Origin of the sequence: Pseudescherichia sp. (genome assembly GCF_031987975.1) — a bacterium.
Classification (GTDB): domain Bacteria; phylum Pseudomonadota; class Gammaproteobacteria; order Enterobacterales; family Enterobacteriaceae; genus Pseudescherichia.
Window position 1 is genome coordinate 115,344 of record NZ_DALZYX010000001.1, and the last position, 54,665, is coordinate 170,008.

Below are 54,665 nucleotides of genomic sequence, written 5' to 3' on the forward strand. Positions count from 1 at the left end.
TGCCATTACCAGCCAGAGCGATGCCGCCGCCTCCACCCTGCCCACCACGGCGGGTCAATATGAGATGGCCCGCGTCCTCGCCGACGAGCTGAAAACGCTGGGATTAGAAGAGATTGTCATCGATGAGCACGCCACCGTGACGGCGGTTAAAAAGGGCAACGTGGCGGGCGCGCCGCGCGTCGGTTTTATCACCCATATTGATACCGTGGACGTTGGACTGTCGCCGGATATTCATCCGCAGATCCTGCAATTTACCGGCACAGATCTCTGTCTGAATGCCCAGCAGGATATCTGGCTGCGCACCGCCGAACATCCAGAGATTCTGGCCTACCCTGGTGAAGAGATTATTTTCAGCGACGGCACCAGCGTGCTGGGTGCAGATAACAAGGCGGCGGTGACGGTAGTGATGACCCTGCTGGAGAACCTGACCGCAGAGCACCAGCATGGCGATATCGTGGTGGCCTTTGTGCCGGACGAGGAGGTAGGCTTGCGCGGGGCGAAGGCGCTTGATCTCACGCGCTTTGACGTCGAGTTTGCCTGGACCATCGACTGCTGCGAGCTGGGAGAGATTGTCTATGAGAACTTTAACGCAGCCCAGGCGAAGATCCGCTTTACCGGCGTGACGGCACACCCCATGTCAGCCAAAGGGGTGCTGGTGAACCCGCTGCTGATGGCGATGGACTACATTAGCCATTTCGATCGTCAGCAGACGCCGGAGCATACCGCAGGCCGCGAGGGCTACACCTGGTTTAACGGCATGGAGGCGGTACAGGGCCACGCCGTGCTCAGCGCCAGCATTCGCGATTTTGATAAAGCGGGCTTTGAACAGCGCAAGCAGCAAATTGGCGAGGTAGCGCACATCATCGCCGCTCAGCACCCCACCGCAAAGGTGGAGTACGAGATTGACGACGTCTACAGCAACATTAGCAACGCCGTGGGCGAAGATCGCCGCGCTATCGATTTGATGTTTGAGGCGATGGAGTCCCTGGGCATCACGCCGAAGCCAACGCCGATGCGCGGCGGTACAGACGGCGCAGCGCTGTCAGCAAAGGGCCTGCTGACGCCGAACTTCTTTACCGGCGCGCATAACTTCCATTCGCGCTTTGAGTTCCTGCCGCTGAAATCCTTCGAGGCATCCTACAACGTTGCGCTTCAGCTCTGCCTGCTGGCGGCCCGCTAAGCGGGTTTACGGGCCAGCAGCGTGGCAAAGCGCAGCTTGATGCGGTTGCCATTGGCGTCGGTGCGGTGTAGCTCACCGACGTCTTCATTGTATTTCACCCTCTCCCAGCCCCTGTAGTACTCCGCCAGCTCCCCGACCTTAAAGGCAAATGGAAAGCCAACGGTGCAGGGAAAATCTTCGGTATCCATCGCAGCGACGATCAGGTTATAGCCTCCCGGCACGGTGGTGCGCTGCATGTTGGCAATCAGTCCGGGAATGGTCTGCGCCTCAAGGAACATCATCACCACAGTAGAGAGAATAAAGTCATACTCGCCGTCAAAGGTCAGCGCATTGAGATCGGCGGTAGCAATCTCAAGGTTTTCCAGCCCCTCAGCCGCCTTAATACGCTCAATATTGGCGATGCTCATCGGATTTTTATCCCATGCCGTGACACTGTAACCGTTCGCGGCAAGATAGAGGCTGTTACGACCGTTGCCACAGCCAAGATCAAGGGTTTTACCGGGTGGGATCAGCGCTGCTGCGGCCAGCACTTCAGAATGGGTGCGGGTTAAGCCATATTTTTCAGTGAAATAATTCTCATCAATCTGAGCCATGATAGATCCTTACTAAGACGAAAAAATTAAAATGATATTTTTGATACATTTTATGGAAGTTGTCCGGCAATAGCCAGAGCGGCAAAGTTTGCTACGTTTAACAGAGTCCATCAGCGGGAAATCAACAATGAACAAGTATCGCCTGAGCGATGCCAGCCGCTCTTTCAGCTATCAGGATAACGGTGAGAAGCGGCATGTTACCCTGCGCCAGATCGTCGCCCTTGAAGATTTTCATGACGTCAAAGCCGGCGCGCCTGGCGGCTGGGTAGAGGATGACCAGGTACTTAGCCAGCAGGGTAGCTGCTGGATTTACGATGAGAACAGCATGGTATTTGGCGGCAGTCGGGTACGCGACAGCGCGCGAATCAGCCAGCCCTGCACTATCTACGACGGGGTAGAGATAAGCGACAATGCCTGGGTGGACGGATCGGACATCTGCCGGGGTGCTCGCCTGAGCGGCAACGTGCTGGTGCAGCGGTCGCGGGTCAGCGGTGAATGCGTGCTGAGTGATGATGCCCGCATCCTCAACGGCAGCGAGATCGTTGCCGCTCGCGGGCTAACCGTCGATAACGATGCCACGCTGCGCATCTACGAGCGGGCTACGGTCAACCACTCCCGCATTGTGCACCAGGCGCAGATTTACGGCGATGCCATTGTCAATTACGCCTTTATTGAGCACCGGGCCGAAGTGTTTGATTTTGCTCTACTGGAGGGCAACGAAGAGAATGACGTCTGGGTCTGCGACTGCGCCAAAGTTTACGATCGCGCTCGTATTGTGGCTGGCCGCGGCGAGGATGCCATCCCTACCCTGCGCTACAGCGCTCAGGTGGCGGAGAATGCAGTCGTGGAAGGCAACTGCGTGCTGAAGCACCACGTACGGGTCGGTGGCGAGGCGCGGCTCAGCGGCGGGCCGTTAGTGCTGGACGACTTTGTGCTTGTTCAGGGCCGGGCGCAGCTCAGCGGCAGTCTGCTGATCGAGGCGCATATTGAGATCGGCGGCGACGCGGCGGTGATCGCTTTGGAAGAGGAGTATATCCATCTGCGTGGTCCGAGGGTAATTAGCGGCGCGGAGCGTATCACCCGCACGCCGCTGCTGGGATCGCACTAGACGTCAATAATCCGCGCGTAGAGGTTCTGGTCGTGATAGCGACCGTTAAGGAACTCCGCCTCTTTCATACAGCCCTCGAGCACGAAACCGCTGCGCTGGGCTACCCGGTTGCTGGCGGCGTTGTCCACCCGGCACTTGATCACAAAGCGCCGGATTTCGCCGCTGCGGGCGTAGTGCTGAATAAACGCCTCCAGCGATTGAGTGAGAATGCCCTGCCCCTGATGCCCTTCATCGAGCCAGTAACCGATATAAGCGGTTTTGTTCAGCGGCTCAATGGCGTTAAACGACAGCACGCCGACGATGGTCTCCTGCTGCACGATCAGGAACATTTTGGCGTAGCCACGCTGATGCAGCATGATGTTGCTCTGGGCGTTCTTGAGCGAGTCCTCTTCGCTGGCGACATACTGCGGCCAGTTCAGCGACTGCTGGAGCCACGCCCGGTTTTTCACCACCAGCTGGTGCAGCTCGCTGACGAAGCGCTCATCGATAGCGCACAGCGTCAGCGCGTCGTTAACGGGAATGATCTCATCCGTGCCAATTTCCATCTTCTCTCCTTAACCTAGCGCATCACGCGATCGTCAACGTAGGTCCGCTTGTCCGGCGCGGGTGGGAAGTATTGATAGAGCCAGGTTTCACTGACCGCCACGCCCTGACAGCGCAGGAACATGCGCATCTCCACCGGATCGGTGGAGTCGTTGGTGGGATACCAGTCGAACTGAATACGGTAGCCGTCGAACGGCTCCACGTAGAGGATCTCAACCTGCTTCGCCTCGCCGTTTGAAAGAGTGATCACTGGCTCAATGCCTCGTGGTGCGGCCTCTTTGATGTTGCCCCCGGCAAAGTCAATGGCGAAACGGCGGGCCCACACCTGCGGATAGTGCTCGCCCGGCGCCCATCCTTCCGGGAAGCCGCCCATACCAGTACGGGTTGCCAGCACGCGGGCCAGCGGAGAGCGTACCGGCGGCTGCGCGCTCCAGTAGAGGCGATACTGGAAAGCAAGTTTATCCCCGGCCTTGACCGGTTTTTCCGGCTGCCAGAAGCAGACGATGTTATCCAGCGTCTCGCCGGTGGTGGGGATCTCCATCAGGTTGACGCTTCCCTTACCCCAGCTATTACGCGGCTCGACCCACAGGCTCGGACGCTTGTTGTACCAGCCCATCACGTCCTGATAGTGGGAGAAGTCGCGATCCAATTGCAGCAGGCCAAAGCCCTTCGGGTTGTTATCTTCAAAGGCGTTAAACTGTAGCTTCTGCGGGTTATTGAGCGGGCGGCAGATCCACTCCCCGTTGCCACGCCACATCGCCAGCCGATCGGAGTCATGGATCTGAGGATGGATAGTGTCGCACATGCGCCGCTCGTTGTTGCCGCAGCTGAACATGCTGGTCATCGGTGAAATCCCCAGCTGCTTGATATCCTTGCGGGCGTAGAGGTGGTTATCCACTTCCATGATCACCTGGTCCTGCTCACAGTGGATCACAAACTTATACGCGCCGGTCAGGCTCGGGCTGTCCAGCAGGGCATAGACGGTAAAGGTGGTGTCTGACGGTTTAGCCGTTTCGAACCAGAACGAAGTGAAGTCCGGGAACTCTTCCGGAGTGTCGGTAAAAGTATCGACCGCGACGCCGCGTGCGGAGAGACCATACTGGTAAGTGCTATCCACGGCGCGGAAGTAGCTCGCCCCGAGGAAAGAGACGATATCCCGGCGGGCCAGCTCCGGCTTTTTAAAGACGCGGAAGCCGGCAAAGCCGAGATCGCTCTGCCCCTCCAGCTGTTTGGTATCGACACCGGCGTCGTGGTAGTTAAACAGCTCCGGGCGGAAGTGGATCTCACGGGCCTGATGGGTGGCCGGATCCAGTGAGAACATACGCACCCGGCGGCGGAAGCCCATCCCGACGTGGAAGAACTGCACGTCAAGCTGGCGGCCCTCGACGTTGTTCCACAGCGACTGCTTTGCATCGTACTGAATGCTGTTGTAGGCCTGCGGCGTCAGGGTAGCCAGCGTCTCCGGCAGCGCGCGGGGCGCACCGCCCCAGGGGGTCTGGGCCAGATCGTGCGCCGAGGCCTGCAGGCTGGCGAAATCAAAACGATGGCTTTGGCCATCGGCAATGCCGGGTTCCGCTGCAAAGGCAGCGCGGGAAAAGAGCGAGGCGAGGCCTGATGTCCCGCTCGCAGCGGCCAGTATCATAGAAGATTTTAAAAAACGTCTGCGGTTCATGCCTGAGAAAACGTCCTTTTGGTCGTGTGTAAGCGCTCCGCCCGCAAGCGAAACAGCGGCAATAAAAGCACGCCCACTCTAGACAATATCGCCCAGGAATCCAATGAGAGTTTTACACCAATCCGCAGCGTCGCAGGCTGCGCACCTCCGCCGCCTGGTAGAGGGCAAACTCGTCCAGTACCGAACAGCCCAGCGCCTGCTCAAACGCCTCGCGACTGGCGTTGCCATGCTGGCGCTGCTGGGTTTCATTGCCAAGGTTAGACTGGAAAATTCCCGCTGCGCTGACCGGCAGAAAATCTTCATAGGTGATGGGCTGTGCCACCACCCAGCCACGTTCGATCAGCGGCTGCGGATCGTCTCCTGGCCCAAAGGCGTGACGATGTCCCTCGCCGGTGGGCGTCAGGCGGTAGCGGAAGTAGGCTAGCCCCTGGCGGCGCAGCAGCAGCTCGCTGTCGGGAAAGGCGGTAAACTTCTCCTGGAGATGACGCTGATGGGTCAAATTATCTTTCCCGGTGCCCGCCTCGGCCAGCAGCCGATCGTAAAGCGCTCGCCCTTTTGGCGTCAGGGCCACGCCCCGCTGCTCGATCTCACCAAAGCGCGCGCTGTGGGTTCCCCTGTGCTCCCCGGCAAACAGTACCGGCTCCTCCAGCGCCTTGAAGCTGGTCTGGCGCAGCAGGAGCGGAACGTCCCTGCGCGGTGGACCTTCAATAAGGATTTTTGGCTCGATACCGTACTCCGGCATCAGGGCCTGCACCTGGTCAATATCCAGGGTGCGCGGCGTCAGGTGGTTGATGTGGCAGCCAGGAAAGCAGACCACATCGGCGATCAGGCGGTGTTCAGCATGCAGCGCGTGGTAGGTTTCGTAGTCGACGGTGGCATGCTGATGCCAGCGAAAAGTCTCCAGCGCCTGCTGAACAAACTCGCTCGCCTGGGCCGCCGTGAATCCGCCCTGCTTCTCAAAGCAATCCAGCAGTTCCAGACAGCGCGGGGTAAAAATCGATCGTTTGGCCAGGATCGCTTTGGCGCGCTGGCGCAGCGACTCGCTCTCAATCAGCTCGGGACGCAGGAGCGAGGTGAAAACGCGAAACGGATTGCGGCACAGCGCCTCGTCATCAACCGGACGAAAGGCAGTGGAGTGCACCGGCACTCCCGCCTCGGAGAGATCGTAATAGCCCACCGGCTGCATGCCCATGACCGCGAAGATCCGCCGCAGGGTGGATAGCTCCAGCGGTGTACCCACGCGTATCGCCCCGTGACGCTCAACGTTGAGACGCGCCAGCTCGTCTGCGTTGGCAAGCTGCTCATGCAGCTTAGGGTTGTTCTCAAGCACCGCCAGATTCACATCGGCAACCAGCTCCAGCAGGGTGCCATACTGAGGAACTTCCTGCTGGTACATGGCCGACATGGCCTGTGAAAATTCTTCCCGGATCTCATCAGCCGTGATGGTATACGCCATAATCTCATTTCTCCCCTTCATCTACCTGGAGTGTAGAGAAGGTCCTCACCCGGCGCGGGAAATAATTACAAAATGTGATCGGGGCAAAGAGTGTAACCATCAGTTACATAACAAATAATTATACATACATGAGGCTGAAAGCCGCAGATGGCCGGAGAAAACGGTTAAATGTTAATAATATTTTGCTAGCAAGTTATCAAATTTAGATAACTTTTCTTGTCAGCGGTTGCGCTCTGTTTTTAACATTGGTTATGGAAAAAAATGGCCTCTTCAGTCAGCGCATTCGCTTGCGCCACTTACATACCTTTGTCGCCGTCGCTCAACAGGGAACGCTGGGGCGTGCGGCAGAAACGCTCAACCTTAGCCAGCCCGCGCTGTCGAAAACCCTCAACGAGCTGGAGCAGCTGACCGGCACGCGACTGTTCGATCGCGGGCGCATGGGCGCGCACCTGACCGTAGTGGGCGAGCAGTTCCTGACCCATGCGGTGCGGGTGCTGGATGCGCTGAATACCGCCGGTCAGGCGCTGTACCATAAAGAAGGCGTCAATAATGACGTCGTGCGCGTCGGCGCGCTGCCCACCGCAGCGCTGGGCATTATGCCTCCGGCGATTGGCGAATTTCATCGCCATCTGCCGCATATTACTCTTCAGGTGGCGACCATGAATAACCCGATGCTGCTGGCCGGTCTGAAAACCGGCGAGCTGGATATCGGCATCGGTCGCATGTCGGACCCGGAGATGATGAGCGGCCTGAACTACGAGCTGCTATTTCTGGAATCCCTGAAGCTGGTGGTTCATCCCAGTCACCCTCTACTTAAAGATACGGTAACGCTCAGTCGGGTGATGGAGTGGCCAGTGGTGGTCGCTCCGCAGGGTACTGCCCCGCGTCAGCATACCGAGGCGCTGCTCTCCAGCCAGGGGTGCACGCTGCCCTCCGGCTGTATCGAAACGCTGTCGGCTTCCCTCTCCCGCCAGCTCACCGTCGAGTATAACTACGTCTGGTTTGTTCCCTCCGGGGCGGTAAAGGACGATCTCAAACAGGGCGCATTGACGGCACTGCCGATCCCGGCCCTTGGGGCGGGCGAGCCGATTGGCATCATTACTCGTATCGACGCCCCGCTGTCAGCGGGAGCGCAAACGCTGCTTAGCGCTATCCGAAAATCGATGCCGGTTTAACGCAGCGTGCGCTTAAGCGCTCTTCCGGCGGCAGTTGTTGCGCAATTGGTAAACATGACGTTAATTGTGTGATAAAAACGCGTTATTGATTATGGGTCCAGCAACCCGCCGTCTGGAAGCGTTCATGAAATTTAAATCTGCCATCAAGCCTTACCACGCCGCTGCCGGCGGGCTTGGCTCTCTGGAAGCGACAACTCGCTTCGTCATCGACAGCAAAAATGCCCTGAAAAATATGCGTAACCTGTTGCGCATGAACAAGGCCCGGGGCTTTGACTGCCCCGGCTGCGCCTGGGGCGACGATAATAAAAGCACCTTTAGCTTCTGCGAAAACGGGGCTAAGGCCGTGACCTGGGAGGCGACCCGCCGCCAGGTAGACGCCAGCTTCTTTGCCAAACACACCGTTAGCGCCCTTAATCAGCAGTCCGACTACTTCCTCGAGTACCAGGGACGCCTGACGGAGCCGCTAAGCTATAATCCTACCACCGATCGCTATGAGCCAATAAGCTGGGATGCCGTCTGGGCGCTGATTGCGCAACACATCCAGGCGATGGATAACCCGGACCAGATGGAGCTATACACCTCCGGACGTGCCAGCAACGAAGCGGCCTATCTCTATCAGCTGTTTGGCCGCATGGTGGGAACCAATAACTTCCCCGACTGCTCCAATATGTGCCATGAAGCGAGCGGTGCCGGGCTTAAGCGCAGCATTGGCGTGGGCAAAGGCACCATCCACCTGAAAGATTTTGACCTGGCCGACGCGATCTTTGTCTTTGGCCAGAACCCGGGCACCAACCACCCGCGCATGCTCCACAGCCTGCGCCACGCCGCCGATCGCGGAGCCAGCATCGTTACCTTTAACACCCTGCGCGAGCGCGGGCTGGAACGTTTTGCCGATCCGCAGAAGCCGCTGGAGGTGATCACCCCGATGGCAGGCACCATCAGCTCCTCCTACTATCAGCCTAATCTTGGGGGCGATATGGCGGCGGTGCGCGGCATGGCGAAAGCGCTACTGGAGACGCAGCGCCAGCGGCAGGCTGACGGCCAGCCCGGTATTTTCGATGAGGCGTTCATCGCTGAGCACACCCAGGGCCTTGAGGCGTGGTTTGCGCAAATCGATGCGACTCCATGGGCAACGTTGGTTGAGCAGTCTGGCCTGACGGAGCAGCAGCTGCGCGAGGCGGCAGGCATCTGGCAGAACGCTGAGCGGGTAATATGCACTTGGGCGATGGGCATAACTCAGCACAAGCACTCTCTCGATACCGTACGAGAGATCGCCAATCTGCAGCTACTCGGCGGCCATCTCGGTAAACCCGGAGCTGGCCTGTGTCCGGTGCGCGGCCACAGCAACGTACAGGGCAACCGCACGGTGGGTATCGATGAGAAACCGCCTGCCGCCCTGCTGGATAGCCTCGCCCGTCACTTTAACTTCGAGCCGCCGCGCAGGCCGGGCCACCATACCGTCGATGCCATCAACGCCATGCTGCGCGACGAGGTTAAGGTTTTGATCGCCCTCGGTGGCAACCTGGCCGCCGCTGCGCCGGATACGCCGCGCACCTGCGAAGCGCTGCGCCGTTGTGGGCTAACGGTGTATATCAGCACCAAGCTCAACCGCAGCCATCTGATGCCGGGAAAAGCCTCGCTGATCCTGCCGACGCTGGGGCGTACGGAAGAGGATGTACAGGCCAGCGGTCGGCAGTTTATTACCGTAGAAGACTCTTTCAGCATGGTCCACGCCTCCGAAGGGATCGGCAAACCGCTGGCCGACACCCAGCGTTCAGAGACGTCGATTATTGCCAATATCGCCCACGCGACTCTCGGTGATGCCGCCGTTAACTGGCTGGCGCTGGCGAGCGACTACAGCCTGATCCGCGACCATATTGCCGCCACCCTCCCGGGCTTCGCTGACTTCAACGCCCGCTGCGATCTGCCGGGTGGTTTCTGGCTGGGTAATGCTGCTGCCGCGATGACGTTTAATACGCCCTCCGGCAAGGCTGAGTTTAGCGCCGCGCCGCTGCCGCTGTCCGTGCGCGAGGACGCGCCGTTTATTCTGCAAACGCTGCGCTCCCACGATCAGTACAACACCACCATTTATGGCCTGGATGACCGCTATCGTGGCGTTTACGGCCAACGTGAGGTGCTGTTCATGCATGCCGACGACATTGCGGCGCTGGGTCTGCGGGATGGCGATCGCGTGGACATCACCACCGAAGCCGATGACGGTATTGTCCGTCAGGTGAAAGATTTCAAACTGGTGGCCTACGCCATCCCACGCGGTAACCTTGCCGCCTACTACCCGGAGACGAACCCGCTGGTTCCCCTCTCCCGCACTGGCGAAGGGACAGGTACTCCAACCTCAAAATCGATTCCGGTCCGCGTGACCAAAGCGCAAGCTCAGCCAACGCTGCGCATCGCTTAATCCCTAATTGCCTCTCTTACCGCCCGTCTTTGTGACGGGCTTTTTGTTTGCCGCCCACAAAATGTGCGAAATTATTTTTTTTAACAATTGCGTAAAACAATTTAACAGATCTATCATGTCGCACAATTCACCATATGGTTCATATAATTTCGTTATGGTGGAGATTAGAACCCATTTTACAAGGCAAACCCTGTTTAAATTACCGTTTTGGTTCACCCTCGTGCGCCTGAGCGGTTTTTAGGAGAGTGACATGGCAACTGGCAACACGCCACGCGGGATCGGTCGGATCCTGAAGTGGCTTCTGGCCGGGCTGATGATAATTATCGGTCTGGCTATTGGTATTCCCGGCATCAAACTTGTCTCGCTGGGAGGTAGCGCCTACTTCCTGGTGATGGGCGTAGTGATGCTGATCTCTGCGCTGTTAATTATCAAAAACCGCACCAGCGGTATCGTGCTCTACGCGCTGGCGTTTATCGCCTCAGCGATCTGGGCCGTTAGTGACGCCGGCTGGGACTTCTGGCCGCTCTTCTCGCGGCTCTTTACCTTTGGCGTGCTGGCCTTCCTCGCCGCCCTGCTCTGGCCGTTCATGACCACCTCAGGCAGCAAAAAGCCAGCCTTTGGCGTTGCGGCCGTAATTGCCCTTGCGCTGCTGGTCAGTGCGGGCTGGATGTTCAAGCCGCAGACGCTGGTCACTGCCAACGAAGAAGTGCCGGTGCAGCCGGTGGCTAAAGGTAGCCAGCAGACCGACTGGAAGCACTGGGGTAATACCACCCACGGTGACCGCTTTGCCGCTCTGGATCAGATCAACAAGCAGAACGTAAACCAGCTGGAAGTGGCCTGGGTTGCGCGCACCGGCGATATTCCGCAGAGCAACGGCTCCGGCGCGGAAGATCAGAACACGCCGCTGCAGATCGGTGACACCCTGTTCGTCTGTACGCCGTACAGCAAGGTGCTGGCGCTGGACGTTGACTCCGGGAAAGAGAAGTGGCGCTATGACAGCAAAGCCACTGCGCCAAACTGGCAGCGCTGCCGTGGCCTCGGCTATTACGAAGATGCTCAGGCTGCGGCCGTTCCTGCTGCGCAGCCTGCTGCCTGCCCGCGTCGTCTGTTCCTGCCAACCACCGATGCCCGCCTGATTGCGATCAATGCCGATAACGGCCAGCCGTGCGCGGACTTTGGCGACAACGGCTCAGTCGACCTCAGCGTCGGTATGGGTGAAGTGAAGCCTGGCTACTATCAGCAGACCTCCACGCCGCTGGTGGCGGGTAACGTGGTCGTCGTTGGCGGTCGCGTGGCGGATAACTACTCCACGGGCGAACCGCCGGGCGTAGTGCGTGCCTATGACGTGCACACCGGCAAGCTGGCGTGGGCCTGGGATCCAGGTAACCCGGCGATCACCGGCCTGCCGCCGGAAGGTCAGACCTACACCCGTGGGACGCCTAACGTCTGGTCAGCGATGTCTTATGACGCCAAACTGAACCTGGTCTATTTGCCGACCGGCAATGCGACGCCAGACTTCTTCGCCGGAGAGCGTACCGCGCTGGACGACAAGTACAGCTCGTCCATTGTTGCTGTCGACGCCACCACCGGCCAGGTACGCTGGCACTATCAGACTACCCACCACGATCTGTGGGACTTTGACCTGCCCGCACAGCCGCTGCTCTACGATCTGCCCGACGGCAAAGGCGGCACGACGCCGGTGCTGGTGCAGACCAGCAAGCAGGGTATGATCTTCATGCTCAACCGTGAAACCGGTGAGCCGGTGGCGAAGGTTGAAGAGCGTCCGGTTCCGGCTGGCAACGTGGAGGGCGAGCGCTACTCTCCGACCCAGCCTTACTCCGTAGGGATGCCGATGATCGGCAACCAGACTCTGACTGAATCGGATATGTGGGGTGCAACCCCTATCGATCTGCTGATCTGCCGTATCGAATTTAAAGCGATGCGTCATGAAGGCGTCTTTACCCCGCCGGGCCTCGACCGCTCCCTGCAGTTCCCGGGATCGCTTGGCGGCATGAACTGGGGCAGCGTCTCGGTCGATCCGAACAATGGCCTGATGTTTGTGAACGACATGCGTCTGGGACTGGCAAACTACATGGTGCCACGCGCGAAGGTTGCGAAAAACGCCAGCGGCATTGAGATGGGGATTGTGCCGATGGAGGGGACACCGTACGGCGCGATGCGCGAGCGCTTCCTCTCTCCGCTGGGCATTCCATGTCAGAAGCCGCCGTTTGGTACCATGTCCGCAGTCGATCTGAAGTCCGGTAAGCTGGTGTGGCAGGTTCCGGTAGGTACGGTGCAGGATACCGGCCCGCTGGGGATCCGCATGCATATGCCGATTCCCATCGGTATGCCGACCCTGGGCGCATCCCTCTCCACTCAGTCCGGTCTGCTGTTCTTTGCCGGTACTCAGGATTTCTATCTGCGCGCGTTTGATACGGCGACGGGGAGCGAAATCTGGAAGGCGCGTCTGCCGGTAGGCAGCCAGTCCGGCCCGATGACCTACGTGTCACCGAAAACCGGTAAGCAGTACATTGTGATCAACGCCGGGGGCGCACGTCAGTCTCCGGACCGCGGGGATTACATCATTGCCTACGCGCTGCCTGACAGCAAATAAGCGATAAAAAAAGGGGGCCTCGCGGCCCCCAAAGGTTGGTGAAATTAGAACGTTTCCCAGTTATCGCCGCTGGCCAGCGCCGGACGCGATGGCGTAAAGGGTTTTGTTGCGGCGGGTTTCTCTTCCCGCGCCTGGCTGCCGTGCTTGAGCCGGAAGGTGCCTACCGCCTCGGTCAGACGTGCTGCCTGCTCTTCCAGCGACGCCGCCGCCGCTGACGCTTCCTCTACCAGCGAGGCGTTCTGCTGGGTAACGTTATCCATCTCGGTAATGGCCTGGCTAACCTGTTCAATACCGCGACTCTGCTCGTCGGACGCTGCGGCAATCTCCTGCATGATATCTGTGACGCGTTTTACCGCAGCAACGATATCACCCATGGTATCGCCTGCTGCAACCACTTCTCCGGAACCGCGCTCAATCAGCGTGACCGATTCGCTGATTAGCCCCTCAATCTCTTTTGCTGCCTGGGCGCTGCGGCTGGCAAGAGTACGCACCTCGCTGGCAACTACCGCAAAGCCACGACCCTGCTCGCCTGCCCGCGCCGCTTCTACCGCCGCGTTCAGCGCCAGAATATTGGTCTGGAAGGCGATGCTGTTAATCACGGCGGTAATTTCAGAGATCTTCTTCGAGCTGGCGGAGATGTTGCCCATGGTCTGCACGACGCCGGAGACAATCTGCCCGCCTTTGGTCGCTTTGCCGGAAGCATCCCCGGCCAGCTTGCTGGCATGGTGGGCGTTGTCGGCGTTCTGCTTCACGGTAGCGGTCAGCTGCTCCATACTGGCAGCGGTCTCTTCGATGGCTGCCGCCTGCTGTTCGGTGCGCGACGAGAGATCGGTATTGCCCGCCGAGATTTCACTGGTACCGCGATAGATCTCCTCTGCGCCCTGGCGCACCGTACCCACGGTTTTCACCAGTGAGTGCTGCATTTTTTGCAGGTCGCGGCTGAGGATACCAATTTCGCTGCGCCCGGTAGGCTCGTCGGCATGGGTCAGATCGCCAGAGGCAATCAGCTCAATACGATGCGCGGCACGCTGGAGTGGACTAATCACGATGCGACGCAGCACAACGAAGGTAATGAGGGTCAGGATCAGCGCCAGCACAAACGCGCCTGCCATAAACATCAGGCCAAGCTGCGCACGCTGGTGTGCCAGTTCGCTGAGTTTGTTGGCCCGCTCGGTACGGATCTGAATCGCTTTCAGCAGCACCTCGTTATAGGCGGTATCCAGCCCTCTGGCCTGCTCATTTTCATGGTTGATGATCGCCTCAAACATGCCGTTTTTGGCGTACTTCAGCATCGGCTGCAACCCGGCGATGTAGGCATCAAACCGCGCCTTAAGCTCGCCATCCAGCGCCTCATCGGCTGGCGTTTTCACGCTGCGGTTCATGTAGGCGTTGAAGCCCTCCTGCGACTGACCAATACGCTTCTCCGCCTCAGCGATGTTGAGCTTCATGTCATCCATCTCCGCGATGCGGCTGGCCGCCCCGGCATGGATCATATTAATACGCGAGGTGCGCAGGTGGTTAGAGCTGTTAGACAGCCCCATGCGGATCTGAATTTCGGCGGTGACGTCCTGCTGATCGCTGTCGGCCTGCATCAGGAAGTAGCCTGCCAGCCCAGAGCTGAGGGCGAAAAGCAGAAGGATTCCGCCGAGGATAGCGGAGAAAAGGGGTACTAAGCGGATATGATGTAAAAAGCCAACTGTCTGCGGTTTGTGCATCGCTGCTGTTTTATCCATGGCTATCGACTCTCTTATTGTAAGATGCGTAATTACACGCCTGTCAGATAGTCATCGGCAGACATAAGATTTATCTTATGTCTAAAAGCGCCAACTCGGTCACAGATCCGCACATTAAAAAGGCTGCCGACGGCTAAACCGCCGGCAGTGGGATCAGTTATCGCCGAAGTGGATAACGGTACGGATAGATTTACCCTCGTGCATCAGGTCAAAGGCTTCGTTGATCTGATCCAGCGGCAGACGGTGGGTGATGAACGGGTCGAGGTCAATTTTGCCAACCATCGCGTCTTCAACCATGCCCGGCAGCTGGGTACGGCCTTTCACACCGCCAAAAGCGGAGCCGCGCCAGACGCGCCCGGTAACCAGCTGGAACGGACGAGTCCGGATCTCCTGGCCTGCGCCAGCCACGCCGATGATCACGCTCTCGCCCCATCCTTTATGACAGCACTCCAGCGCCGCGCGCATGACGTTAACGTTGCCGATACACTCGAAGCTGAACTCAACCCCGCCGTCGGTCAGCTCAACGATCACGTCCTGAACCGGCTTGTCGTAGTCGTTCGGGTTGATAAAGTCGGTTGCGCCCATCTCGCCCGCCAGCTTGAACTTCTCCGGGTTGGTATCAACGGCGATGATGCGTCCCGCCTTCGCCTGGACTGCACCCTGGATCACCGCCAGACCGATGCCGCCGAGGCCGAACACTGCAACGTTGTCGCCCTCTTTTACCTTCGCCGTGTTGTGCACCGCGCCGATGCCAGTCGTAACGCCGCAGCCCAGCAGGCAGACTTTATCCAGCGGTGCCTGCGGGTTGACCTTCGCCAGAGAGATCTCTGCGCAGACGGTGTATTCGCTGAAGGTGCTGGTGCCCATGTAGTGATAGATCGGCTCGCCGTTGTAGGAGAAACGGGTGGTGCCGTCCGGCATCAGGCCTTTACCCTGGGTAGCGCGCACGGCCTGGCAGAGGTTGGTCTTGCCGGATTTGCAGAACTTACACTCGCCGCACTCGGCAGTGTAGAGGGGAATGACGTGGTCGCCAGGCTGCAGGCTAGTGACGCCCTCGCCCACTTCCACCACCACGCCGCCGCCTTCATGGCCGAGCACCGCCGGGAAGACGCCTTCCGGATCGTCCCCGGAGAGGGTGAACGCATCGGTGTGGCAGACGCCGGTGTGGGTGATCTTCACCAGCACCTCGCCTTTCTTCGGTGGCGCTACGTCGATTTCAACAATTTTCAGAGGTTGACCCGGGCCAAAGGCAACAGCCGCACGTGATTTCATAGACTCTCTTCCCTTATGTGAACAGTAATGTTTATTTTAGATAAGAGCGCAGAAGATGGCCGACTTCCGCCATTCTTACCGCACGCTGGTCGGGCGTCGTCTCACCGCTGACCAGTTCATCTTTGAGGTGAATTTCGACCATCTCGCCCATCAGGCCGTTAGCAGCCCCGCGCACGGCGGCGATCTGCTGAAGAATGGCAATGCAGGGTTCGCCAGATTCCAACGCCCGCTCGAGGGCGTCAACCTGACCACGAATGCGGCGAACACGGGTAAGGATGCGTTTTTTGTCTTCGGGTGAGTGTGGCATACGCCCTCCTATACTGTAGGGGGGTATAGTAACAATTTTAATATCTTATTGTAAAATTTATAATTTATTTAGGATCAATAATTTGCGAAATCACACTCAAGGACATATGGGGACATATACAGCCTTCTTAATGCCCCTAAATCTGCCCCCAATCACCATTTTGCCCCTAAAACGCCCCCGATATGCCCCCAAGTTTGTCCGTCAAAAGTAGTCTGGTTAGCAAGCAAAGTCGGCACATCTGACCAACGCCTCGTGTACCTTGGAGAGAGCATTTTACGCTCATCTGCCAGAGCTGGTGGCTGAGTGGATCGCGTAAGGCAAGCCACGTCTATGCTAACGAGGCATGCATTAATGCCATCTTTATGCCAATAAATGATGTTGTAAAAATGAACAACTAATGATTATAGGAGCAGATATAACTTAGTCCACTTATGAATTTTTCAATAACCTGATGCTAATTCGGGAATGCGTTAACGTGGCCGCATAAGCGATACTCTTTACTCTAAGATTGATATGAACCAAGTTGCTACCTATCATCTTGTGTCCCTGCTAGTGGAAGAAAGATTTATGGAAAATGATATCTGCTCAAGAGACAGCACTCTTGAAACTATGCACTGGTTAGAGATAAACTGATAAAACCCTTTAAAACCTTATTTATATTATAACTACGAGTCAAAATAAAACATGAAAATTGCGTTTTGGAATATAGGACTGACTCATAAGAAAGATATCCCAGATTATAAGGCATCTGTTAATGAAGCAATTTTTAATTTGATGACAGAAAACAATCATGATATTGTTTTTGTATGTGAAGTAGATGAAGAATTCATCTCAAACAGAGAAAGCATTGATCTTTTCGAAAGAAGTAACATAACAATACTTCCTGCCATGGAAAAATTTAATAGGAATTTAAAGTTCGATATATGCGCACTTTTTAAAAATAGCAGCTTTAGTCTCAATTTAAATAAGTATATAAAATATAACGATCTTGAAGACGAAAACCAAAACACAGGGAATAATACAAAAGTTGGCGTTGAGTTTATAATGAAAAACTGCGAAACGGATGAGGAAGAGTTATCTTTAATTATTTCTCACTGGCCATCAAAAATATCTCTGGGATATGAGTTTAAGCACAAGGATGCTGCAGAGGAATTACGTCGAGAATGCAACTCGATAATTAAATCTGGCAAGCAGTTAATATTGATGGGTGATTATAATAAGACCCCAGAAGAAATTACAAAAGAGACAAATCTAAAATCTTACAATAACAAATACTATGCACTAAGGAGTAATTCTAGGCTTTATAATCTGGCTTTTTCCTTTTTTGGCCAACACTCATTAATTGCTACATCCACGATGCAAAGGAATCATAACAATAGAGGCTTTGGCACTTTTTTATCTTCATCTAAAAGACATGCAGAAAATGGATGCTCCGTTTTAGATCATGCACATGTGTCTTCATCCTTCATTGAGGATGGGCCATGGGTTCTGAATGAGAGTGAAACCAAGGTTTTCTTTAATGATAAGATACTAGAATTAGTGTATGGTGATGATAATCATCTGGATCACTTACCGATTAGCATAGAGGTAAATAAAAATGAATGACAATCCATTTAGAAAAATTGTTGCAGACTCTGTTAGTAAAGTTAATAAGGTAGAACGTTCTATTGGAATGCTGAATCACTATTTGACACAAGCATCCGACGCACTTAATGAGTCTATTGAGGGTCGATTCCGTATATATCTGGATACAAAATATGTCACAGGGACGCTTAATGTCGCTGATGTTTTTTCAATCACGACCTTCAGTGGCGACACTAAAACAAAACCTATATATTTGTCAAATTCCTTTCATACAAAGTTGATTGCAACCATTACTTTTGATGAAAGTGGGGACGATATGTCGCTAGTAATAAATAAACTCAAAAGCACATATTCCACTTCTGAAAAAGGTTTTATATCCTGTATAGGTAGCATATTGTCCACAACCAGCATTGCTGACTGGGCTGTAAAACTGAGAACAAAGAGAGCACCATAAAACAAAAAATTTAATCAGACTGATTATTACTGCTATAGATATAAAATATCATTGCTGATAATCCATGTTTACTTAGGTGAAGTCCTAAATGTAAAGGCCACATGTTGCCCTACTCACGTAGGGCCATGTTAAGTTATCTAGCCGCTATGACGACCCCTTTTATATATGACTAAATAGCCCGCACTATTGACAGATTTGACCGCCGGTTGGGATAGCGAGACGAGAACATTTCTCCTTCATCTACCAGGCCCACATCCCCTGACCGGCAAAATAGCTTACAGTACAGGGCAATCGTCGTCACGTCCCACAGCATTGATCAGCGCCATTACCGGCCCGATGACAGTTACGCCGTCCAGCGCCTCGCCTTCTATCGCTTCGCCATCTTCCGTTATCAGCGTATCACCCATCCAGCGGGCGAACTGGTTGTAGCCGTCAACATTCACCAGCAAAACAATGCCGGGATCTGGCCGCTTCGACTTATCGATCACGGCCCAGCCGCTCGATGTCTCAATCAGAAGAGTATTGCCGTTTACGTTGAATAACTGGTTCAGGCACAGCGGACGCTGTACATAATCTTGTGCTGGCGACGGGAACCCCATTACATGATCCTCCCCATGCCGATCATGAAATAGCTCCGGTCATCACCCTCGTGAGAGGTGTAGTCCCGAAAGTACGTCTGGTACCGCTCAATCCAGGCATTGGCCTGGCTAAGAGACCAGTGATGATGGAGCTTCTCCAGTTCCCGCACAAAATCGACGCTGGTTACTATCTGCCTGCCGCTAGGTTCCCGCCTGACCGCAGCCCTGAACGCGGTCCCGATATCTGAATATTTAGCCACTCTATGCCCCTCCCTGTTAAATACTGTATATAAAAACAGTAGTTTTAAAGAGGGGCCAGATCAAGATGGTGCGGCCTATTGATTATCGGGATTAATACTTTGTTCCATGCTTTCAGCGTCTTTAATCGCCTGCTCAGCCTGTTGTTTAATCACCGCCTCCTCTGCAGATTTCATTTGCTGGTTGTAGATCGAATCAGCTGGCATTTCCAGTCGCAGGTCAATCCAGCGACCCTCCGGGATATCCATCGGTTCACCGGCCACTATCATTGCCGTATCGATATCGAAGCGGCGTTTGAATACGCAGACTGTAATTGCACCATCTTCGCCCACTTCTGTTTCGACAAAACACAGGCGATTGCCATTAGTGTCCTGTGGGATCTCGATGGTCCAGCCGTCGTTGTGCAGCCCGGTCGCGCCGCGAACCTCATAAACGCCAGTCGATACCCTGACAGCCTCCACCCCTGCAGCCTCATCGTTAACGGCAGCAACGCCTGCCAGTGTGAAGCCGTCCAGGAAAGTGGACTGCATCAGCGACGGGTTGTCTGTGAGTCGCGCGATCGGCGACGCCTGTTTGATAAATCCATTGGCATCTACTGTCGTGTTTCGCTGGTTCCAGATTTTATAGGTGGTGAGGTATGAGGCACCATCTGAAGCTCTAACTGGAATGCGGAAAGCCTGTAATGCGCTGTTAACGGCTATCTGCCAGGAAGCAGATGGAGCGGAGGAGTCACCCCATCCACGCACGGACAGAAGTCCGACATAATCGCCTGTAGCACCGTATTTAGACGCTGACTGAATGCCGCCTGACACCCCTCGCGGAAAGTTTTGTACGTCGTCATAACCAGCAATGCTGCGAAAGTCGGCATTGGTCTGCAACGCCACACCTACACCCGCTGTATCACCGTATGATGCAGTGTGGACGTTTCTTGTTGCCGAGTCTCCGAGTTCGAGGTTTTTGCGGGCGCCAGCAGCATTCGGCGAGCCGGTACCGCCCAGGGACATCGGCACCAGCCCGTTCGAGTCTTTCTGAACCAGTGACTTTTGCGTGGGTACCGTGACCGACACACCATTGATGGTGATAGTCACATTGCCTGTGCCGGTCATCACGTCAGCGAATCCGCTCATGTATGCCAGGTACATATTGAGCGTTTCGGCAACATTAAGAGCAAGCCCGTCAACGCTGAGCGAATCACTGAGCAGGATTGCATAGCGGGTGCCCGCCGGGATTGCCGGATTAACGGCAGGCGTCACGGCCAGCTGCGTGGCGCTGTTGACCGCCGTGATCTGGAATACCTGCACCGGGCTGGTCAACACGATTACAGTACAACCGTTGCGGATAAGTGTGCCCGCTGCGGTGAAATTGGTGCCGGTACCAGTAAGTGTGCTGCCGCTGCCGGCGATCGTGCCAGTGGTGTAAATCATGTTGTCTCCGGACAATAAAAAACCCGCTCGCGGCGGGTTCTGTGTGGAATGTAGGTTTTATCTGCAGGGCTAAACCAGCCCGAGCGCATAGGGGTAATACTGGTCGTAGATACTGCAGTCTATTAGGCCCACCCTGCCACTGATGGCCCACGGCTTAAACGCAGCGGCCTCACTGGAAGAAATAATCCGGCTGGAATAGACCACCGCCGAAGACGCCTTCCAGACGCCATTAGAAATACCCGCGCTGGAACAGTTCATGTTCAGGTAGCCGCCGTATTGGGGGTTCGATGGATCTTGTGGAATATAAATCCCGGAGGTGATGCCGGGAGTGACTGCCATTGGGGATCCCGACGTTGCATCCCCCGCCAAAAGTCGCATGTTCAGCGGCAGGCAGTTGCTGTGCCACACCATCGCGCCGTCCCGGTAAACGAAAAATCCCCAGTCGGGAATGTTCACCAGGTAGTTAGAGAATATGTACAGGCGGCACCCCGTTTGCGTCATGCCGCCCGTCTGCACGAAAGAGAATCCGTAATTACCCCCCGCATTGTACTGCTGGTAAAAGGACGTCGGCATCCGTGCATCGCCGTCACGCGCCCGGATAAACGTCACGATTTTCTGACCCAACGGAATTGATGAGGCGATGTTCTGGCTACCCGGCGGAACATCAATCATGCTTACCAGGCAAAACGGGGTGAAGTCAGGCGCCAGTTTAATTGTCCGGTTACCGTTGCCGTCGTAGGAGTAGAGCGAGAATCCGTAATAATCCGACTCCCGCCCCGTATTGGGCGAGGCGAACACTACCAGCCGGATCGGCGTCGCCACGTTCCATGAGACGACATTCCCGGAAACAGTTACCTGATAGGGGTTATTAGTCGGCATCACCTGTATAACCGACTCGATAAGAAGTGATGCCTGGTAGGTACATCCGGCTGGGTAGGATTTGCTACCCGAACCGGAGATGTCCAGCACATCCATCACGTAGTTAACCGCCATCGAGTTGATAGCATCAAACGAGGTTCCCTGGATAAATGTCTGCATTACAACCTCTGCCCCATAACTGCCGCCGGGCGTCCGTACTGGTCATACGAAACGAGCCGGTTATTGGTCATAACCATCATGCCCTGACCTGCAACCCCGCCGTTTATCTCTATGGTCCCGTTTTTATCTATCCTCCATCCCAGCGTGCCGACAACATAGTTCGATGACTGGATGTATGCGCCAATTTTCGCATTGGTGATCGTACCGTCCTGAATGAAGGAATCGCGGATGAAGGTCTGGCCGTTCTGAATTACGAACGGCAGTGTTACCGCGCTGCCTGCATAGCTCATTACTGCAAACCGGTCAGCGAGGAATATCACCTGAGATTGCATTCCTGACGGCGTATTCTGCACGCCCAGACCCATACCAGCGGCGTACTGCACACCGTTTGAATCTACCCCTACCTTGATGCTGTACATCGCGCTCAGGCTGCCGTTGATATTTGCAACCGCCTGCGCATTGGTTGTCACCGCCGAACTGACGCCACTGATCGTGGCTGTCAGGGAGGTAATCTGCGACGCTGTGGACTGCCGGTAATCAGCGAACGTCTGGTTGATGCTGTTGATCGAGGCGACAGCACCGTCCACCCGGGAGGACATCTGCAGCATGGACTGTGCAGTAGCTTCCCGGTCGCTGGCCGCTACAGTATCGATCCGGTCAATCTGAGCGCTGTTGGCGGCATTCACCGCTGTCAGTGTCCGGCGGGCGCTTACCTGCGCCAGTGTGTTCTGAATCAGGGCGACCGCCGTATTTTGTACGCTGCCGCTGGCCTCCGATGTCTGGCCCTCCAGCTCATCGAGCCGGGAGGCCGTAGCGCTGTCCAGCGTTGTTACCACCTGATCAAGCTCGGTGATCGCCGCGGTGTTCTGCGCGCTTTCCTCTGCTGCTGCGTCAGCTTTGCCCGCTGCCGCATCGGCTTTATCAGACGCGGTTTTCGTGGCCGCCGTCAGCTGGTTAACCGCCGTGGCCCGCGCTTCTTCCTCGGTAGCGATCGCCTCGCGCACCTCAGTGATGTCCGCTGCGTTTGCCGACGTCGATGCCTCAAGGCGGGTGACATCGGTAACCCGCGCCTCGGTCTCTGTGGCAATCACCTGGCGCAGCTGCTCAAACTGCGCCGAGTTTTCGCCCTGCTGGGCCGACTGCCGGAACGTCACCTCGGCGATAGCCAGCGCATTCTGGATAACGCCCTCGGCGGTTTCCCGGGTTGCGCCGACGGCGGCGGCCAGCTGGTCGGCATTTTCGGCAATGGTGGCGGCCATGTCCGCAACGGTCTGGCTGGTCTCGACGGCGTTCTCGATCAGGTCTTTAAAGAGCTCCGTGTCTTTAATCTGCTCCAGGATGGCGTCGGTGATATCACTGAAATCGTCGGTTGGTTTACCGGACGCCTCAACAAAATCAGACACGCCAAAGGCGTTACGGGTGCGGACGTAGACATAGTAGGTATGGTCGAACTTCAGCTGCTGGATGGTCCACTGATACCCACGTCCGAGAAATTGAGTGTTGTTTTCGATATCGACGGTTGGTGGTACTGGCGTTTCCCCGGCGTACCAGAACTCGAAGGAAGTATCCGTGGTGGCAGTGACCGACATAACCGGAACCAGCGTCGCCTGCAGCGGACCCGGGATCCACTGAACCGAATTAGGCGGACGTGGCGCACCGATAATCAGGCTGACCTGCGTCTCGGCACCTTTCATCCCGTTCTCGTTGCGTCCACGCACACCCAGCGAGTAGCTCCCAGCATTCAGACCGTAGAACTCATAGCGAAACTGGTCGGTTTCGTACTGCGCAACGACTGCGCCAGCCTCGTTATAAACGCAGAGCTCAAACACCAGCTTTTTAGTGGTGGTGGCCGTTTCCCACGTGGCAGTAACCTGCACGGTCTCGCTGTTGGTATTCAGGATGCGCAGGTTTTCAATGTTCGGGACCCGGTACCCGTTCAGGGTGTCATTCGGGATATCAAACACTGCGCCATCATCAACAATAGCCTGCTTGTTCGGGTCATGCTGACCCGCAGTGATACTGTAAACGGAGTTATTTTCCGTCTCGGCGATGCTCAGAATGCGGAATAACCGGACCGACACCTCGCTGGTGGAGATCGCAAAAACGGTGCCGTCACGTACCCAGGCGGGCGCATTGCGCAGGGTAATGTTGCGGCCCGCAGCGCTGGCGATCTCATGCCTGCCCATCTTCCCGGTGCGATCCATAATCGACATGCTGTCGCCCGGCGATACCAGTTCAGAAACGTCAGCATCAACAGAGATTACTTTCCCTGAATGTGCCATGATGCGCCCACCCAGGCGCGTCCCGGCATAGTTGTTGTCCATGATCTCAACAATATCGCCGGGTGTGAACCCAATGGCATCGCGCGCCATCTGGAATGTTAAGCGGCTGCTCTCCCGCTTTGCCGTTTCCAGCAGCCATTTCCCGGCGCGCCATGCCTGCCCGCGGGATGTACAGCCAAACGCCTCCAGCGTGGTCTCGTTATATATGCCCCGGGCGATCTCGTCATCGTCAGAAACGTACTCCTTCACCTGTTCCCAGCCGTTATCCGGATCAGTCCAGGAAACCACCACGGCATTGTATTTTTCGGCGCGCTTAACAGAGCTACGGGAAAACTTGCCGTCAACCACTCTGGCGTTTGTGATGGTGGCGATCGGGTCCTGCGGCGCGTCCAGCATGACCGTCAGGCGCATACCATCCCACAGCGCAATACCGCGGAACATGCCCGCGATTTTATCCAGCAGCTCGCGCGCGCTGATTTGTTCGGTTACATAGGCGTTAAGCATCAGGCGGGGTTCGAGCCCACCGTAGCCGTCGTTTACCAGCTGGTCGCAATACTGCGACAGAACGTAGAGCATGCCGTCATCAACATCGATATAACCGGCACGCCGGGCCAGGCCAAACCGCTCGTTTTTCACCAGCTCGCGAAAAAGCCAGGCGGGGTTGTTGGTCCATGCCTTTTTGAAGCCGCCCAGCCACAGCCCGGAATAGGTGCGGGCTACCGGATCGTAATTATCCGGCACATCGACAATCAGCCCGCGCAGATGATAGGTGCGGTTCGGTGTGTCAGTGTACTGGTCACGGTCGATAACGGCCCCGACCATAGCCGAGAACGGGTACGACAGGTTGTCGTCAGTGATTTCGGTGTAGCTGTTCCAGATGGTGCCGTTCGCCAGCAGGTCGCTGACGCTGTCCGGGGTAATGCGGCGGACACGGATATCGAACGGTTTGATATCCGGGGCATCGATAGTGTGCGCCTCCAGATATTCACCGGAGATCTTGCCGGTAATATTTACCGTCTTCTGAATTTCCCACGCGCCGTTAGCCGTGCGGGTTTCAATCACCAGGGTAACAGTGCTGTTTTGCTGATTGCCCTTGGTGTCCTGCTGCACCAGCCCGGTGACGCCAATATTCAGGCGCACGCGGGTTACATCTGAGTCGCTGACGGTACGTACCAGCGGCGTATCAAAGGTTACATCCGCATTAATGATGGTTGATGCCTGGACTGCAGCGAAGCCATTAATCGGACTCTGAAACTCTGAGCCCGGCCGCCAGGCAACGCTGATGCCGGGAATGCTGATATTACCGCGGGCATCGGTAACCGGCGTCTTGTTTAGCATAAATGAGGACAGGTGCTCCTGATCCACCGGCCCGTAAATTGGCCCCTCGGTGATGAGATCCAGCACCTGGTAAAACTGTTTGGATTTGAGGTTATCGTCGAGGAGTTTGGGGGTTTTTGCTTTGCCGCCGCCAGAAGACATATGTTCACCTTAACTGATAGAAATATCCCAGTCCTGGTTATTCGACGTGTCGATGCCGAGGGATACCACGTTGGGAGCCACCACCATTTCACCCAGCAGAATCGGGACCGGATGACCCTGGCCGACACGGCTCTCGGTGCTGGTGAATGAGTTGTTGGTAATGGTGTTGTTTTCCGCTGCCTCGGCTGAGGTTTTGGTTTTCATGTTGCGGGACATGTACAGCGAGTAAGCAACCGAAGCGACTGACATCGTGATGGCCACGATGGCAACAATGGTGCCGGTTTCCAGCCCCGCCCCCTGCACAACCGGGACAAACGTTATGGTGGCTCCGCTATCCAGCTGGCGGTCCATGTGTAAGCGCGCGTTATCATCGTCCAGCTCATCACCATCAACGCGGATCTGCACAGGCGTCGCCAGAAAGGCTTTCTTGAAGGTGCGATCCTGCGCCAGCAGAAGGCGCAGACCCTGCGCAGGCGTATCGACGGCTAATTCGATTTCGCTGAAATGTCGGCGTAAATGCCCGCTAAATTTAAATCGGAGCATCGTTCGAGCCTCCATATAGAATGGGTTTGCCTCATAAATGCCAGGCGGTAATCCTCGCGCCTGCTGAGGTGCCCGGCGCAGTCGTGATGAAGCACCTTGCCGCTTTCAAGCAGGATCATCGCGTGGCAGGGGTCAGCGCCCGGGAATGGCTGGCGGATGATCACATCGCCGGGCTGTGCATCGCTGGCAGGGATCGGGTGAAAGCCATTGGCTGCCATATTTTTGATGTAGAGGTTTTCACCACGCAGCCACCAGCCATCTGTCCGCTCAAAGTCCGGCAGATCCACACCAGCCAGGTGATAGGCGTCGCGAAACAGCGTGTAGCAGTCTGTGACGCCATGCTGAAACCGGCGACCCAGCAGATGTGGTACCGGGCGGAACTTACGCAGCGCACCGTTGCATGCCAGCCACCAGGGCAGACCTGTTACAACCTGCGCCTGGCGGTCAGCGCCGGACAGCACCGGGGAGTTCATCGGGTGTGAGTGAAATATGGCGGTCACCTCGCCCTCTTTCTCCGCCGCCAGCCAGTCGTCATCGCTGATCCGGAAATGGCTCTGCGGACTGGGGTGAATGTTGCGACAGTGGAAAAGCCGGGTGCCATCGATGATCAGGCCGCACACCTCATCCTGCGACGTGGCCGCATAGTCGAGTAATTCCTGCATCAGGACACCTTCTGGGAGCCGGGGAAGCTACTGATTGGCATCGGCTCAGGACGCGGGTAACGGAAGCGGCAGCCGGAACGGCGGTGTGAGCATTTATCTTTTGCTGGATCGGTGGTGGGGTTATCACGCTCATCTGCAACCGGCGGACCGTCATAGTTACACCCGGTACCGCGATACTGCCACTGGCATACGTCGGCCAGAATGGTGCGCGCCGGGATGATGGCGTTATCGCAGTCCACGGGCGTCGCCAGCTCATACGTCACCTGCTCGAACGTCTCTTCTGTCATCCCCTCCACAACGTAGCGCGAGACCGCCTCCATTGTCGGGTTTGCGTCCGGGTTGCCGTTCGGGAAGTTCACCGCATCCAGGTATTTAACCGGCACCTGCCGGCGGGTGACCACCACGCCGTAGAGATCATTAAAATCGTGGTTAATGCCGTAAATAAGTCCGGAAATATTCGCGACCGCCATTGTGGGCCGGGCGTAGGTGCCCTCGTTTTTAAACTCAAAGCCCTCCACGGCGATCGGGTATGCCGGGTAAGCGAGGCCACGCCAGATGACATCGCCGAAATAACCGTTCGTGCCGGAATGAAAGCGGAGAACGTCGCCGCCGAATGGCTGCAGGTCAACCTCAAAGAGATCGATAAACGCGCCGACTCCGGCATCAACGCTGTCGATAATTAGCTCTGGTGGAATGTCGCGCACGAAAATCTCCCATAAAAAAAGCCACCCGGAGGTAGCTACTGATCGTTTATCAGGATTTTCAATAGAGTGAAGTAAGGTTAGGCTGAACTTTCGACTATAAAAGGAAGTTCAGATGTCCGGACTTGTAAACCCGAAAGACTCACCTGAAGAATCAGCATATGCGCTACTAATTGAATTAGTCAGGGCTCAGAGAGTGCCTGTTTATTCAGGCGGGGATATTTCTAACCTGTTGTCGATGTATAGCCAGGCGGTACAACACTTTAAGAAAGAAAATGAAGGCAAGAGCTAGCTTTCATCAAACAATTTAAGAAAGCTTTTACGAACGGATTCGGCAACGGCTATAGCCTTCTCCGTTCGTTTATCCTCGTTCCATGTCAGTATGCCCTCGAGTTCGCGAGAAAGAGTTTTAGAAGCCTCCTCAATCACACACTCAGGTAAATCAAAAAATTTCATAGCTTTTTCCTTATCGTGGTACCTGTTCAAATGTGGCCGTCAGTTCGTACAGCGGCCCGTTCTTGACCATGCCCCAGGATCGACAGACAAACAGCGCCTGCACCCCCGTATCGGATGGCGTCCAGTAGAAGGACTCGACCGCCATACGCGCCCGGAGGAAGGTTTCTGCCTCCTTAGCTGCATTAGCCCTGCACGGGCCGCTTACGCCCCGGAAAACCAGGCTGTATTTCGCCATCAGCGGATTTATGCCCTTAACCTGCCGCTGCTCGTACCCATCGCCCAGCTTAACTACGGCTACGTTCGGTGTGCGATCAACGCTGTAGCTCCGCTGCGGCGTCCAGGAAAATACTTCTGCCATCATTTCCTCCGGAGGACGCCATTTGGACGTTGCTGGTCGATCAGCATTTTCAACATATCGTTGTTCCAGACCTTACGCATTCTCGCTAATTCCTCATCGCTTATTCCGCCAGTAGTATTGATGGTGAGGTTCATTACCGGGTTGAATGATGTAGCACCACCAGCCTTATCGGCCGGAATAACCTTTCCTGACTGGTTCGGAATGAACATCTGCTGACCACCTGCCGTCTGGAATATCTCAGACTGCCCGTTTTCATTGATCCGGTAGGCATTACCAGCGGAGACGTTGCCGCCGTAGCGACGCGCACCAGCTACCGCCATGCCTTTAGCAGCCAGTAGCGATCCCGCGTATGCTGTCTGTCCTACAGCGTTAGCACTTCCCATTGTTGCAATAGAGGCGCTAATTGCCGCCGGAGCCCATGCGGAAGCCGCCGCAGTTGCCTGGGCCATAGTTGAAGCCAGGGATGCAGCGGCGGCTGCCTGGCCCATCAACTGGCTTTTAACCCATTCCATCCCCATCTGTACAAGACTGCTGACGACACCATTCAGGATGGTGGTGCCGATATTGGCGAAGGCCTCCTGAAGGCTTTGCGTTCCGCTAAGCAGGCCGGTAATGGCGCTACTCGCACCGCTCTGGAGGCCATCAAGTGAAGAAGCCAGCAGCTCATTAGCCTGGTTCTGGTTGCGGAAGATCTCCCACTGCGCTGCAATACGCTGCTGCTCATATTCCGTATCTGCAGCGTTCTTTAGCTCAACAGCCTGCTGGTGCGCCAGCACTCCCTGCTGCTCAAACTGCTGAATAAGCGCCAGCTGCTGTGCGTGCTGATTGGCAAGCTGCTGGACGGGGTCAACCTCTCCGGCAGCTGACTGCTGCGGTGTTACTGCCTGTCCAGCCCGGATTTTTGCAAGGTTCACCTGGTGTTGTTGCTCTAGACGCTCTGCGGTCCGGTTATATTGTTCCTGCCCCATCGTTTTTGCGTTAAAAGCTGTCTTTAGGTCTGTAACATCCTGTGCATAAGAAGCATTTTCCCGAGACTCTGGTAGCAGCTTTTCGGCCGCTGCCTGCGCCTTCAGAGCATTCGCTGTGTCCCATTTTTTTGCAGCGTATTGACCAGCAAGCTTTATCTGTTCTTCCGACGCGGCCTTACCAAGCGACTGCTGCGCATTAAGGATTGCCTGCTCCCTGCTTAAATTTGCTGTAGAGTCCGCTGCTAACTCTGACTCTTGTTTCAAGCTCGCAAGCTTTTGTGAAATAGCCTCCTGCTGTGAAGCTAACTTTTTCGCTGCGGAAGTAGCATCTTCAGTTGCCTGCTTAGAATTTCTCTGCGCCTGCTGTGCATCAAACTCAGCACCAGCACGCTCTCTGGCCATACGCACATAGCTTTCAGTGTCATCTGGTGTAGAGCCATTTTTCTCAGCAAGACTCCTAATATCTTGCTCAGCTTTCAATTGCGCTCTTTTTCGATCATTGAGTTCGCTCTGGAGAGATATCTGCTCCTGCTGCTTATCGAGGTATTGCTGGATATCCTCAGGGCGATCTACCTTCAGGCTTGTTGAGTTGAATTTCTCCTTTGCGTTTGAGGCAAAGTTAATCATCTGCCCAAGACGCCCCATCATCCCTGCCGCTACACCAGCTTCATCGCCATCCCTGCGTAGCAGATCAATACCCTGTCGCATCGTTCCGTTAAGTGTCGCACGACCTATATTGATGGCGCTTTGAGTCTGGCTATAGCGCCGCTGGGCTTGCTCCAAGTTAAAAGTGGCAATTGCTAAACGATCTTGCGCGCCGCCAAGCGCATCTGCAGCCTGCCTTCCTCGAGTCGTCCCGGTACCGTACTTTTCGATTTCGCGTTGTTGGAACTGTACTGATGCTGTGGCCTTATCAAATTCTTTTCTGGCATCAGCAACGGAATCGCTCAGCTCGGGCAGGTTTTCACTGAGTTTGCCAATTGTGGCTGCGAGTTCTGCGTTAGACATTGCCTGGAATTTAGCGCCAAGCTCATTCACGCTATCAGCCAGTTTATTCGCCTCGTCTTTTGCCTCTTTTGCTCGCTGAGCAAAGTAAATAATTGCGCTTGCAGCCAACATGGCCAAGCCAGCAGGGCCGCCAATCAACCCCAGTGCCCTGGCTCCAAGCGTTCTTATTGTTATGGCTGCGCGATCTGCGGCCGCGGTTGCTGCTGTTTGAGCCGTTGTGTTTGCTGCCAGCGCTCGGTTGTAATTATCCGTGGCAGTTGCTGCCTCTATCCGCGCAGCAGAAAGCCGTACTTCTGCTGCAGCCAGACTTGTGCTATTAGCTGCAGCGGCTTTCATCATCTGGGCTAATCTGACCTCATCGAGAGCTCTGTCTTTTGCTACTGTGGCAGCTCGAAGATCAGAAGTGGCTTTAAGAGCTGCTGCTTGTGCGGCCTGGTTTTCCGCAACGGCTTGCTCCCTACTCGCCAAGGCTGCTTTTATTTTGGCAGTGGTAGCCATTGTCAAAGCGCCAACATAGCGGCTTCCCATTAAAGCAGCTACAGCAGTAAGCACGGCGCTAAGACCGCCAATGTTGTCGCTCATGGCAATAATGGCGGTATTGAATATTGCTACTGTGGTTTTAACTGAGGAGCTCTCACCAAAGAACTTTGTAATGTTATTGCCTGCAACCTGCATTGCCTGGCTAATCGTCGTAGTGGTTTTGGCAAACTCCAACCCTATAGATGCCCCTTGGGATAAAAGCCCGTTAACAACAACATCAGTAGTGAGTTTTCCCTCAGCGGCCAGCTGACGCATCTGACCGATCGTGACCCCCATGGAGTCAGCAAGAGCTATTATCAGGCGATTACCGTTTTCATTCAGAGAGTTGAACTCTTCACCACGTAAAGCACCAGAGGCCAGCCCTTGTGATAACTGAATGATGGCATTCTCCGCTTCCTCTGCCGAAGCACCGGAAACTACAAAACCTTGGTTGATAATCGTTGTGAGTTTTACAAGGTCCTCTGCGCTGGTGCCGTACTGGCGGGTTGCTCGCTCCAGTCTGGCATAGAGAGACGCGGTAGCCTCCAGGCTGGAACGCGTTTGCTGAGTAATGTTGAATACCCGCTCTGTAACGTCCACCAACTCTTCATTTGGCCGCAGTGCGTTTGCTAATTTGTTGTTCAGTTCGGTCCATGCATCGGCATATTGCGACACCTGGTTAACAGAAAGGATCGCCATTACAGCCGCGGCAATTTTACTCAATTCGCCCAGAGAAGAAGAAAGTGATTGTGCCGCATCATCAGCTGCACCAAATCCATCTTCCATGTTGTCGGTAGCCTTGGTAACGTCCTTATCAGCGGTCAGTAACTGGGCGGTGTCAGCCTTAATAATGTATTCGATAGTTCCAAGGTTTTCTGACATCTTCTTTTCTCCAGGCAATAAAAAAACCCCGCCGTAGCGGGGTTCAATCTTTTATACATCAGCTAAATGAGGCCAGCTTTTTTTCGTGCCTCTTCCAGATACTCTTCATCTGTTTTTTCGGGGCCCGCTGGCTGAGGGTGCATTCTTGCCCACTCTTTTAGCTTATCGCTTAGCGCATATATAATTTTGTCAAAGTTCTTTTGATGTCTGTGAGCACCTGTAACATTCGCACCAAGTTTTAAAGCAGAGTCAATCCCAACAATGCAAGCTTCGGCTCCATCTGCATTCACAACAATTGAAACGTTTTCCCCCCAAGAAAAAAGGGACATACCAGCGCTTACGGAAACACGCTTAAGTGCGTCATCTTTTTGCTTAATAGTCATACCTACTGCCGGTATTGCTTCCAGCAATTGTTCATAAACAACGGTATCTGAATAATGGAACCTTTGTTGGGTTGATTGGCTCGCAAAACTCATTTCAATATCCCCACTAGTAAAAGATCAGGTTTACCCTAACAGGCACAGCGATAAACGAAAGCCAATTTTAAAATTTCAGCAGCCAATGGTTTCACCAGCGGCAGTAACCGTGCACATATTACCGTCACTGTCAGAGGTGTGGCAGCCTGAATTATCGCACCAACTTTTGACTGAGTACTCGTTGCCCTCACTGTCGCTGGAAAAAGCCTCACTCACTCCGTCAGCATGCTCTCTCGTTCCGGATGTAACTGAGTAGTTGTTACCCTCAGTATCGTATGATGAGACGGTAGTGTCGCCGTTTGAGTCAACGTCTGTGCTGGTACAAACCTGATAGCCGCTATCACCAGTGCATTCATCAGCACTGGCTGAAGTTACAAAGAAGATAAGCAGAAGGGATAACAAGATTTTCATGCTATTTGCCTTAACGAATGTGGATGAGGCTAATCCTATCAGGTGAGCACGACAGCGCAACGTGATGCCTGATTTTTTGATTTCAGATGAAAGATACAAAAAAGCCACCCTGAGGTGGCTTAATTATCAGTTAGCGTTTTCGCAACCCGGCTGGCTACGGTCAATTACCGAGGTGCCTTCGATACGGTAGCCAATCTGGCCAACAATAAACGCGTGATTTAGCTGCGTGACAACAACGTCAGACAAAGCTACTGCGCAGCGGTTTTTTTCGATTGCGCGATCCATTGCAGTCTTAACGTTTGGAATGCCCAGCGGGAAGATAAATACTGGTGCTGTATCTTCACCAGTGACCCGCGCGCCTTTCACAAATTTAGCAGAGTTCAGGTTATAGTTTTTGGTGCTGCCAACAGTCATGTCAGCAACACGGATTGTACAGCCAGATAATAAAAGCGCTCCAAGCGCAACAGCAACTACCTTTTTCATTAGATGTTTCCATTGATTGCAATCAGAAACATCTTAACATCACTTCCCTGCCATTGGCGGGCTACCAAAGTTAGTAGAAATTTTCAGGTAAGTTTGAATTTTAAACGGACGTGAACTACATGCGATTCCTTTGCGTGTCGATTTCAACCATCTTGTCAGCCCAGTCCATGACCTCATCATAGGCCTCTTCCGTCGGGATCTTGTCTTTCTCTTTCGCCGGAAACTTGGCATTCATTGCGGCGCGGAAACTGGTCATTGTCATGTTCCAGGCGTCCGACTCGCTCATGCCGAGGTGAGCAACAGCAGTGTAGACGAATGACCGGGCATCAAATTTATTAGAATATTCATTATTCCGGCCCTTTAGTTGCTCCGGCGGCTGGTCGCCCATGACGCCGTGGCGGATCAGATGCCTCGCCAGCTCTATCACGTCGTGAACTGCCAGCCGGCCGGGTCGATAGGACAGCTTGCCTTTTGCGGTAATGATGTACACACCTATTAGCTGGCTGATGTTCTCTGTACAGCAGGCGGTAACCACCCGGGCCGCCGCCGCCGCCATCTCAGCAAAGCAGCGGGCCAGCACGTCACGCATGATGCTCGGCTCGCTAATACGGTGCGTCGGGTAGTGCCCGGCGTGCACGGTGACGAACAGCCTGACGATATCCTCTGGCGCGCCGATCCGCGACATCGCCAGAAAAGAGGGGTTGAGGAATATCTCGCGGCCACCAGCGCGGATCACCGCCTGGCCGATATCAGTGATGACCTGCATAAAACCTCAAAGGGGCCGAAGCCCCGTAATTATGCTGTGACTACGACGTTTGCGAAACCAGACGATACGCTGCTGGCCGCTGGGGATGACACAACGCAGGCATAGGTGCCGTCGTCTGCCGCGGTCACACTGGCTTTGTTGTACGTTGCTGACGTCGCCCCGCCGATATCCTGACCGTCCCGCTGCCACTGATAGCTCAAAGGAGAACTGCCGCTGGTGGTGGCCGCCACGTTCAGCGTCAGCGTGTCGCCCTCCTCCAGCGTCAGGCTCTGCGGCTGGGTCGTGATAGTGATGGTATCACCCACGTCGCGCACATCGACCAGGCCCGCGCTGGAGGCTTCCAGCGACCAGGTTGCGACATCATCGTGTGGCGATTCGTCCTGCCAGCTCGTGACAAGGAATGGCCCCTCGGTGATATCCAGCGGGGAAATGATTTTCAGCCAGACATACGGCTGGTTGCTGGTTTCCGCTGATGGGTTGTAGACATGGCGTTTCATGGCCCGCTGGCCGTAGATCGCCTCCTTGCGGCTTACACCGTCACCGGAGAAAGACACGTTTTTATAGGTGGTGACGTTCTCCTGGGTAAACGCCGCGCTCTGGTCACCCGTTGCGTCGGCAGTCTCCCACTCCACGCCCGTGGTTTTGCCGCGCATCATACCGAGGCGCTTGTACTGGTTCGCTGCTGGCTGAACCTCAGGGCAGCCGATCGCGTAATAAACGGCGACAGCGAGCCCTGTGAAAGCACCTGATTCACATCCGGCCATAAGTTTTTACTCCGTTACTGAGAAATGATGGTTCTGAAGTTGATTTCGAAGGCCACACGGCCCTCTTCGGTTCTGAAGGCGGGAATGCCGCCGACTGGCTGCATCAGAATGATGCATTCGGTCTGATGCTCCAGGCTCATGGCCCGGCGGATGGCATCAGCATTATTTTCCACGGCATCGACACCGGGATCGTTCTGGCCGGCCAGCAGGATGATGCGGAAATAGTCGCGGGAGACCGCCTCCTCGTCACTTCCTCCGCCGTTCTGCTGAATGATGAGGTAGCGCTCGTTCTGTGAATCCGGCCGTTCAGAAAAAAAGCGCTTCTGCACGCGATAACCCGTATCGAAACCATGATGCCGGAGCCAGGCGCGCAGGGCGTCATACACCTCGTTGCGGGTCATAGCTTGTACCCTCGCCGTATGGTGGCCCGGATATCGTTTATTCCGTCACGCTCGAAGCCTTTACGCAGGAAGTCGGGCTCGCCGTTCGGATCCCAGTAGTTGCCGTTGCCGTTCGCGCGCGGCTGCCCTTTAAGCGTGCCTGGTGCTGCGTTGACCCGGGCGGCATAGCTGGCAGTAAAGCCGACACGCCCGGTCATGCCGCCGGGGATGGGGCGCAACTCACGAAACTGGCTGTTCACCAGCGTGGAGGTATCCATCGGCGTTATCTGTGCTGAATAACCCATCCCGACTATCATCACCTCGGTGATCACCCGCTCTGTCACCGGCCCGGCAACCTGACCAAGCAGTTTCTTGGCATTCATTTGTACGCGCTTAATGCCTTTTACGGGCATAGTCACCTCATGTCATGATTTGGTAGTCAGGGTCTTCGCCGAAAAAGCTCATATCATCGCTGCGCACGGCAACAATTTTGTCAGCAGATGCCTTAAGCGGATCTGACTGACTCCTGGTATCACCATGCGCGATATAATCATCGCGCTGCGGCAGGCGCATCAGCACACCGTTCAGCTTCGACTCGGTATAGATAGTCTGCTGACAGACGAACTCTTTCCCGCTGTCGTCCGTTACGGTTTTAGCCTCGGATTCCCATGTGCTCGCTATAAGGTAGGGCTCACCATACTGATAGCTGTTGCTCCAGTCGTCATAACCGTTAAGTGGATAAACAGTGCAGAGGTTGGTGTAGACCCATTCTGATGTGGCGCTCAAGGCTCCTCCCAGCGGAGTACTTCCGGCTTTGTGGCGGCGACCTCGCGGCAGAAGATGAACCACTCGCCGTTGCTTTTGACGTAGCCGGTCACCCTCCTGCCGCTGTCAGTCAGCACCCAGACTTTCGTAGACGGCTCCGGCAGACGCTGCTTAACGGATATCAGGGCCATCAGCGGCCCCCGTTGCTCATACAGCCGCCCTTGCCGATCCAGATACCGCCGAATGCAGGGGTAGCAGTCGGGTCGGGCGGGATGAGCGTCGTCGCGCAGCCGTGTTTATCCAGCCCGCGCAGCAGGTTCAGCGCGCCTTTCCAGCGATCGGAAAAAGACTGGTAGCGGAACGACCGGGAAGCGCCGTTTGGCGCGGTCTGGCTGGACAGATATTTATCACCCTGCCCCAGCCCCATTAGCGCCAGCAGGTACAGCTGGATAAGCATCGCTGTAGCGGTCGGATAATGCAGGCTCAGGCACGTTTCGATGCCGTTTACCTGCTCCACCAGCGCCGCCAGCACGAAATCAGGCAGGGTAATCCCCTGACCGCTTAGGTACTGCTGCGCCTGTTCGGGATTTACCATGGCTGACTCCTGAAATAAAAAGCCCCGCCGGAACGGGGCATAAAAAACCGCCTTAGCGGCGGCTGTTATTCAGCGGGGAAGAGTTTTTCGAACTCGCCTTCCGGCAGCAGTTCCGAAAGCTTTTCAGCACCCAGGGTGCCTTTAAACTCGATACCCAGCTCTTTCAGGCGATCGGCGATAATCTCCTTACGGGATTTGCCATCGTTCCCTGCACCGGGCGTTGCCGGGGTAAGCGCACCACCAGCTTCGCCACGCATCAGGCGGACGTTGGACTTAAAAGCCGGGTTAAGACTTTCAAACTCCACGATATCCCCGACCACAACGCCGAACCACGGGCGGATCACTTCGTACTTAGCCATTGCGTATCCTTAGGCAGCTGCGCCGTAGACAACGCCGGACAGGCCTTCTGCGTCTGCGGTGATCTGCAGGCCTTCAGCAGACATGATCTGGAAGTTGTAGTTAACGTTCGGCAGCGGGCGCGGCAGCGGCACAATGCCCTGAGCCATGCCCACCAGTGGAGAGATCACTTCTTTGCGGCGCTGGTACGCCAGGAACTCGTTATCTTTGAACGCAAAGGTCGGGCGGATCTCTTTGACAGGTGCAAACGGCATTACAGCATTCAGGACGTTGCCGCTGACCACACCATTCACCACATACGGCTGCATGAGGTTTGCCCAGATCTCCGGGCTCACCCACATGATATCGTACTGTGCGACGCGGTTAGCGCGTGCTGTTGAGCCGAAAGCCCCCTTACCGAAGAACGCGATCATTTGCGTTTGATTAGCGCTGGTCAGGTCGATATTCGCGCCACCTGCACCGGAACCAAGATTAATACGCCTGGTGTTACGGTGATTACGCATGCCCTGGGCTTTATAGCCCTGCACCTGAATATTGCGGTCGCCGTCCAGATAGTACGAAACGCGGCGTTTATTGACCTTTTTCAGCTTCGCAGCCTGTGAGTCCAGCACCAGATCGATACCAACAGAGCTCATGCCTACAACGTTACGCCAGTTCACACCGTAACCGGCAGTGAACACCGGGATCGGATCGCCGTCGTTGTCATAATCAGTCTGGTCGAACGAGAACGGGGCCTGACCGTCAATCGTTACTTTCACATCATCAGCAATATCACCAACGACATTATAGAGTTTGACGGTCTTACCGACCGACAGCACGGTTTGCACGCCAAGCAGATCGTTGACGATTTCGATGCCGACCTCCTGATCGCGCAGCTGGATGACCTGGCGGTCAATCTCAGCCCAGAACTCGCGGGAGAAGCCGCCTACAGCGTTACACGCCAGCATGTCCGGCGTCATGTGAGCACGGTTGGTGGCGATCATCGCATTGTGCTGGGCGTTCCACATATTGCGGTTAGCCCATAGCTCATTCCAGTGGCCAACAAGGCGGCTGTTAGCCGCCAAGGTTTCTCGTGAAAAGTACATGTGCGTTTATCCTTGAATTACGCGCCAGCGGCTGCGGCGGCAGTGCCGACACGCATACGAACGCGGATGAAATCGGTAGTGCCTGCCGCAATGGTGGCTTCGTCCTGGCTGTAGCCGATCACCGCGTCGGTGTCGTCGGTAGCCAATGTGAACTGGCCAGCAGCACCAAGCTTGATCGGGCTGTCTTTTTTGTACGCGCCAGGCACGCACAGCAGCGCCAGTTCGCGCCCCTCTTCCACATAGTTCCCCACAGCGGAATCACCTTCCGGGACGGCGTCACGAATGTCCAGGCCCTGATGGTAGGCGCAGTCAATAATGTAGAGGCGTCCGGTCAGCGCGGTAGCCTGCGCAAACACGTCTTCGCCATTGATGATCGCCGCGGTGCCCGGCAGCAGGGCAGCAGCAGTGGTACGGGTTTCAGTCTTGTAGAGCGACTGCCCGTCGATATTTACGCGACGATAGCGGGATGCCATGCGCGGTCTCCTTTAAAGTTGGTTACGGGCCGGTTAAGCCTGGAAGTGAGCGGACGGATCAGGAGCGCCGGTTTCGCCAGGCGTCTGCGCGGAATTACCACCCAGCGGTGCGGCAGTACCCAGCTTGCTGTACATCTCTTTCAGTGCCGGGCCTGACAGGGCGTTAGCCACGAGTTCGCCGTGTACCGCCTGCACAGCGTCACGCATCGTCTTTTCTTCAGCGCGCGAATTAGCAGTAAGGGTTTCGGCAAGCTGCTGGTGGTTGGTCTGAAGGGCTGTGATTTGTAACTCAAGAGGCTCAATCGCCTTTTTAGTATTGGTAGCTACAGCCTCACCGATCATGGTGCCGATTTGTTCCATTTCTTCTTTGGTTAAAGGCATGTCGCCCTCCGTTTGGTGGTTGGTTGCAGGCTGATCCTGCGGAGTGAAAAAAGATTTGAATTTGTTGGTTACGACAGCGACCCAGGACTCCTGGCGGGCTACCGGCGTTCCGGTGTCGTCGAAGGTGATTTTCCCGCCCTCTGACGTATAGCCGAACACCTGGGCGTTGCCCCCGTTACGGATGATGACCACCTGGCTGTCGGTGAAGTCGGCCACCCAGGCGTATTCATTCTCGCCGGGCGCGAACCGGGCCTTAGCCGCACGGTCTAGACGCTGCTCGCGCTCCCGGTAGGATTCGCCCATCAGCGCGCCGGAGTTAACCTTCAGGGGAGTCGCATTGTCAGCATTGACCATCAGGCCGACGCCCTGCTCTGGTGTGGCCGCGCCAACCTCATGCAGCAGGATGGCGTCATGATCCATACCGTGAATCTTTGCCACCCACTCTGCACCCAGCGCCTTCTGCTCTTCATTGGCTTCGAGCTGGTCGAGGAATACCGCAACGCTGGTGTGAATCGGCGGCACATCTTCGCCACGTTCGATAGCTGCCACGCGCTCGAGTAGTTCGCGCCCGCCTTCTGACTCGCTGGCTTTGTTAACATCCACCCATTTTTCCAGGTAGATGCGGTTACCGGATTTCTTGACGTTGCGGTTCCACGCACCGACAAAACCAACGTTTAACCCTTCCGGGGAGAAGGCGGACACGAACTTGCCATTAACCTGCGGATGGCCCAGCGGGGCCAGCGTGCCTTCCAGACCGGCGTAGTGCGCGTCAATTTCGCTGGCGGAATACAGGCCGCCGTTCATAACGACATTGGCCGGTAGCGTATAGCTGGGCAGAACGAGATGATCACGCTCGTTGTGCACTTCCCGGCGAATAGTCTGGCTGTTCACCCGCGTGGTGACGTTGATTTGCATTGTCATAGTAGTTTCTCGTTTAAGCGGCCCGGTGGTGGCCGCAGTCGCAATGGTTGGCGACAAGACCGGCTTTCTGAGCCTTCTCCAGCCGCTTCTTCGCCATGTCGATGACGTTCGGGTTCAGCGGCCTGCCGTCGGCATCCACCAGCACCGCTACCTGTGTGCACTTGCAGTTAATGGCGTTACCGTCAACGCTGTACCAGTCCCGCAACTCTTCGGTTGTGTAAAGGTGGGCATGGCGTAGCGCGTGTTTGCGGCGTGTCGTCGGGCTAAGTGCGGAAAGGTGCATCTGTCGCGTCATGATGCCGTACTGGGTTTCGGCCTCGTCCGACTCATCCCAGCGGGCGCGACGCAGCGCCGTGGTTATTTCGGTCCGGGCGATACGCTTTGCGCGCCCGATTTCCATCCCGGTCTGCTCAGTAAGTCGCTTGGCAATATCACGGGGGATTTGCCCGCGGCCCATGCCGTCGGTAAGGATCCGCGCCATGTCCGACTTCGTCCGCGCGCTGAGGTTTTTCATCTCCTCAAATACACGGGTGCGCACCAGCAGCAACCGGCGCTGATAGGGTTCGCTCAGCAGCAGTTGCTGGAGATTCTCCCGCCCGGCGGCGTACACCGCTGACTGCTGCGACAGACTGGCGAACTCCTGCGCCGTGCCGCGCTGGTACGCCTGATTAACGTAATCGCGCCAGAACCAGAAATTCGTTTCGTTACCGCCATAGAGGATCTCATCCACCAGCGCGGAGGCGTTCTCCAGCAGCATGGACAGAAGCGAGGTATCAAGGTCGAAGGTGTAGCGAAGGTTTACTGCTGGTGATGCGGGTATGCGGTCGAGGATGCCATGGTAGGCTTTTGCGATACGCTTGATCCGCCTTGAGAACTCATTCATAGCGCCGCGCTCGAGGCGGTCTGCCCCCGTCGGGTCGCTAAGATTTCCGGGCAGAATCGGAGGTTTTATCCTCTTCGTCTTCTTCTTCATCATCATCCTCTCCCAGCGGTTCAGGTGATCCCTCATACCCGGCGGCCACGCGGATTTCCTCGCCCGTAAACGGCTGCTCACCACTGGCTACAGAAGCGCTGTTGATCTCGGCCATGAGTTTGGCGGATGCCATCTTCTCAGCGCCGGAACTGGCGTTCAGGTCATCCCAGATAACCGTTTTCTGTGGTACCGCGTCGAGAATGCCCAGCAGCACCAGCTTGTCGCACAGGTCCTCAATATCAAACGACAGATCACCGCGCCGGGACTGGCAGCGCCCATTGAAGTAGCGCTGGTCCTCAGTGCTGGCCCGCTCGCCCGTCTGCATGCCTACAAGGATTTTGGTCGGGATATCCAGCGCAGCTCCCGCTGTCTGCAGGTTTACGTTGTAAGTTGGCCCGGGGTCGGCGACAGAGGACACTAGCGGCGTCACCGTTGCGCCCTGGGTGGTCAGCAGCGCATCGTTGCCGCGGTTAACCTCAACAGCAGCTTCATTGAACTTCTCCTGCAGCTCATTGACATCAACATTGTACATCGAGGCCAGGTTGCTGAAGTCGATCTCTTTATCGAAGTTGATATTCAGCTGGCGCGCTGCGTTCTTCAGGAAGGATTCACCGCTGCCGCCCTCCACCTTCTCCAGGCTGACAAAGGCGTTATAGGCTGGCTCCAGAAAGCCGATCGCATCACTCGAGTAATCGCCCAGGACAAACACGCGGTCGGGATGCACATCCACGCGCCGGGTGCTGCCGTTCGGAAGGCGCTCTACGTATCCCCACATTTTCGGCTGCCCGTAGGTACGGGAGTTCAGCCCCGTATCCCATTCTTTGACCACCAGCGCGCCTGCCCAGGCAACAGTGATCTTCTCGAGGCCTTTGCCTTTGGTGGCGGGCTTATTCCAGTCCAGATTATCGCGAATGTGCAGCAGGATGCCGGAGTAGCGGCCCACCAGCCGCCGCAAATCAGCTTCGGCAAAGGTGCGCCAGAAGCGATGGGTAAAGACGGCTTTCGCCTTGCTCTCCCATGCAGTTACCTTGCGCGTTTCGTCAGCCTTTTCGCCCTCGATGATCTCCGGGTTGCTGAGCCAGCAGGTGCTGGTAATTTTTCGCACCGCGCCGTGAGCGATGCCGCCGCGCCGGTACAGGCTGTAGAGGTCGTCAAAGGTCAGATCCTCTTTGAAGCCGTACTCGCACCATGCCGTGCTGCGCTTTGCATCCAGACCCATTGTCGGGTTAGCCGCCAGCATACGTGCGCGCGCAAGACTGGCCTCGGCCAACGCATGGTTGACGGCCAGTTGAAGGTTATTGTTCATGCTGGGGTCCGTTTGGTAGGTTCAGGCAATAAAAAAAACCGCCCGGAGGCGGTCTGTGTTCGATAGTTGCTAATTACATTTCACCAGGGGCAGGCGGCAAAACATCTCTGTTCCCATTAGCATTTGGTGGTGAAACGATACCCAGCGCTTCCATCTGTTCGATTATGCGTACAGCTCTGTTATAACCAATTCGGAACTCACGTTGAATGCCAGCAATTGATGCTTTACGGGACAAAACAATATATTGCAAAGCATCATCAAAAAGCGGATCAAGAGTGTCATCTTCTTTTGGCTCTTCTACTGGCTCCATAGGAATCCACTGAGGATTTTCTACAAACCATTTTTCAATCCCTTTCATGGCGGCATCAGTGCAGATCGAACAAAGCGAAGGGTGCCCCATTTCGCCAGAGGTTGTATTAATCGCGCAACTACATCCTTTCCGCCATTCATCGATGATCAGCAGCGGATGCATAATTATTTTATTTTGTTTTGGCATATTTTTACCTGGCTAGATCCCGAAGCGCATCAGCTTGCGCATTCACCACATTCAGTTTATCTACCCTGAAGCCGTTTGGGAATCATCATGCCCATCGGCTGCGCGCCGCCGAGTTCGGTGAGCGCATAAACCGCCGCGTCGAGACGGTCAGGCGACTTTTTGGCAGTGGCCGGCACGTACTCCATCAGCTGATTTTCCAGCACGTAGAGATTACCGTTGTGCGCAACGCGGCCCTGCTCGTAGAGAGCAGAGATCGGCTCTGCCCGTGCGTATTTCCCCTTACTGGCATGGACACGGATAATACGGCCCTTGTAACCGGCGTTACGCAGCGTTTCCTCAGCCATATCGCCGCCCTGGTTCGTTTCGATAACGATCGCATCAGCTTCGTGCTCTTCGTAAGCCCACATTGCCTTTTTGGCCCAGCCAGCCGGTGAATACTTGCCGCTGTAATCCCCATCGACAGAGAACTGCTTTTTATCACCAGCACCATACGCACTGGCCGCCACAATGCCGGATTCGTCGCTTTCATCGCTGTTGGTTGCCTGCGGGTCGATGGCCACTACCGAGCGAACCTTGTCGAAACGGATCTGCAGGTCGCGGGAGGCGCTTATCATCGCCTCATTCCACAGCGCACCCTCTGCATTGAAGCGCCGCGGCTTCTGCATGTACTGCGCCTCGGCAGTGCGCCGGTGCGAAAACAGGGAAACGCGGTGAGTTTCGTTGTGCTTGAATGGCCAGAGCCAGCCATCAGGCAGCCCGTGGTCAATCGGGATGGCGTGGGTGTTCTCCGGGTACTGCGCCAGGTAGGCCTGGCTGTTGTCGATGAGCACCGGAAGATTAAGGTGATGCCACTTTTCGCCGGAACCGCCACGCAGCAGGTAACCACTCAGATCGTGATAGTGGATGCGCTGCATGATGACAATCATCGGCGTCGTCTCGATCGCCAGTCGTGACTTGATGGTTTCGTTAAAGCGGTTGTTAACGCCGTCGCGCACTATCTCGCTATAGGCATCATCGGGTTTGACCGGGTCATCAATAATCAGCGCGCCCTGCCAGCCTGGCTCCATATGCCCGGCACGAAAGCCGGTAACCTGTCCAGCTGCCGAACTGGCGTACACCCCGCCACCAAATTCATTCCACCACATCGCCTTACTGTCAGCATCATCGCGCAGCGACATAGGCCACATGGCCTGATAGGCCTGCGATTTGATCATGCCACGCGCGGTAGACGAGTTGAGCAGCGCCAGCTGGTGGGAGTATGACAGATGCATGAAGCGGGCACGCTGGTTGAGCGCCAGCCCACGCCCCATCATGTTGATGGTGGCCAGCTCAGTTTTGGTGTACCCAGGCGGGACGTTAATAATAAGACGCTGAATTTCGCCATCTATCACCCTGTCCAGCGTCTGTTGGATCACCCGGTGATGTGGTGCGACGATCATTTTGCCGCCGGTGCGCTGCTTGAAGAAGTATCGCGCGTAATATAATCCATCCTCCACGCATTCAACGCGGCGGGCGAAAAGCTTTTGCTCAGCAGTCGTCATCCTCCAGCATCTCCCGCCGCGCAGCTTTGTAATCGTCTTTGTTCATGGTGACTGTTTCGATAGCGCCCCCATTCGGCCCGGAATGCTCGAACTTATGCTTATTGGTGTAGGCGTCGCCCACTTCTTTGGCAGCCTGCTCGATTAGCTGGGATGCCAGTGCAAAGTTCTTCATTCCCTCTGTTTTGGTCGCCATACGATCCAGCGCGCGCAGCCGGTAAGCTTTGTTGGCGATCGGGATATCAGAGATTTTGTTCTGAAAGCGGTCACGGGTGGCGTTAAACATGTCCACCCACTTTTGCGCCAGGCCTTTTCCGTTCGCTTTGGTCGGGTCGTGTGATTCCACCTGCTGGCGGGATATCGTAAGGCCAAACTCCTTCTTGACGGCCTCGACTACCTGAGAGGGCGTATCAAAACAGGCTAACGACTGGACGATAAAGGCTTTGACCTCTCCTTTCAGTGCCGCCATTGGTTACCTGCCTGTCATAATCAGTCAAAAGTTAGGCCAGCTTAAGCAGGCACGTTCCGCATGCCCTGGCGATATCAAGATGGGCAACCTCCGCAGGCCTGTTTGCAGCGTCCACCAGCTGCTGCACATCGTGGCTGGCACCGTAGCGCCGGACGACGCCGACGAACTCCTCCACATCGTGGCCACGTAGTTTCAGCTTCGGCTGCCCTTCCCGCGTGAACTTCGGCGCGCCAAACTCATCCGTCTCCTGGGCGATGTGGTACAGCTCATGCTCCACCAGCGCGCAGAACTCCAGATCTGAACACTGAGCGCAGTAATCTGCCGCCAGGGTGATGATGAAGTCAGGTATGCGCCCGAACCATTCATGCATCTGCTGCTCCATGCGAGCCTTTTGCCAGCCCCCGGCGCGCATCATCAACTCTTCCGCCTGACCCAGTACGGCCCGCCCTTTTTTATCAAAGGCATTCGACGCCCAGAGGAAACACAGATCGGCCTCCAGCAGGTGAGTATGGTCAGGGTTATGCAGATTGCCGTCGTCGCTGAGGATCTCGGCATGCAGCCATTCTTGCAGGCCTTCAGCAGGAATGATGCGGATGTACGGTTTGAAGTCTGGGTTATCTACCAACAGGGGTGGTGGATGAGGTCTTTGATCTTTCATGGTCAATATGTACTTCCTCAGACAGCAGTAATATTCTTGTCTGCGAACAAATTATTCACTATTACCAAAATGGATAAAAAGAAATGAAGAGGCTTAGTATTGTCTGCATTGCTGCTGCATTAGCAGCATGCTCTAACACGCCCGTTCCAACGGATCAGGCTAAAGAGGTTTCAGGAACACAGCTTTTAACAACTGCCTATTCAAAAGCAGCCGAAGACACTGGAAGAGTAATAATCAAGCGTGATGCAGGCCAAATGGGCAGCTTATGTAATTTATATGTTTTCATTGATGGAAAGCCTTTGGCGAAGCTTTATCCAGAAGAAAAAGTAACGGTGCATTTAGTACCTGGGCGGCACATACTCAGTGCTGATCCCAGAGGCGCTTGTCCCGGCGGCATGAGTGAACAGACAGCAGACATAGTGAAAGGGGCAACCCAAGTATTTCGGGGAAGCTTTACCAGCGCTGGAGATTTTAACCTTTTGCCAACTGCTTTTTAAGCCAGCCATTACGACAGGACTGCGCATTATTATGACAATAAAAAACCGCCCTTAGGCGGTTTACTTTCATTCGCTCCGTCAAAATTTCGGAGCCATTCCGTACTTGGGAGACTTGATATTGGTCGCCCAGACTTTTATGTCTCCCTGAATGACCGCTGTAAAGTCTGATTTCAGGTGACTTACAAGGGCGTTGACCTTATCAGCGTCATCCACAATGTAATGCTCAATTTTATCCTTCCCCACCGGTACACACTTATAAGCAGCAGGCACTAAAGTGCTGTTTATTCTTAGCGGCGGGTGATTGTTTGAACATCCTCCATTAGACATATACGAAACCGTAAGGTTGGCTGTTTTATATCCAGCTTGAGCAATGCTTATCATTACGGGGTTGTCATCGGCAGTCTGTGTGATGTCATATAAAACCCGGTCTTTCTCGTACCAGGTATTGAGTTCGCGCGCTTGCAAGGCTGCGTTGCTGTGTGCGGAAAGCAGCAGTAAAAAGCTGCTAATCACTTTTAAAGTTTTCATGGTTATGTGCTTGTTATTTAAGGCGCAGCAATCATTACAAGATGCATCACCCCAAAGCAACAACCTAAGGAAAATCCTACTAATTTTGGTTACACAGATAATAGTATTTAAGCTACTTAATGCTTAAGGAAGCAAAAGCTGCCGGGAGGCGGTCAGTCTTCTTTCATTATCGCGGGTCTGATGTCGCAGCCCTCGAAGCTGTAATCGCCGTAATCGGCGCGCAGTTCTGCATCCACTTCATCAAAGATCCGGTCATACAGCTGCCGAGTCGGCTCGTTCTCTAGTGCCCGCACAAAATGGATGCCCTGGCCGTCCGGGACGGCGGCAGTCGAGAACCGGAACGTAAGCTGCCATACCGCTACTTTGTTCAAATCCAAAGGCTGTTTCATATCCCCTCCGCTTCAATATGCTGCGGTCAGGATAGGCCATAAGAGCGACAGTGAGTACAGCGCTGGCGTCAGTTTTTGAGCCCTGGCACATTTTGCTTTTCTTGAACGAATACTTTCCGGCTAAATCTCAGTGCAAAATGCTTATAGATCAGCATACTTAGTAGCGTAACGATTGTGCACTTGCACTCCCTCAGAAACATTTTGGGTTTCCTGTTTCTGAGGGCTTTTTTTATTTCACTGCGTTATACCAGCCCTGCCAGCGATAAGTATTGAGCCGTAGCTGGCGCATGCATTCCGCCGTCTCGACATCCGCCTGCAGGTCTGCGTCGCTATTCGCCCCTGCATCACTGCCCTTGCACGGGGTCTGCATCAAATCCGCTGATGGCGTTGGCAGCGTCGATAGCCTGTTGCCGCAGCCGGATAGAATCATCATCAAAAACACAAACGGTACGATTCGGATCCTGGACATATTTCACCACGTTGCGGGTTATGGTTCGGTAGATAATTTTGCTCTCTTCGCTGGCCTGCGCGGCCTTCTGCTCGACAGGCTGAATAGCCTTTTCAGCTTTGGTGCGCTTATCGGCGGCCAGGGCGTTGATATGGTCGGAGTGGTCATACCAGCCATTACGGTAGCGTAGCTCGCCATAGCCACCGGCCAGAAGTACGATCACGAGAGCGATCAGCAGAATCGTTCGGAGGCTAAAGGTCATATTTGCTCTCCGCCAGGCACATTGAGCGCTCCATCTCGCGCCGGTTCTGGAGGCCCTTCCACTTCATCCCACCAGCGTAAACCCAGCGGCGCATCTCCTCGCACGCTCCCTCATGATCACCACGGTTGAGCTTGCGCAGCAGCGTGGACTTTGAGAAAGCGTCAGAGCCGACGTTAAAGACGAAGCTGTAGAGCGCGGCGCGCTGATACTCGTTCAGCGGCGTTTTAACCATACTATCGACCGTCTTCTTGGCAGGCTGCAGGTCTTTCCAAAGCAGGTTGTCACACTCGCGATCTGTGTACTTCTTGCCTCTCACGATATCCCGGCCCGTATGGCCGTCGCAGACAGTCCACACTCCGGCAACATCCCGGTACGCTTCGTACTTGCGCCCTTCTACGCCGTCTTTGCCACCCAGAAACACCGTGGCGATCGCCAGCGCACCAGCACCAGCCACGCCGATCAGTTTGTTACGTAACGACAGTGAGATCGCCATTAGTCCTCCGCAATATCAACCGGACGTGTGGGCCAATTTTTCAGTGCCTGGATCTGTGCCAGCGTGGTTTTGCGCTTGTAGTACCAGTTGATACCAAACGTCAGTATTGCGATGAAGATGCCTGCTATTACGCCAATGGCGCTCCATTCGTCAGGGCTGAGCCGGGTCAGTAGGCCATTAGCTACCGTCCCGGCAGATGCGCCATAGGCAGCGCCAGAAGCTAATTTGCTCATGTTGGACATATCTCTCACCTCCGATTTGGTCGGGGTGCTGTGAGTAGTAAAAAGGGTGTCAGGCATAAAAATTCATGCCTGCTCTTCTGATCTTCAAAGGAACATAGAGAGTTATTTTGTGATAATCCTGTCAATGCAGTGGGAATAGGGTCATGATGCCCTTTTCACATACTGGAAATGACATGAGTGATGAAGACTGGATTATCGGAAGAGCTGTCATTGACATCTTCCAGTCAGACCCGGAGCAGGAAATAAGCAGAGAATTGCTTATTAAATTTCTCACCGACAAGTATGTTGCTGTTTACGAGAGTAGCGCCGAGGTGGACGAAATATTGCTTTATGAATCAGCATTAAAGTGGGTAATAGATTCTTCAAATTAAACAGCGCCGTAACCAAAAAATGCACTCTGTAAAAGACGCCCGGCGGACACCTTTAGAAGAGTGTTATCTCGTTGTTTGTGGCAGTGGCCAGAGCAGGATTACCGCTCCTGCCGCCAGCACGCCGTCAGCCAGGACCGACATCAATTTGCTGATAAAGTTAATGGACATAACCAGGAACAGCAGCAGTAGACCATCGAAGCGAGCCTGAGAGTTGAGATATTGCGGGCATAAAAAAACCCGCTCAGTGGCGGGCTTCTTATATTTTCTGCTGCTCAGTTCGCTTTAACGTTCCGAGCCTATCACAATTCAATCACCAGATGGCTCACTTTGCAAGTAAAATCTTTCACTATTTGTACCGAACATGTCACACATTGGCCTGTAAAGCATCGATTCTGCCAGACTTAGCCACATATCGATTCGACGGCGGCACGTCATAAAGCCCCAGTCCGGGTGCCTTTCCTGTAGTTCCTCAGCCAACTGCCGTTTGCTCATCTGCCAGCGGTAGCGCTGCGCCAGTACGTCAAGTAATCCGTCATGCCCCTGGCTTGTCAGCACAGCACTAATCACTCCGTCAATTTTTAAACCCTCATCATCAGAGCAAAACGCCAGGCTACTTTTGTTTTTGCCGTTGAGCATTTCACGGAGAAACACCTCCAGTTCTGGCTTTGATATTCCTGCCTTCTTCATTCGCCGCAGGGCTTCATTGATCGCGCTTTTACTTATCGTTTTACTGGTCAGGAGCTGGTTGAACATATTCCCGGCCCTGCCACCGCCGATATAGGACCAGCGGCCCCACATACGCAGCTTGCCCTGGATCCAGATGCTTTCCAGCGTGCGCAGACGCACCATTTCCCCTGCTTTGCCAACTTCTGCCGTGTGAATCATGCCTCTGCTCCTTCCTGTATTTTGATAATAATTTGCCCTTTTTCACCCCAGATCTTCGTAATCCGGCCATCCCAGATGCGGCTGTCGTCATCAAAGATTGCATCCAGCAGCGCCTTCTCAAGGTTGTCCTTGTCTGGTTTCTGCTGGTGCGGCTGCCCGTCGTACTGCGCGCGCTTCTTCTGGCTCAAGCTTTTCGGCATCGGGATTACAAACGTGACGTGATAACAAGACTCCGGCAGCGTGACGCCCAGCAGCCGCACCTGCGCTTTATAGGCCCAGTAAACAGCAGTCGTCGGGCGCTTGTGCCAGCGATCGCGCTGCGTCATGCGGGGTTTGCCAATCGGCGTAATGTCGTAGATTTTCATGCGGGTACCACCAGCCCACGGCGGGCAATCTGGATCAGGGTCAGCACAATGGCGCGATCCATCATCTGGCGGCGTTCGTCGCGCGTCAGCTTGTTGCCGTTGTCGATACTGTCATGGCAGCAAACGCAGAGCGCGGCGCTGGCGCAGTCGTCGGTTTTCAGGCCCATGCCCTTCCCTTCGTTTCGGTGTGCAACCTGCGTGCCCCATGCACCACAGAGAACGCATTGTTCAATCTGGCCGACGGCGGCTAACCATTTTCTACTGCGGTATGTCATGTTCATCGCCATCAGCCCCCGAAGTGCAGCAACTGCGAGGCGGCGTTCTCGGCCTCCGCCTGGCTGCGGAATGCGCGCGAGAGGATCCAGCGCCACAGCACGTCGAGCGCTGCGCGATAGAGCTGCTGGAACTCTTGCTCATCCATACTGGCGAATGCGATGCTGCGGGGATGCTTGCGGAGGGTGCCGTCAGGCAACTGAATAGCGTCATAGTGACCGGCCTCCACAATCACCCAGGAACGGTAGGCATCAAACGATTTGCAGATGCTGATGCTGCCGGAACGGCGATCAGCGATTCGCGCCAGATACTGCTCGGCGGCATCCAGCAGCGCGCCTTCGCTACCACCGAACGTGGACAGGAATTTAGCATAGCCGGTAACCAGTCTGCGCTCATTGGAAGAGATCGCCCCACCGGTAGGCTCCCAGTATTCGAAGCCGAAATTCAGCAATGCGAAGAAGCGGCGGTGAAACGCCGGGTTGCGGACCTGTTTGAAGTCGGCCACCAGCACGGCACCGAGTTTACATTTTGATTGCAGAAAATCGCTGGTCTCCGGCGTGGCGGGGATCAGGATTCCTGAGGACTGCTTGATGAGTTGTAGTTGCTGCGCCATGGTGTTCACTCCGTGGCGCTGCGATGCTCCGATGCCGTTGTTCAGGCGACAATATGATTATGTCAGTGAGTTATTGTTCCGGTCAAACGATCCGGCTGCTTTTGCTAACTCAATAAAATCCTCGAGTGAAAGGAGGTGTTGATTAGGACGCACTTTCTCAAGCCCGGTTACCCTCCCGTCTTCATACGTGACAAGGTACTTACCGCCCTGCTGCTTGATGATGTTAACCGCCTCAGCGATGTCCAAATCCACAACTAACCCCCTTAGCGCCTAGACGCTTCAATTCACTATGACTAACCAGTTTTGGCTGTTCACCTTCTATATGCGAACCACCTTAGCAGATCGGGTAAATTCTCTAATAACCTGCGCGGCAGAAAGTTTGAATTATATCCTGGCACTGCAACCATAGGTAACTTGTACTGTTTTTATATACAGTATTTTATAAAATATTTTTGTGCAGCCAAAAATAAGTAAATGATTTATAAGGTCAAATTTTAATCTTAATGAAGAATATTACTTGTACGTTTAGCTGAAACTACGGACGAGGTGGGGAGTGTAAGTGCTCTCGCGGCAAGTGCCGCCAATGAAGGGAGATAAAAGGGTTAGCGACTTTTTGCTTACATCGAACAAAACGGTGCAGTGCGGAGCCTCTGCCGATGCCAACTGTATGCTACGCCACGCGTAATATCGTAACTGCTCAAATAAGTCATCCCGCAGATTTTTGCGGCTGTTAAAGGAGTACTGATACGTTGATCACTAACATGGCAAGCCACATTTTGTACTCAAAGTTGGGCGAAGCAATGTTACGTTTATTTCTACACGTTCATCCAGAGCTTTGTAGGCTATTTAACAGTCAGGCTACCCACAGCGACTGCATTGAGAGATCAGCTCGGTCGGAGAACGGGCACTTGGATCAATGATAATTCCAGAGAAAAATCCATTTTATGGCTCTAAAAACCTTTACGACGAGCATAAATTTTTTCTGAAATCGCCGCAAATTTGATTTTCAAGGCCCACGAAAAAGACATTTTTCTCGTTTTTAGTTGCATTTCGCTATCTTAAATCACAGTAAGATTTTTTTTTCAAGTACATTGACTTTCCTGTAGCCTTTATCGTTCGCGGACTTAGCGATTATTACCTTTCCGCAACCGCAATTTAACCTCAAAATCAACTCTTGTACTGAAAAGAATCCAGACTAGAATACTAATCAAACAGCAAGATGTAGGCATCACAAGCTTTCAGCGGGGCTAGATATAGTCCTTCATCACCTTCAAGCCAAAATAAAAAGGCCCGGGTGATGAACCCGGGCCTTCCAATTGGTAGATGAGTTCGCACCTCATCTACCGAGCCGAATGTACCTAGCAGCTGAGTTAAGCTTAACGACATGTAGTCGAACCTTCAATTTTTTTTAGGCATCAAACTGTTTTGTTTTTGATTTTGAAAGAGTTTTAGTCAGCCTTGGTTTTTGGTGATGCTTGAACTTGCACCCCAACCATATTCAGGCCGAATGTATCTAGCAGCTAACTCAGATACAACATCTGCAAGGGCGAATCCATGGGTGCTTGCAGTGAGGCGTGAATCAGAAAGGTCAAAGCAAAATGTTGCTTCTTTTCTTAAAACTGGCACGCCCGGTAACGGTCATTATCATGATCGTACTGGAGTACCTGGAAAGCCGTAACCATTAATTTGGATTTTTTGGCTTACAGGTAATGTAATTGAAGGAAGCCCGGCTATTGTGGGCTTCCTTTTTAAGGAATTAAGCAGCCTTATCTTTCACTACACACATTTCCGGCAGATTTGCACGCACCAGCGCCTCAGCGAACGGCGGCGGTACCGCGTTGCCGCAACGCGCAACCTGTTTGTCTTTGGCGTAGCGGGTGCCCATGTAGTCGCGGTCGATGATGTACCACTCCGGGAAGCCCTGAGCACGATACAACTCCGCAGGCTGCAGCATGCGCATGCCGATATCAACTATGCGGTAAACCACGCCGCTGATCGTCACCAGGCCGTCGCAGTTCGCGCCGCAATATTTCTGCAGGAACGTTAGCGTTTGATCTGCGCGCTGCTGGTCGTAGGCCTCAACCGCCAAGGTGGTTTTAACCTCCCCTACATGCAGGCCGCCCGCAGTTAACCCTGGTGCTGGCGCGTCAACTACCCGGCCATCCTTGCAGGTACCGCGTAGCATCACCAGGTGCGAGGTCAGCAGGCCATGATGATCGGTAGTGGTGACCGTGTGGGCCGGTTCGTCCAGCGCCACGCCTGCGCCCTGGTAGTTCCCGCCGAAGTGCTTAACCAGATTCGCCGCCACCAGCCCAAACTTTCCGCCACCGGCGACAACGGTACCCATTGGCTTATGCAGGCCGGGCACACGCGGATCCTGCCCCGGACGCTCGCCATAACCCATCTGGATCAGGGTCGGCGTTACAAGCTGCGATTTGCCGCCGCCGCCCGCAGTAACCGTAGCGCTCGGCTCGTCCGCGCGGTGGCCGACGCTTGCACCGAACTGGCGGGAGACAAACGGCGCGAGTTCCGCCTCAACCAGTCCCAGCGCGTGGCCATTGCCGCCCGGTCGCGCCGACGTGCCAGCGGTTATGGTTGGCACCGGATCTGTAACTGCCTGCCCCGTTGCACCGGTACGGAACTTTGTCAGATGCGGAACCGCGATGGCATAGCCGTGCGTTTTAGTGATTGTCTGCAGCGGCTCCGCCAGTGCCTGGCCCCGGAAGCAGTCGTATTTGCCTTTCGTGGTAGTGTGGTTGCACTTCACGATAAACGGCGAGGCGCTATCCAGCACGAACCGCTGAATGCCCCGGGCGATGCGCCGGAGGGTATTTTCTGCCAAGGCCTTTTTGCGGTCGAATATGGACGGCGCAGGGATAGACCAGTCAATGCACTCCGCCGCAGTCCGCCAGGGCTTAAGCTTGCCACTTTGCACCGCTGCCGTTTTCGGATCCCCATGTGTCGGCTCTGGCCAGACGATAGGCTTCCCGTCTCTGCGCATAACGACAAACAGCCGTTTGCGAATAGTAGGCGCGCCATAATCGCATGCCCTGAGTTCACGAAACTCGACAACGTATCTCAGCCCCTTGATCAGCCGTGCCGCATCCTCACTATCCAGCGGGATATTTAAGAACTCACAGCATTCGGCCAGGGCAGGATGATTCGGATCAATACCAGTAGTCAGCATGCCGATAAACGCCTGGAAGGTTTCACCAATCCTGGCAGGATCCGGTCGCATCTCTCCAGCAAGCAGCGGCCCCCAGGTCTTGAACTCCTCGACATTCTCTAATTTCATGACGCGCGGCTCTACATCAAGCCCCCAACGCAAAACAACCCAGGCGAGACCACGGATGGCTTTCTCTACGGGTTTCGCGCCTTTTGCCTTGGAGAAGTGCCTGCAATCTGGGCTAAACCATGCAAGCGCTACCGGGCGGCCGGCGGTCGCTACTTTTGGCTTTACCTCGTACACGCTCTCGCAGTAATGCAGCGTGTCCGGGTGGTTGGTGCTGTGCATGGCCACTGCGTTGGGGTCATGGTTAATCGCAATATCCACGCTGCGACCGATAGCCAGCTCGATCCCGGTGCTGGCCCCGCCGCCCCCGGCAAAGTTATCAACGATGATTTCCTGTAAATTCACGCGTATTTCTCCATGGCAGTGGCCAGCGAACGGGCGGCGGTGATGATCGATGGCACCGGCATTTTTTCGAGCCACATCCGGTTGATGTGATGCTTCAGGCGGCGCTGGTGGTGCGCCGGGAGATCCCCGGCGCTTTCAACCTGTGCGTAAACCAGTCCAACCTCTGCTGGCCAGACTGTTTCCGGCACGTTCACCAGCAGCAGGCGCTCCAGCTCTATAATGCGGCTGGTGGCGTATTGCAGAAGTGGATCCATCACACTTCCTCGCCCGGCGCAGCGGCAAGCATGGCCTGATATCTGGCTTTGAGCGCTCGTTCTGTCCACCCTTCAACGAGGCACATTTCGGCCAACATTTCGGGTGTAGGTTCAAGCGGTACAAGCCTCCATCCTTCTGGTTTAGCTTGCGCTTTTAGCTCGTTAACCGCCGCCTTAGTCGTCGGCTGCCGCAATACCTCCAGTGCATCGAACAGCAGCGCGGAGGCCGGGTTCAGCGATTTTTCTACCGGCTTAATGCCGCTGGCGCTGTACTGCCAGACCAGCTGCCCAATAATTTCGGCGCGGGCCACGTTGTCCGCCGTCAGCGCATCACGCTGTCTGACTGTTTCGCGCAGCGCAGCCGTGGTGCAATCCAGCCGTTCGGCCAGACGGGTAATCATTTTCGCGATATCGATTAGCGCCGTGTCGCTGGACATCAGCCGTGCAAATTGATGACCTGCGACCACCAGCTCTTTGTTATTCAGTGATTCACTCATACCCGTGCACTCCCAAAAATTTTATGAATTTCGTAGCCCTGCCAGTTCTGGCGGCAAACGTCCGCCACCGATGGTGCTGCTGTTTTTGGCCGCTTGATGTTCGCTTCCCCGCCAGGCAGCAGCGTAAAGACCGGGTGATGCGGCTCGCCTGCGCGGAGAACCACAGAGCGCCGGTTCAGGTGCAGCAGCAGGTTATGGGCTTTTTTGCAGTCGCAGCCCAGCAAGGCCTGCACCTGACGTGGGATGATGGTCTGGTTTTCGCGTAGGTAATCGACGATTGCCCAGAGTGATTTACTGGCCATGATCACGCCCTCCCCCTTTTGAGACCGAACTTCTCCCTGATCTCCTTCA

The 54,665-nt window shown here is 55.1% G+C and carries 62 protein-coding genes and 1 pseudogene (2 of these 63 cut by a window edge); 11 read left to right on the forward strand and 52 right to left on the reverse strand.

Going from position 1 to position 54,665, the window contains the following annotated elements; translation table 11 throughout:
• On the forward strand, positions 1 to 1,180 hold the 3' portion of the coding sequence (gene pepT, locus RTN40_RS00505) for a peptidase T (protein WP_312226721.1). The gene continues 50 nt to the left of window position 1, outside the view; only the last 1,180 of its 1,230 coding nucleotides appear in the window; the start codon falls outside the window, past its left edge; it ends in the stop codon at positions 1,178 to 1,180.
• On the opposite strand, the gene tehB is transcribed toward pepT, so the two are convergent.
• On the reverse strand, positions 1,177 to 1,773 hold the full coding sequence (gene tehB, locus RTN40_RS00510) for a tellurite resistance methyltransferase TehB (RefSeq protein ID WP_312226722.1): 597 nt from the start codon (positions 1,771 to 1,773) through the stop codon (positions 1,177 to 1,179). The two genes, pepT and tehB, sit on opposite strands and share 4 nt — an antisense overlap.
• Before the next feature lie 127 nt (positions 1,774 to 1,900).
• Between tehB and ydcK the strand changes: the two genes are divergently transcribed.
• Positions 1,901 to 2,881, forward strand: coding sequence for a YdcK family protein (ydcK, locus tag RTN40_RS00515; protein ID WP_312226723.1), 981 nt, complete (start codon positions 1,901 to 1,903; stop codon positions 2,879 to 2,881).
• Here ydcK and rimL read toward each other — a convergent pair.
• From rimL to RTN40_RS00530, 3 genes are all read right to left on the reverse strand, one after another.
• Positions 2,878 to 3,426 (reverse strand): 50S ribosomal protein L7/L12-serine acetyltransferase, encoded by a 549-nt coding sequence (gene rimL, locus RTN40_RS00520; RefSeq protein ID WP_312226724.1) that lies wholly within the window; start codon positions 3,424 to 3,426, stop codon positions 2,878 to 2,880. The two genes, ydcK and rimL, sit on opposite strands and share 4 nt — an antisense overlap.
• A gap of 14 nt (positions 3,427 to 3,440) precedes the next feature.
• Positions 3,441 to 5,096 carry a glucan biosynthesis protein gene (locus RTN40_RS00525; RefSeq protein ID WP_312226725.1) on the reverse strand — a complete coding sequence of 552 codons (1,656 nt, stop codon included), beginning with the start codon at positions 5,094 to 5,096 and terminating at the stop codon, positions 3,441 to 3,443.
• Positions 5,097 to 5,208: 112 nt separating this feature from the next.
• Positions 5,209 to 6,552, reverse strand: coding sequence for a VOC family protein (locus RTN40_RS00530; RefSeq protein ID WP_312226726.1), 1,344 nt, complete (start codon positions 6,550 to 6,552; stop codon positions 5,209 to 5,211).
• 251 nt (positions 6,553 to 6,803) lie between these two features.
• Between RTN40_RS00530 and RTN40_RS00535 the strand changes: the two genes are divergently transcribed.
• The 3 genes from RTN40_RS00535 (at position 6,804) to RTN40_RS00545 (ending at position 12,757) form a co-directional block, all read left to right on the forward strand.
• Positions 6,804 to 7,727 (forward strand): LysR substrate-binding domain-containing protein, encoded by a 924-nt coding sequence (locus RTN40_RS00535; protein ID WP_312226727.1) that lies wholly within the window; start codon positions 6,804 to 6,806, stop codon positions 7,725 to 7,727.
• Positions 7,728 to 7,851: 124 nt separating this feature from the next.
• Positions 7,852 to 10,143 (forward strand): FdhF/YdeP family oxidoreductase, encoded by a 2,292-nt coding sequence (locus RTN40_RS00540; RefSeq protein ID WP_312226728.1) that lies wholly within the window; start codon positions 7,852 to 7,854, stop codon positions 10,141 to 10,143.
• Between the two features lie 250 nt (positions 10,144 to 10,393).
• Positions 10,394 to 12,757, forward strand: a complete 2,364-nt coding sequence (locus RTN40_RS00545) for a glucose/quinate/shikimate family membrane-bound PQQ-dependent dehydrogenase (protein WP_312226729.1) — start codon at positions 10,394 to 10,396, stop codon at positions 12,755 to 12,757.
• A 44-nt stretch (positions 12,758 to 12,801) separates the two neighbouring features.
• On the opposite strand, the gene RTN40_RS00550 is transcribed toward RTN40_RS00545, so the two are convergent.
• The 3 genes from RTN40_RS00550 to RTN40_RS00560 all read right to left on the reverse strand — a co-directional run bounded on the left by RTN40_RS00550 (position 12,802) and on the right by RTN40_RS00560 (position 16,069).
• On the reverse strand, positions 12,802 to 14,490 hold the full coding sequence (locus RTN40_RS00550; protein WP_312226730.1) for a methyl-accepting chemotaxis protein: 1,689 nt from the start codon (positions 14,488 to 14,490) through the stop codon (positions 12,802 to 12,804).
• 153 nt (positions 14,491 to 14,643) lie between these two features.
• A complete protein-coding gene (locus tag RTN40_RS00555) occupies positions 14,644 to 15,762 on the reverse strand; it encodes an S-(hydroxymethyl)glutathione dehydrogenase/class III alcohol dehydrogenase (RefSeq protein WP_042390891.1) in 1,119 nt (372 codons plus the stop codon).
• A 31-nt stretch (positions 15,763 to 15,793) separates the two neighbouring features.
• On the reverse strand, positions 15,794 to 16,069 hold the full coding sequence (locus tag RTN40_RS00560; protein ID WP_072015216.1) for a metal/formaldehyde-sensitive transcriptional repressor: 276 nt from the start codon (positions 16,067 to 16,069) through the stop codon (positions 15,794 to 15,796).
• 684 nt (positions 16,070 to 16,753) lie between these two features.
• Here RTN40_RS00560 and RTN40_RS00565 point away from each other — a divergent pair.
• Complete coding sequence (locus tag RTN40_RS00565; RefSeq protein WP_312226731.1) at positions 16,754 to 17,674, forward strand: hypothetical protein; 921 nt, start codon at positions 16,754 to 16,756, stop codon at positions 17,672 to 17,674.
• Entirely contained in the window at positions 17,667 to 18,107 is a 441-nt protein-coding gene (locus RTN40_RS00570; RefSeq protein WP_312226732.1) for a hypothetical protein, read from the forward strand. Before RTN40_RS00565 ends, RTN40_RS00570 begins: the two co-directional genes overlap by 8 nt.
• A 275-nt stretch (positions 18,108 to 18,382) precedes the next feature.
• On the opposite strand, the gene RTN40_RS00575 is transcribed toward RTN40_RS00570, so the two are convergent.
• Positions 18,383 to 18,706 (reverse strand): hypothetical protein, encoded by a 324-nt coding sequence (locus tag RTN40_RS00575; protein WP_312226733.1) that lies wholly within the window; start codon positions 18,704 to 18,706, stop codon positions 18,383 to 18,385.
• 50 nt (positions 18,707 to 18,756) lie between these two features.
• Between RTN40_RS00575 and RTN40_RS00580 the strand changes: the two genes are divergently transcribed.
• Positions 18,757 to 18,933 (forward strand): hypothetical protein, encoded by a 177-nt coding sequence (locus tag RTN40_RS00580; RefSeq protein ID WP_312226734.1) that lies wholly within the window; start codon positions 18,757 to 18,759, stop codon positions 18,931 to 18,933.
• Positions 18,934 to 19,020: 87 nt separating this feature from the next.
• On the opposite strand, the gene RTN40_RS00585 is transcribed toward RTN40_RS00580, so the two are convergent.
• From RTN40_RS00585 to RTN40_RS00610, 6 genes are all read right to left on the reverse strand, one after another.
• Positions 19,021 to 20,367, reverse strand: a complete 1,347-nt coding sequence (locus RTN40_RS00585) for a phage tail protein (protein ID WP_312226735.1) — start codon at positions 20,365 to 20,367, stop codon at positions 19,021 to 19,023.
• Positions 20,368 to 20,436: 69 nt separating this feature from the next.
• A complete protein-coding gene (locus tag RTN40_RS00590; RefSeq protein ID WP_312226736.1) occupies positions 20,437 to 21,405 on the reverse strand; it encodes a hypothetical protein in 969 nt (322 codons plus the stop codon).
• Entirely contained in the window at positions 21,405 to 25,166 is a 3,762-nt protein-coding gene (locus RTN40_RS00595) for a DUF1983 domain-containing protein (protein WP_312226737.1), read from the reverse strand. The genes RTN40_RS00590 and RTN40_RS00595 overlap by 1 nt, the downstream gene beginning before the upstream one ends.
• A gap of 9 nt (positions 25,167 to 25,175) precedes the next feature.
• On the reverse strand, positions 25,176 to 25,709 hold the full coding sequence (locus RTN40_RS00600) for a tail assembly protein (RefSeq protein ID WP_312226738.1): 534 nt from the start codon (positions 25,707 to 25,709) through the stop codon (positions 25,176 to 25,178).
• Positions 25,652 to 26,371 (reverse strand): C40 family peptidase, encoded by a 720-nt coding sequence (locus RTN40_RS00605; protein ID WP_312226739.1) that lies wholly within the window; start codon positions 26,369 to 26,371, stop codon positions 25,652 to 25,654. The genes RTN40_RS00600 and RTN40_RS00605 overlap by 58 nt, the downstream gene beginning before the upstream one ends.
• Positions 26,371 to 27,075, reverse strand: coding sequence for a phage minor tail protein L (locus RTN40_RS00610; protein WP_312226740.1), 705 nt, complete (start codon positions 27,073 to 27,075; stop codon positions 26,371 to 26,373). Before RTN40_RS00610 ends, RTN40_RS00605 begins: the two co-directional genes overlap by 1 nt.
• A gap of 112 nt (positions 27,076 to 27,187) precedes the next feature.
• On the opposite strand from RTN40_RS00610, the gene RTN40_RS00615 reads away from it, so the two are divergent.
• Positions 27,188 to 27,364 carry an ATP-NAD kinase gene (locus RTN40_RS00615; RefSeq protein WP_312226741.1) on the forward strand — a complete coding sequence of 59 codons (177 nt, stop codon included), beginning with the start codon at positions 27,188 to 27,190 and terminating at the stop codon, positions 27,362 to 27,364.
• On the opposite strand, the gene RTN40_RS00620 is transcribed toward RTN40_RS00615, so the two are convergent.
• The 22 genes and pseudogenes from RTN40_RS00620 to RTN40_RS00725 form a co-directional block, all read right to left on the reverse strand.
• Complete coding sequence (locus RTN40_RS00620; RefSeq protein ID WP_312226742.1) at positions 27,361 to 27,528, reverse strand: hypothetical protein; 168 nt, start codon at positions 27,526 to 27,528, stop codon at positions 27,361 to 27,363. The two genes, RTN40_RS00615 and RTN40_RS00620, sit on opposite strands and share 4 nt — an antisense overlap.
• 10 nt (positions 27,529 to 27,538) lie before the next feature.
• Positions 27,539 to 27,886, reverse strand: a complete 348-nt coding sequence (locus RTN40_RS00625) for a phage tail protein (protein WP_312226743.1) — start codon at positions 27,884 to 27,886, stop codon at positions 27,539 to 27,541.
• Positions 27,886 to 31,263 (reverse strand): tape measure protein, encoded by a 3,378-nt coding sequence (locus RTN40_RS00630; protein WP_312226744.1) that lies wholly within the window; start codon positions 31,261 to 31,263, stop codon positions 27,886 to 27,888. The genes RTN40_RS00625 and RTN40_RS00630 overlap by 1 nt, the downstream gene beginning before the upstream one ends.
• Before the next feature lie 62 nt (positions 31,264 to 31,325).
• Positions 31,326 to 31,739 carry a hypothetical protein gene (locus RTN40_RS00635; RefSeq protein WP_312226745.1) on the reverse strand — a complete coding sequence of 138 codons (414 nt, stop codon included), beginning with the start codon at positions 31,737 to 31,739 and terminating at the stop codon, positions 31,326 to 31,328.
• A 537-nt stretch (positions 31,740 to 32,276) separates the two neighbouring features.
• Positions 32,277 to 32,633 carry a hypothetical protein gene (locus RTN40_RS00640; protein ID WP_268107880.1) on the reverse strand — a complete coding sequence of 119 codons (357 nt, stop codon included), beginning with the start codon at positions 32,631 to 32,633 and terminating at the stop codon, positions 32,277 to 32,279.
• 115 nt (positions 32,634 to 32,748) lie between these two features.
• Positions 32,749 to 33,399 (reverse strand): DUF6246 family protein, encoded by a 651-nt coding sequence (locus RTN40_RS00645; protein ID WP_312226746.1) that lies wholly within the window; start codon positions 33,397 to 33,399, stop codon positions 32,749 to 32,751.
• A 29-nt stretch (positions 33,400 to 33,428) separates the two neighbouring features.
• On the reverse strand, positions 33,429 to 34,163 hold the full coding sequence (locus RTN40_RS00650; RefSeq protein WP_312273458.1) for a phage tail tube protein: 735 nt from the start codon (positions 34,161 to 34,163) through the stop codon (positions 33,429 to 33,431).
• 14 nt (positions 34,164 to 34,177) lie between these two features.
• A complete protein-coding gene (locus RTN40_RS00655) occupies positions 34,178 to 34,564 on the reverse strand; it encodes a hypothetical protein (RefSeq protein WP_312226748.1) in 387 nt (128 codons plus the stop codon).
• Positions 34,561 to 34,956 (reverse strand): hypothetical protein, encoded by a 396-nt coding sequence (locus RTN40_RS00660; RefSeq protein ID WP_312226749.1) that lies wholly within the window; start codon positions 34,954 to 34,956, stop codon positions 34,561 to 34,563. The genes RTN40_RS00655 and RTN40_RS00660 overlap by 4 nt, the downstream gene beginning before the upstream one ends.
• Positions 34,957 to 34,963: 7 nt before the next feature.
• Entirely contained in the window at positions 34,964 to 35,329 is a 366-nt protein-coding gene (locus RTN40_RS00665) for a hypothetical protein (RefSeq protein ID WP_312226750.1), read from the reverse strand.
• Positions 35,326 to 35,499, reverse strand: coding sequence for a hypothetical protein (locus RTN40_RS00670; RefSeq protein WP_312226751.1), 174 nt, complete (start codon positions 35,497 to 35,499; stop codon positions 35,326 to 35,328). Before RTN40_RS00670 ends, RTN40_RS00665 begins: the two co-directional genes overlap by 4 nt.
• Positions 35,499 to 35,903: a hypothetical protein gene (locus RTN40_RS00675; protein ID WP_312226752.1), complete on the reverse strand. Its 405-nt coding sequence runs from the start codon at positions 35,901 to 35,903 to the stop codon at positions 35,499 to 35,501. Before RTN40_RS00675 ends, RTN40_RS00670 begins: the two co-directional genes overlap by 1 nt.
• Positions 35,904 to 35,968: 65 nt before the next feature.
• Entirely contained in the window at positions 35,969 to 36,262 is a 294-nt protein-coding gene (locus tag RTN40_RS00680) for a hypothetical protein (RefSeq protein ID WP_312226753.1), read from the reverse strand.
• A 9-nt stretch (positions 36,263 to 36,271) separates the two neighbouring features.
• Positions 36,272 to 37,345 (reverse strand): major capsid protein, encoded by a 1,074-nt coding sequence (locus tag RTN40_RS00685; protein WP_312226754.1) that lies wholly within the window; start codon positions 37,343 to 37,345, stop codon positions 36,272 to 36,274.
• Between the two features lie 17 nt (positions 37,346 to 37,362).
• On the reverse strand, positions 37,363 to 37,818 hold the full coding sequence (locus RTN40_RS00690) for a hypothetical protein (protein WP_312226755.1): 456 nt from the start codon (positions 37,816 to 37,818) through the stop codon (positions 37,363 to 37,365).
• A 33-nt stretch (positions 37,819 to 37,851) separates the two neighbouring features.
• Positions 37,852 to 39,120, reverse strand: coding sequence for a hypothetical protein (locus RTN40_RS00695; RefSeq protein WP_312226756.1), 1,269 nt, complete (start codon positions 39,118 to 39,120; stop codon positions 37,852 to 37,854).
• A gap of 13 nt (positions 39,121 to 39,133) precedes the next feature.
• Positions 39,134 to 40,093, reverse strand: coding sequence for a phage minor head protein (locus tag RTN40_RS00700; RefSeq protein WP_409418493.1), 960 nt, complete (start codon positions 40,091 to 40,093; stop codon positions 39,134 to 39,136).
• Positions 40,041 to 41,399 (reverse strand): anti-CBASS protein Acb1 family protein, encoded by a 1,359-nt coding sequence (locus RTN40_RS00705; protein WP_312226757.1) that lies wholly within the window; start codon positions 41,397 to 41,399, stop codon positions 40,041 to 40,043. The genes RTN40_RS00700 and RTN40_RS00705 overlap by 53 nt, the downstream gene beginning before the upstream one ends.
• Before the next feature lie 73 nt (positions 41,400 to 41,472).
• A pseudogene (locus RTN40_RS00710) lies at positions 41,473 to 41,724 on the reverse strand (DNA translocase FtsK); the annotation flags it as partial.
• Positions 41,725 to 41,951: 227 nt separating this feature from the next.
• Positions 41,952 to 43,436: a DNA-packaging protein gene (locus tag RTN40_RS00715; protein WP_312226758.1), complete on the reverse strand. Its 1,485-nt coding sequence runs from the start codon at positions 43,434 to 43,436 to the stop codon at positions 41,952 to 41,954.
• Positions 43,423 to 43,902, reverse strand: a complete 480-nt coding sequence (locus RTN40_RS00720) for a DUF2280 domain-containing protein (RefSeq protein ID WP_312226759.1) — start codon at positions 43,900 to 43,902, stop codon at positions 43,423 to 43,425. The genes RTN40_RS00715 and RTN40_RS00720 overlap by 14 nt, the downstream gene beginning before the upstream one ends.
• Positions 43,903 to 43,933: 31 nt before the next feature.
• Complete coding sequence (locus RTN40_RS00725; protein ID WP_312226760.1) at positions 43,934 to 44,560, reverse strand: putative metallopeptidase; 627 nt, start codon at positions 44,558 to 44,560, stop codon at positions 43,934 to 43,936.
• Between the two features lie 83 nt (positions 44,561 to 44,643).
• Here RTN40_RS00725 and RTN40_RS00730 point away from each other — a divergent pair, with 83 nt between their 5' ends.
• Entirely contained in the window at positions 44,644 to 45,057 is a 414-nt protein-coding gene (locus tag RTN40_RS00730) for a hypothetical protein (protein ID WP_312226761.1), read from the forward strand.
• A 78-nt stretch (positions 45,058 to 45,135) separates the two neighbouring features.
• On the opposite strand, the gene RTN40_RS00735 is transcribed toward RTN40_RS00730, so the two are convergent.
• The 5 genes from RTN40_RS00735 to RTN40_RS00755 all read right to left on the reverse strand — a co-directional run bounded on the left by RTN40_RS00735 (position 45,136) and on the right by RTN40_RS00755 (position 47,419).
• Complete coding sequence (locus tag RTN40_RS00735) at positions 45,136 to 45,585, reverse strand: hypothetical protein (protein ID WP_312226762.1); 450 nt, start codon at positions 45,583 to 45,585, stop codon at positions 45,136 to 45,138.
• Positions 45,586 to 45,737: 152 nt separating this feature from the next.
• On the reverse strand, positions 45,738 to 45,974 hold the full coding sequence (locus tag RTN40_RS00740; RefSeq protein ID WP_312226763.1) for a hypothetical protein: 237 nt from the start codon (positions 45,972 to 45,974) through the stop codon (positions 45,738 to 45,740).
• A 344-nt stretch (positions 45,975 to 46,318) separates the two neighbouring features.
• A complete protein-coding gene (locus RTN40_RS00745; RefSeq protein WP_312226764.1) occupies positions 46,319 to 46,684 on the reverse strand; it encodes a hypothetical protein in 366 nt (121 codons plus the stop codon).
• A complete protein-coding gene (locus tag RTN40_RS00750; protein ID WP_312226765.1) occupies positions 46,674 to 47,177 on the reverse strand; it encodes a lysozyme in 504 nt (167 codons plus the stop codon). Before RTN40_RS00750 ends, RTN40_RS00745 begins: the two co-directional genes overlap by 11 nt.
• Positions 47,177 to 47,419 carry a phage holin gene (locus tag RTN40_RS00755; protein WP_312226766.1) on the reverse strand — a complete coding sequence of 81 codons (243 nt, stop codon included), beginning with the start codon at positions 47,417 to 47,419 and terminating at the stop codon, positions 47,177 to 47,179. The genes RTN40_RS00750 and RTN40_RS00755 overlap by 1 nt, the downstream gene beginning before the upstream one ends.
• Before the next feature lie 173 nt (positions 47,420 to 47,592).
• Here RTN40_RS00755 and RTN40_RS00760 point away from each other — a divergent pair, with 173 nt between their 5' ends.
• Positions 47,593 to 47,790 carry a hypothetical protein gene (locus tag RTN40_RS00760; protein WP_312226767.1) on the forward strand — a complete coding sequence of 66 codons (198 nt, stop codon included), beginning with the start codon at positions 47,593 to 47,595 and terminating at the stop codon, positions 47,788 to 47,790.
• A 63-nt stretch (positions 47,791 to 47,853) separates the two neighbouring features.
• On the opposite strand, the gene RTN40_RS00765 is transcribed toward RTN40_RS00760, so the two are convergent.
• The 11 genes from RTN40_RS00765 to RTN40_RS00815 all read right to left on the reverse strand — a co-directional run.
• On the reverse strand, positions 47,854 to 47,976 hold the full coding sequence (locus tag RTN40_RS00765; RefSeq protein ID WP_312227192.1) for a DUF3927 family protein: 123 nt from the start codon (positions 47,974 to 47,976) through the stop codon (positions 47,854 to 47,856).
• A gap of 120 nt (positions 47,977 to 48,096) precedes the next feature.
• Positions 48,097 to 48,675, reverse strand: a complete 579-nt coding sequence (locus RTN40_RS00770; RefSeq protein WP_312226768.1) for a DUF1133 family protein — start codon at positions 48,673 to 48,675, stop codon at positions 48,097 to 48,099.
• The gene (locus tag RTN40_RS00775; RefSeq protein WP_312226769.1) at positions 48,672 to 49,040 is read right to left on the reverse strand and encodes a RusA family crossover junction endodeoxyribonuclease; all 369 of its coding nucleotides are present in this window, start codon (positions 49,038 to 49,040) and stop codon (positions 48,672 to 48,674) included. Before RTN40_RS00775 ends, RTN40_RS00770 begins: the two co-directional genes overlap by 4 nt.
• Positions 49,037 to 49,321 (reverse strand): hypothetical protein, encoded by a 285-nt coding sequence (locus RTN40_RS00780; RefSeq protein ID WP_312226770.1) that lies wholly within the window; start codon positions 49,319 to 49,321, stop codon positions 49,037 to 49,039. The genes RTN40_RS00775 and RTN40_RS00780 overlap by 4 nt, the downstream gene beginning before the upstream one ends.
• A 5-nt stretch (positions 49,322 to 49,326) precedes the next feature.
• Positions 49,327 to 49,926, reverse strand: a complete 600-nt coding sequence (locus RTN40_RS00785) for a DUF1367 family protein (protein WP_312226771.1) — start codon at positions 49,924 to 49,926, stop codon at positions 49,327 to 49,329.
• Between the two features lie 57 nt (positions 49,927 to 49,983).
• Complete coding sequence (locus RTN40_RS00790) at positions 49,984 to 50,178, reverse strand: hypothetical protein (protein WP_312226772.1); 195 nt, start codon at positions 50,176 to 50,178, stop codon at positions 49,984 to 49,986.
• A 1,504-nt stretch (positions 50,179 to 51,682) separates the two neighbouring features.
• Entirely contained in the window at positions 51,683 to 53,563 is a 1,881-nt protein-coding gene (locus RTN40_RS00795; RefSeq protein ID WP_312226773.1) for a DNA cytosine methyltransferase, read from the reverse strand.
• A complete protein-coding gene (locus RTN40_RS00800) occupies positions 53,560 to 53,817 on the reverse strand; it encodes a hypothetical protein (protein ID WP_312226774.1) in 258 nt (85 codons plus the stop codon). Before RTN40_RS00800 ends, RTN40_RS00795 begins: the two co-directional genes overlap by 4 nt.
• A complete protein-coding gene (locus RTN40_RS00805; protein WP_312226775.1) occupies positions 53,817 to 54,314 on the reverse strand; it encodes a hypothetical protein in 498 nt (165 codons plus the stop codon). The genes RTN40_RS00800 and RTN40_RS00805 overlap by 1 nt, the downstream gene beginning before the upstream one ends.
• Complete coding sequence (locus RTN40_RS00810; RefSeq protein ID WP_312226776.1) at positions 54,311 to 54,616, reverse strand: hypothetical protein; 306 nt, start codon at positions 54,614 to 54,616, stop codon at positions 54,311 to 54,313. The genes RTN40_RS00805 and RTN40_RS00810 overlap by 4 nt, the downstream gene beginning before the upstream one ends.
• A 2-nt stretch (positions 54,617 to 54,618) precedes the next feature.
• On the reverse strand, positions 54,619 to 54,665 hold the 3' portion of the coding sequence (locus RTN40_RS00815) for a replication protein P (RefSeq protein WP_312226777.1). 688 nt of this gene lie beyond the right edge of the window; 47 of the gene's 735 nt are visible here — the last part of the coding sequence; its start codon lies off the right edge, out of view; it ends in the stop codon at positions 54,619 to 54,621.

What these genes read in the sequence shown, in the direction of transcription:
- RTN40_RS00725 (WP_312226760.1), bottom strand. Translation starts at nt 44,560, where the DNA reads ATGAAAGATCAAAGACCTCATCCACCACCCCTGTTGGTAGATAACCCA.
- RTN40_RS00585 (WP_312226735.1), bottom strand. Translation starts at nt 20,367, where the DNA reads ATGATTTACACCACTGGCACGATCGCCGGCAGCGGCAGCACACTTACT.
- RTN40_RS00535 (WP_312226727.1), top strand. Translation starts at nt 6,804, where the DNA reads ATGGAAAAAAATGGCCTCTTCAGTCAGCGCATTCGCTTGCGCCACTTA.
- RTN40_RS00675 (WP_312226752.1), bottom strand. Translation starts at nt 35,903, where the DNA reads ATGGTAAATCCCGAACAGGCGCAGCAGTACCTAAGCGGTCAGGGGATT.
- RTN40_RS00720 (WP_312226759.1), bottom strand. Translation starts at nt 43,902, where the DNA reads ATGGCGGCACTGAAAGGAGAGGTCAAAGCCTTTATCGTCCAGTCGTTA.
- RTN40_RS00635 (WP_312226745.1), bottom strand. Translation starts at nt 31,739, where the DNA reads ATGAGTTTTGCGAGCCAATCAACCCAACAAAGGTTCCATTATTCAGAT.
- RTN40_RS00645 (WP_312226746.1), bottom strand. Translation starts at nt 33,399, where the DNA reads ATGCAGGTCATCACTGATATCGGCCAGGCGGTGATCCGCGCTGGTGGC.
- RTN40_RS00775 (WP_312226769.1), bottom strand. Translation starts at nt 49,040, where the DNA reads ATGAAAATCTACGACATTACGCCGATTGGCAAACCCCGCATGACGCAG.
- RTN40_RS00630 (WP_312226744.1), bottom strand. Translation starts at nt 31,263, where the DNA reads ATGTCAGAAAACCTTGGAACTATCGAATACATTATTAAGGCTGACACC.
- RTN40_RS00800 (WP_312226774.1), bottom strand. Translation starts at nt 53,817, where the DNA reads ATGGATCCACTTCTGCAATACGCCACCAGCCGCATTATAGAGCTGGAG.
- RTN40_RS00715 (WP_312226758.1), bottom strand. Translation starts at nt 43,436, where the DNA reads ATGACGACTGCTGAGCAAAAGCTTTTCGCCCGCCGCGTTGAATGCGTG.
- RTN40_RS00680 (WP_312226753.1), bottom strand. Translation starts at nt 36,262, where the DNA reads ATGGCTAAGTACGAAGTGATCCGCCCGTGGTTCGGCGTTGTGGTCGGG.
- RTN40_RS00570 (WP_312226732.1), top strand. Translation starts at nt 17,667, where the DNA reads ATGAATGACAATCCATTTAGAAAAATTGTTGCAGACTCTGTTAGTAAA.
- RTN40_RS00780 (WP_312226770.1), bottom strand. Translation starts at nt 49,321, where the DNA reads ATGAACATGACATACCGCAGTAGAAAATGGTTAGCCGCCGTCGGCCAG.
- RTN40_RS00545 (WP_312226729.1), top strand. Translation starts at nt 10,394, where the DNA reads ATGGCAACTGGCAACACGCCACGCGGGATCGGTCGGATCCTGAAGTGG.
- RTN40_RS00700 (WP_409418493.1), bottom strand. Translation starts at nt 40,093, where the DNA reads ATGAAGAAGAAGACGAAGAGGATAAAACCTCCGATTCTGCCCGGAAAT.
- RTN40_RS00600 (WP_312226738.1), bottom strand. Translation starts at nt 25,709, where the DNA reads ATGCTCCGATTTAAATTTAGCGGGCATTTACGCCGACATTTCAGCGAA.
- RTN40_RS00750 (WP_312226765.1), bottom strand. Translation starts at nt 47,177, where the DNA reads ATGGCGATCTCACTGTCGTTACGTAACAAACTGATCGGCGTGGCTGGT.
- tehB (WP_312226722.1), bottom strand. Translation starts at nt 1,773, where the DNA reads ATGGCTCAGATTGATGAGAATTATTTCACTGAAAAATATGGCTTAACC.
- RTN40_RS00685 (WP_312226754.1), bottom strand. Translation starts at nt 37,345, where the DNA reads ATGTACTTTTCACGAGAAACCTTGGCGGCTAACAGCCGCCTTGTTGGC.
- RTN40_RS00655 (WP_312226748.1), bottom strand. Translation starts at nt 34,564, where the DNA reads ATGACCCGCAACGAGGTGTATGACGCCCTGCGCGCCTGGCTCCGGCAT.
- RTN40_RS00575 (WP_312226733.1), bottom strand. Translation starts at nt 18,706, where the DNA reads ATGGGGTTCCCGTCGCCAGCACAAGATTATGTACAGCGTCCGCTGTGC.
- RTN40_RS00640 (WP_268107880.1), bottom strand. Translation starts at nt 32,633, where the DNA reads ATGAAAAAGGTAGTTGCTGTTGCGCTTGGAGCGCTTTTATTATCTGGC.
- rimL (WP_312226724.1), bottom strand. Translation starts at nt 3,426, where the DNA reads ATGGAAATTGGCACGGATGAGATCATTCCCGTTAACGACGCGCTGACG.
- RTN40_RS00540 (WP_312226728.1), top strand. Translation starts at nt 7,852, where the DNA reads ATGAAATTTAAATCTGCCATCAAGCCTTACCACGCCGCTGCCGGCGGG.
- RTN40_RS00730 (WP_312226761.1), top strand. Translation starts at nt 44,644, where the DNA reads ATGAAGAGGCTTAGTATTGTCTGCATTGCTGCTGCATTAGCAGCATGC.
- RTN40_RS00650 (WP_312273458.1), bottom strand. Translation starts at nt 34,163, where the DNA reads ATGGCCGGATGTGAATCAGGTGCTTTCACAGGGCTCGCTGTCGCCGTT.
- RTN40_RS00760 (WP_312226767.1), top strand. Translation starts at nt 47,593, where the DNA reads ATGAGTGATGAAGACTGGATTATCGGAAGAGCTGTCATTGACATCTTC.
- RTN40_RS00810 (WP_312226776.1), bottom strand. Translation starts at nt 54,616, where the DNA reads ATGGCCAGTAAATCACTCTGGGCAATCGTCGATTACCTACGCGAAAAC.
- RTN40_RS00625 (WP_312226743.1), bottom strand. Translation starts at nt 27,886, where the DNA reads ATGGCAGAAGTATTTTCCTGGACGCCGCAGCGGAGCTACAGCGTTGAT.
- RTN40_RS00705 (WP_312226757.1), bottom strand. Translation starts at nt 41,399, where the DNA reads ATGAACAATAACCTTCAACTGGCCGTCAACCATGCGTTGGCCGAGGCC.
- RTN40_RS00785 (WP_312226771.1), bottom strand. Translation starts at nt 49,926, where the DNA reads ATGGCGCAGCAACTACAACTCATCAAGCAGTCCTCAGGAATCCTGATC.
- RTN40_RS00660 (WP_312226749.1), bottom strand. Translation starts at nt 34,956, where the DNA reads ATGCCCGTAAAAGGCATTAAGCGCGTACAAATGAATGCCAAGAAACTG.
- RTN40_RS00735 (WP_312226762.1), bottom strand. Translation starts at nt 45,585, where the DNA reads ATGAAAACTTTAAAAGTGATTAGCAGCTTTTTACTGCTGCTTTCCGCA.
- RTN40_RS00755 (WP_312226766.1), bottom strand. Translation starts at nt 47,419, where the DNA reads ATGTCCAACATGAGCAAATTAGCTTCTGGCGCTGCCTATGGCGCATCT.
- RTN40_RS00620 (WP_312226742.1), bottom strand. Translation starts at nt 27,528, where the DNA reads ATGAAATTTTTTGATTTACCTGAGTGTGTGATTGAGGAGGCTTCTAAA.
- RTN40_RS00555 (WP_042390891.1), bottom strand. Translation starts at nt 15,762, where the DNA reads ATGAAATCACGTGCGGCTGTTGCCTTTGGCCCGGGTCAACCTCTGAAA.
- RTN40_RS00695 (WP_312226756.1), bottom strand. Translation starts at nt 39,120, where the DNA reads ATGACAATGCAAATCAACGTCACCACGCGGGTGAACAGCCAGACTATT.
- RTN40_RS00550 (WP_312226730.1), bottom strand. Translation starts at nt 14,490, where the DNA reads ATGGATAAAACAGCAGCGATGCACAAACCGCAGACAGTTGGCTTTTTA.
- RTN40_RS00565 (WP_312226731.1), top strand. Translation starts at nt 16,754, where the DNA reads ATGAAAATTGCGTTTTGGAATATAGGACTGACTCATAAGAAAGATATC.
- RTN40_RS00805 (WP_312226775.1), bottom strand. Translation starts at nt 54,314, where the DNA reads ATGAGTGAATCACTGAATAACAAAGAGCTGGTGGTCGCAGGTCATCAA.
- RTN40_RS00525 (WP_312226725.1), bottom strand. Translation starts at nt 5,096, where the DNA reads ATGAACCGCAGACGTTTTTTAAAATCTTCTATGATACTGGCCGCTGCG.
- RTN40_RS00690 (WP_312226755.1), bottom strand. Translation starts at nt 37,818, where the DNA reads ATGGCATCCCGCTATCGTCGCGTAAATATCGACGGGCAGTCGCTCTAC.
- RTN40_RS00590 (WP_312226736.1), bottom strand. Translation starts at nt 21,405, where the DNA reads ATGCAGACATTTATCCAGGGAACCTCGTTTGATGCTATCAACTCGATG.
- RTN40_RS00605 (WP_312226739.1), bottom strand. Translation starts at nt 26,371, where the DNA reads ATGCAGGAATTACTCGACTATGCGGCCACGTCGCAGGATGAGGTGTGC.
- RTN40_RS00595 (WP_312226737.1), bottom strand. Translation starts at nt 25,166, where the DNA reads ATGTCTTCTGGCGGCGGCAAAGCAAAAACCCCCAAACTCCTCGACGAT.
- RTN40_RS00740 (WP_312226763.1), bottom strand. Translation starts at nt 45,974, where the DNA reads ATGAAACAGCCTTTGGATTTGAACAAAGTAGCGGTATGGCAGCTTACG.
- RTN40_RS00670 (WP_312226751.1), bottom strand. Translation starts at nt 35,499, where the DNA reads ATGGCCCTGATATCCGTTAAGCAGCGTCTGCCGGAGCCGTCTACGAAA.
- RTN40_RS00770 (WP_312226768.1), bottom strand. Translation starts at nt 48,675, where the DNA reads ATGATTCACACGGCAGAAGTTGGCAAAGCAGGGGAAATGGTGCGTCTG.
- RTN40_RS00560 (WP_072015216.1), bottom strand. Translation starts at nt 16,069, where the DNA reads ATGCCACACTCACCCGAAGACAAAAAACGCATCCTTACCCGTGTTCGC.
- RTN40_RS00530 (WP_312226726.1), bottom strand. Translation starts at nt 6,552, where the DNA reads ATGGCGTATACCATCACGGCTGATGAGATCCGGGAAGAATTTTCACAG.
- RTN40_RS00745 (WP_312226764.1), bottom strand. Translation starts at nt 46,684, where the DNA reads ATGACCTTTAGCCTCCGAACGATTCTGCTGATCGCTCTCGTGATCGTA.
- ydcK (WP_312226723.1), top strand. Translation starts at nt 1,901, where the DNA reads ATGAACAAGTATCGCCTGAGCGATGCCAGCCGCTCTTTCAGCTATCAG.
- RTN40_RS00615 (WP_312226741.1), top strand. Translation starts at nt 27,188, where the DNA reads ATGTCCGGACTTGTAAACCCGAAAGACTCACCTGAAGAATCAGCATAT.